The organism is Ruegeria sp. BC8, from assembly GCF_056535705.1.
Map to the genome: position 1 here is coordinate 367,910 of NZ_JBQFIV010000001.1, position 55,394 is coordinate 423,303.

The following is a 55,394-nucleotide window of genomic DNA, read 5'->3' on the forward strand; positions in this document are numbered from 1 at the left end:
GTGGACCGTGTGGGAGGGTTATGCCGCGGCCAAGTTGATGAAGGCCGGGTTCCGCACGAACAACATCGACCCGAACGCGCGGCACTGCATGGCCTCGGCCGTGGTGGGCTTCATGCGGACCTTCGGCATTGATGAGCCGATGGGCTGCTATGACGACCTCGAGCATGCCGACACCTTCGTGCTGTGGGGCTCGAACATGGCCGAGATGCACCCGATCCTGTGGTCGCGCTTGACCGATACGCGCCTGACCAAGCCGGGCGCGCAGGTGCATGTGCTGTCGACCTTCGAGCACCGCTCGTTCGAACTGGCCGACAACGGCATCATCTTCAAGCCGCAGACCGATCTGGCCATCCTGAACTACATCGCGAACCACATCATCCAGACCGGCGCGGTGAACGAGGAGTTCGTCAAGAACCACGTCAACATCACCAAGACCGCTACCGACATCGGTTACGGCCTGCGCGAGACCAACCCGCTGCAACAGGCCGCGGCGAACCCGGACTCGGGCAAGCTGGAGCCGATCTCGTTCGAGGAATACGCCGCCTCGGTCGCCGACTACACGCTGGAATACGTCTCTGAACTGTCGGGCGTACCGGCGAACCAGCTTGAGCAGCTGGCCAAGGAATATGCCGACCCGAACCGCAAGGTCATGAGCCTGTGGACCATGGGCTTCAACCAGCACACCCGCGGGTCCTGGGTGAACTCGTTGATGTACAACGTGCACTTGCTGGTGGGCAAAATCTCCGAGCCCGGCAACTCACCGTTCTCGCTGACCGGTCAGCCTTCGGCCTGTGGCACCGCGCGCGAGGTTGGCACTTTTGCCCACCGCCTGCCCGCCGACATGGTGGTGACCAATGATGAACACCGCAAGATCACCGAGACCAAGTGGAACATTCCCGAAGGCACCATTCCGCCCAAGCCGGGCTTCCACGCGGTTCTGCAGAACCGCAAGCTGAAGGATGGTGACCTGAACGTCTATTGGGTGCAGTGCAACAACAACATGCAGGCCGCCCCCAATATCAACGAAGAAGGCTATCCCGGCTATCGCAACCCCGAAAACTTCATCGTCGTATCGGATCCGTACCCAACGGTGACTGCCGTTGCGGCCGACCTGATCCTGCCGACCGCCATGTGGGTCGAGAAAGAAGGGGCCTATGGCAACGCCGAACGCCGCACCCAGTTCTGGCGCCAGCAGGTAAAGGCCCCGGGCGAGGCCAAGTCGGACCTGTGGCAGCTGATGGAGTTCTCGAAACGCTTCACCGTCGAGGAGGTTTGGGACGAAGAGTTGCTGGCCAAGATGCCCGAGCATCGTGGCAAGACCCTGTTCGACGTACTGTATGCCAACGGCAAGATCGACCAGTATCCGCTGTCGGAAACCGCCGAAGGGTTCCACAACGACGAATCCGAGCATTTCGGCTTCTACGTCCAAAAGGGCCTGTTCGAGGAATATGCCAGCTTTGGCCGCGGCCACGGGCACGATCTGGCACCGTTCGAAACCTATCACCAGGCCCGCGGTTTGCGCTGGCCGGTCGTGGACGGGAAAGAGACGCTCTATCGCTTCCGCGAGGGCTACGATTCCTATGTGCCTGAGGGTGCTGGCGTCAAATTCTATGGCCACAAGGACGGAAAGGCCAAGATCATCTTCGCGCCCTACGAACCGGCAGCAGAGGAGCCGGACGAAGAGTTCGATCTTTGGCTGTGCACCGGCCGGGTGCTGGAGCACTGGCATTCCGGGTCGATGACCCGCCGCGTGCCCGAGCTGCACCGCGCCTTCCCCGCCGCCGTGGTGTTCATGCACCCCGAGGACGCCAAGGAACGCGGCGTGCGCCGCGGGCAGGAGATCGTGCTGTCCACCCGCCGCGGCGAGGTGATCAGCCGTGTCGAGACCCGTGGCCGCAACAAGGTGCCGCGTGGCCTCGTGTTCATGCCGTGGTTCGACGAGGGCCAACTGACCAACAAGTTGACGCTGGATGCGACCTGTCCGCTGTCGAAAGAGACGGACTTCAAGAAATGCGCCTGCAAGGTCGAGCGGGCGTAAGGGCAGGGATCGCAAAGGTCGCGTGTAATGTCTCTGGTCGGCAAACCTCTTTCGCCGCAACGGCGCCGGTTCCTGCAGGACTCGGCGCGCGCGGCGGGTGGCTGTCTGGTCGCCGGGTCGGTGCTGGCCTATCTGGCCCGCGACGCCCGCGCCCTGCCGGCCGAGGCCTTGCGCCCACCGGGGGCGTTGCCCGAAGATGGCTTTCTGGGGGCCTGCATCCGCTGCGGGCTTTGCGTCCGCGATTGCCCCTATGACACGCTGAAGCTGGCCGAGCTGGGGGTTGATGCGGTGGCGACCGGTACGCCGTATTTCATCGCCCGCGACGTGCCCTGCGAGATGTGCGAAGACATCCCCTGTGTTGCGGCCTGCCCGACCGGAGCGCTGGACAAGGGGTTGCAGGACATTGACGACGCCAAGATGGGTGTTGCGGTTCTGGTGGATCAGGAGAACTGCCTGAACTTCCTGGGGCTGCGCTGCGACGTTTGCTATCGCGTCTGCCCCGTCATCGACGAGGCGATCACGCTGGAGTTGTCGCACAACGACCGTTCCGGCCACCACGCGATCTTTGCGCCGACGGTTCATGCCGACCACTGCACTGGCTGCGGTGTCTGCGAGAAAAGCTGCGTTCTGCCCGAGGCGGCGATCAAGGTTTTGCCCGCACGGCTGGCGCGTGGCAGTTCGGCCGAGCACTATCGCAAGGGATGGGAAGAAAAGGCCGAAAAGGGCGGGCCGCTGGTCGAAGGCATCATCGACCTGCCCGATCGCCTGCCCGGACCGGGCGCGGACAACCTTGCCGCGCCGGGCGGGTACGAACCGGGCTACAACCTTCCGGGGGCAGGCCAATGACGGCGCGGACACATATGCCCGTCGGGCACGAGGCCCGCGAGGTCAAGGGATGGGTCGGCGCCCATCGGTTCCTGCTGCTGCGGCGGTTCAGTCAGGTGTTCTTTCTGGCGCTGTTCCTGTTGGGACCGTGGTTCGGCATCTGGATCGTCAAGGGCACGCTGGCCGGATCGTTGACGCTGGACGTGCTGCCGCTGACCGATCCGTTCATCCTGCTGCAGGGGCTGGTGGCCGGCCACTGGCCGGAAATGACCGCGCTGATCGGCGGGCTGATCGTTCTGGTGGCCTATGCGCTGATCGGAGGGCGGGTCTATTGCTCGTGGGTGTGCCCGATCAACCCGGTCACGGATGCCGCGCATTGGCTGCACCGTCGGCTGGACCTGTCCAAAGGCTGGCAGCCCAAACGCAGCACCCGGCTGTGGATATTGGCGACCGTTTTGATCGCGTCGGCCCTGACAGGTGTAATCGCTTGGGAACTGGTGAATCCGATCACCATGCTGCACCGCGGGCTGGTCTTTGGCATGGGTTTTGTCTGGGCGATGGTCGTAGCGATCTTTGTCTTTGACCTTTTCGTGGCCCGGCATGGATGGTGTGGCCATATCTGCCCGGTCGGGGCCTTCTACGGCCTGATCGGCGCCAAAAGCCTGCTGCGGGTCAGCGCCACCAACCGCGCCGCCTGTGACGACTGCATGGATTGCTATGCGGTCTGTCCGGAGAACCAGGTGATCTCGCCCGCACTGAAGGGCAAGCCGGGATCCAGCCCGCTGATCCTATTGCCCGATTGCACCACATGCGGCCGCTGCATCGACGTGTGCTCGGTCGATGTCTTCAAGCTTACCCACCGGTTCGATGACGCCGTCGTCGCGCCACCCGATCCAGCCGCCGCGCCAGAACCGCGCGCCGCCAGACCTGCTTAAGGGAGTGCCAAGATGAAAAAATCAATAGCGACAGGCGCAATAGCCCTGATCCCTGTTCTTCTTGTGACCGGGCTTGCCTTTGCGCAATCCGCGTCCGTGACCACGTTGCGAGGCGTGGACATCGATGATCCGGCCATCCTAGATGATGTGCACCGCAACATCGAAGGGCGCATGCAGCGCAACTATCGCCAGCAGCCGCCGCTGATTCCGCACAAGATCGACCAGTACCAGATCGACATCCGCACCAATCAGTGCCTGTCCTGCCACGACTGGACCAAGGCCGGTGAGCGCAACGCGCCGACCCTGTCGATGACCCACTATCTGGATCGCGAAGGCAACGAGCTCGATCAGATCGCGGGCACCCGGTATTTCTGCAACCAGTGCCATGTGCCGCAGGCGGATGCGCCGGCCCTGGTCGACAACCTGTTCCAGCCCTCGGCCGGAAACTGATCCAGCTTTGGACTGAAAGGAGCACCGAATATGGCAGACTCTCCTGAAAAGCGCGGCTTGATCGGTCGCATCTGGGCGTGGATCTGGACTCCGGCCGCCGCGTTCAGCGCAGGCTTTCTGGTTCTGGCGGGCTTTCTGGCCGGCATCCTGTTCTGGGGTGGGTTCCACTGGACGCTTGAGATGACGAATACCGAAGAATTCTGCGTCTCGTGCCACACGATGGAAACCAACCTTGGCGAATACCGGGAAACCATCCACTACAACAACCATTCCGGCGTACGGGCCATCTGTTCCGATTGCCACGTGCCCAAGGAATGGAGCTTCAAGATCGAAGCCAAGATCATGGCGGTGAAAGACGTCTATCACGAGCTGGTCGGCACCATCAGTACGCCCGAGAAATACGAGGATCACCGCCTGCAGATGGCCTCGGCCGTGTGGAAAAAGATGAAGGCCTCGGACAGCCGCGAATGCCGCAACTGTCACAATTTCGAATACATGGACTTCACCATTCAGGAGACGCGCGCCGCCAACGAACACCAGCGCGCGATCGACGAGAACATGACCTGCATCGACTGCCATCAGGGCATCGCGCACAGCCTGCCGCCGGGCTATCTGGAGGAGTACCAGAAAGTGGTCGCCTCGCTGGATCCGGTGACCGGCACCGAGGTGGCGCAGAGTACCGGCGCGGCCGAGATCCGGTCATTCCTGAACAGCACATCCGACTAGGAGTGGCACGACATGCTTGAGATTCTTGGAACAATCGGCGGCAACATCCTGAGCCTGCCCGGCATTCTGGGCCTTGCGGTGGGCATGATGACCCGCCAACTGTGGTTGGCCGCGACCATGGGCGCGGTGATCGGCATACTGGAAACCCTGGCTTTTGCCCATTGGGCCTTTGCCAAGGTCGAGCCCATGGAGCTGATCATCGGCGTTCTGGTCGGTGTTTGCGCCAGCAGCATTGGTTGTCTGATCCGCCAGAAAGGGGCGACCGTCTAGGCGACAGTCGCCGCTTACTCTTTGCGGTTCTTCAGGTGTTTCAGAACGGCGCTTGCGATCATGGTCACCAACCCGGGGGCAAGCGTTCCCAGAGGGTCGCGTGAGACGGTTCTAAGGTCGCGGACCGTCTCGCGAGCCTCTGACATCATGTCCTGAACCTCGGCCTCGATATCGCCGATCGCCATGTCGCGCAGTTCTGCTACTGGCGCAGTGTCGGCCTCGGCGCTGACCGAGTTGGCGATAGCCGCGAGTATCAGCGCCACGATCAGGTTGATCAGGGCGATGACCAGTGCAGCCAACGGCTTGGACATCACTGACGCCAGAGCAAGATAGCCCGCGACATTCAGCATGATGATGGCCAACCCGCCCGCCAATCCGGCTGCGGCGAAAAAGCCCGCGCGTTTGGCCAAGACGGTCATGTTCCGCTGAGCGATCAGCCGTTCGGTACGCAGGATGATGGAAATGTTTCGGGAAATGCGGCTCATCTGACTGTCTCCTACCTGGACCGACCGATCACGTAGCCCAGAGCGAAAACGCCCAGGGCGAACAGGATGGCTTTCTTGTGTGGCATGGCATCCAGCTCGGCCAGCGCGGTTTCGATCTCACCGGACCAGTCTTCGAACTCGGCCGACAACTTATCGGGAATGTCCTGGACGGCCTCTTTCACCTTTTCGCCCGCCTTGCGCGCGCCCGACTTTTTGTCCTCGGCCTGCTCTTCAAGCTGTCGCTTCAACTCAGCAACCTGCTGTTCAAGTTCCGCTTTGGTAACCATCGGCTTTGTCCTTTCGTGAAGCGGCCAGTCGCGCGGGCGATGGGCCGATAATCCGGTTTGTCGGCACCGAGATCAGTCTTTGGGGCCCACACGGCCATCGCCCGACATCAGTATGGCGATGGGGCGCGTGGCCGGAATGTGGGTCAGAATGATCATGATGCAGACGGTGATCGGAACGCTCATCAGCGCACCGGGAATGCCCCAGATCGCGGTCCAGAATGTCAGGGCCAGTATGACCATGAGAGGGGACAGGTTCAGGCTTTTGCCCAGCAAGGTCGGCTCAAGAATATTTCCGACCGAGAATTGCACGGCCCCGCACCCCAACAGCACCATCAGGAATGGGCTCAGTTCCTCGAACTGGACAAGAGCGACCAGAGAGGGCAGGGCGACACCAATGATGGACCCGACCGTGGGGATGAAATTCAACAGAAAGGCCAGAACCGCCCAGGTCTCGGCGAAATCCAACCCAACCGCCCACATGACAAGAAAGCTGCCGAACCCGGTTAGCGCGCTGACGAAAGTCTTGATCCCGACATAGCGCTGGATGCTGGCGGACGTGCTGTGCAGCACGTTGCGAACTTTGTTGGCAAGCCTTGGATCCGAGATCGCGAGGTCAATCTTGGTCTGCATCGGCAGGCGTTCAACCAGCATGAACGGCACGTAGAGCAGCACAAGGAAGAAGGCGCTGAGGAAGGCGCCAGCGGATCCGATGATGCTGCCGGCAAAACCCGACAGGTTGATCTGGCTCAGCGCCTTCTGGGCCGCGGCATAGTTCTCGTTGCCGACGAGGGCGACAAGTTTTGCCAGGATACCGGACAGGCGCTCTTCGTATTTCGGGAAAGCCTCGGACACCAGACCGGCCTGGCTGGACAGGATCGACAGGATGATCAGCAATCCAAACAGGATCAGGCACAAGGCCCCAAGATGCGCCATCCATTTCGGTACGGAATGGCCCAGAATGACGATCCGGTGGATCCGGTCAGATGTTGCAGTAAGCAGCACAAACAACAGTATGGCGAAAGAAAGCGGTATCAGAACCGAGGACGCCAGCACCAATGACGCGATGGTCAGAAACAGCAGAACAACCAGCTGATACCAGAAGGTCAGCCCAGGCTTGCCCACGCGCTGGTTGTCGGCCTTGGGTTGAGTTGCCATGCACGTCTCCTGCGGGCTCAGCACCATTGCGGCCCGCCACCGTTGGTCGGTTCCGCCATTAGGCACAGATATTCGGCTGTTCTCAAACAAAATTCTCGAAAGAGTTGATTTCTGGACAGGTTGCAAACGGGTCTCTACGCTCGGCCTTGGATCAAATCCAAGGACCAAAGCCCATGCGCCGCACATCGACCAATTCGCTGCTTGTCATCGCGCTTGCGATTAGCGCAGGCATTGCGATTTGGGGTCTTGTCGACCCGGCGGGGCTGGGCCGGTTGGCGTCTGCCGCGGTTGCGACGCAGTTCGAAAGCCGGGGCTGGTTCATAATGCTCGAGGCCAGCGGCCTGTTGTTCGTTGCGCTGTTTCTGGCCTTTTCGCGCTTTGGGCGCATCCGGTTGGGGCCGGATGGTGCCGATCCCGAGTTTTCGACTCCCGCATGGATCGCCATGCTGTTTGCGGCCGGGATGGGGGTTGGGCTGCTGTTTTATGGTGCGGCCGAGCCGCTGACTCATTTCGAAGAGCTCAGAAAATACGAACCAGATCCGAGGGCCGCCGGAAACGCTCTGTTCGTAACCTACCTGAACTGGGGCTTTCATGCCTGGGCAATCTACGGGGTGGTCGGTCTGATCATTGCCTATTTCGCCTTCCGCCGTGGGGGCACTCTGCTGCTGAGCGCGCCGTTGAACGACGCTCTGGGGTCGGCCCCGTGGGTTCGGGCGATGGGCTGGGGCTTTGACCTTCTGTCAATCGTTGCCATTGCCGTGGGGTTGGCTGGTTCGCTGGCCATGGGGGTGTTTCAGGTGCAGACCGGGCTGGCCGGATTGCTTGGCGTGGCAGATTCGGCGGCTCTGACGCTTCCGGTCTTTGTCGCCATGTGTGTGGCATTTGTCATTCCTCTGCGCCGGGATCTGGGGGACGGCATGGCGAAGCTGTCCAATGCTGCGATGCTGATTGCCGTGGCAATGATGATCTATCTGTTGATCCTTGGCCCCACCTCATACCTGATGAACGGTATCGTGAGCGGCTTCGGAAGATACGTGTTCCACGTTCTGCCCGCAGGGTTTGCCACGGCCGAGTTCTTTGGTGACGACCTCGTCAACTGGTTCCAGGATTGGACTCTGAACTACATGATCTGGTGGCTGGCCTGGTCGCCGTTCGTCGGTATCTTCATCGCCCGGATTTCCCGGGGCCGAACGATCCGGGCGTTTCTTTTGGGTGTGATCGTCGCGCCAACCTTGTTCTCGATCCTTTGGTTTGGCGTGTTTGGCGGGCTTGGGTTTTTTGACGCGCTGCGGCAGCAAGGTTCCTTGTCCGTGGTCAATCAGCAGAATCTTGACGCGACCACATTCGCGTTGCTTCAGCGGTTTCCACTGTCCGGACTGACGCAGACAGCGACCATCGTCGCGGCGTTTCTGTTTGTGGTCACCAGCGTCGTCAGCGCCGGATTTACCCTCGCGATGATCGGAACCGGTGGTGATGAAAACCCGTCTCCCCGGATCCGAACGGTGTGGGGGGCAATTCTGGGTGCGTTGGGGCTTGCCATGGTCTTTGTCGGGGATATCGGGCTGGTGCGATCTGTGATCGCAATTTCGGCGATCGCCTTTGTTTTCATAGTTCCGGTTCTGGTGGTCTGTCTGTTCCGGGTGCTGGCGCGGGAGGAAGGGCCATGACAGGCGAGGTTCTGGATACCGTTCTGAACGTCACCGTCTTTCTGTACCTGGGCTTTCTGATCTGGCTGTGCCTGCGCCCGGATCCCTGAGGCCCGGTCGCCGGGAAAGGGGATGTCGCCATCCATCAAACCTGATGGGCGTAACCCAAAGAACGCGCGCGCTTTCCTTGCAGCTTGAGATGCAGCCATGCCCCATGCTGCGGTCGTCATGCAACGAGACACCCGCCTCGAACTCCGAGACATAGGGCAGCATGCGCAAGAATTGGCAGCCTGTAGCGAACTAAGTCTTGAGCGCCCAAACAGCGTATTGGCGGAGAGCTTTTTGATCCGCTGCCGATCAAAGAGGTTGGGTGAGGACCGGGCATTCCGCCCTATTTGTGTCGTATGAATTTGCGCGCCGGATTCCGGTGTTGACATTTTCTGAACTCAGTTAATAATTTTACCAACTAAAATAATATGGGTGAGGGCGCGTCTCGTGTATCTGGGTTTGGATCTGGGGACCTCGGGTCTCAGGGGAATTCTTGTGGACGAAGCCGGGCACGTTCTGGCCGAGGCCGAGGCTGAGATCGCGACGTCGAACCCGCAACCGGGCTGGTCCGAACAAGCCCCGCAAGACTGGATCGACGCCTGTGTAACCGTCATGGGCCGGCTGCGTGAGACGAACGGCGATGCACTGGCGCAACTGCGGGCGATCGGACTGAGTGGCCACATGCACGGCGCAACGCTGTTGGATCGGGACGGCACCGTCCTGCGGCCGTGCATTCTGTGGAATGACACCAGATCGGCGCTAGAGGCCAAAGAGTTGGACCAGACCCCCGGGATGCGCGAGATCACGGGCAATATCGTGTTCCCCGGGTTCACCGCGCCCAAGCTGGAATGGGTCCGTGCCCATGAACCCGACCTGTTCGCCCGTACGGCCATGGTGTTGTTGCCGAAGGATTATCTGCGGTTCTGGCTGACCGGGGAATATGTCAGTGACATGTCCGACAGCGCGGGAACGTCCTGGCTGGATGTCGGCGCGCGAGACTGGTCGGACAGGGCGCTGGAGTTGGGTCACATGAGGCCCGATCAGATGCCGCGACTGGTCGAGGGCACTGACCATGGTGGCGAACTGCGGGATGAACTGCTTCGGGAATGGGGGCTGTCCGGCCCGGTTGTGGTCGCTGGCAGTGCTGGCGACAACGCCGCGGCCGCTTGCGGTATCGGCAGCATCGACGAGGGGTCCGGGTTTCTGTCTCTTGGCACCTCGGGTGTGCTGCTGATGGCTCGGAACAGCTATGCACCGGCACCCGAGACGGCGGTTCATTGCTTTTGCCACGCGGTGCCTCGGCGATGGATTCAGATGGGCGTCATCCTGTCGGCGACCAACAGCCTGAACTGGCTGTCACGCAATCTGGGCCAACCGGTCGAGGCGCTGGCCGGGGCGCTGCCCGACCAGCCAAACGGGCCGTCGTCGTTGACCTTTCTGCCCTACCTGTCCGGCGAGCGGACGCCGCATAATGACAGCACCATCCGAGGAGCTTTTCTGGGCCTAGACATCGCTTCGGAGCCGACGGATCTGGTGCAGGCAGTGATGGAGGGTGTCGGTTTTGCAATGCGCGATTGCCTTGAGGCCCTGAGGAGCACCGGTACCGAACCGGCGCAGTTGATTGCCGTAGGTGGCGGTGCGCGGTCCCGCTACTGGCTTCAGACCATCGCCACCACGCTGAATGTGCCGCTGGCCCTGCCCAAGGGAAGCGCGTTCGGGGCTGCGACTGGTGCCGCGCGGCTGGCCATGTGCGCAGCCGGAGACGCAACACCCGAACAGATCATGACCCCGCCAGAGATCGACGCCTTCATCGAACCGCAGAGTGATTTGACCGAAGCCTATGACAGCGCCTACAGACGATACAGAGCGTATTACAAGGCGCTGGCGCCATTGGCTGGATGATGAACAAAAGTCGCACTGATTGCACTGATATCCCGGTTATCGTCCTGCAAGACGGGGACATGCGGGTGTCATTGCTGGGCTATGGAGCGATCACGCAAGGGTGGTGGTACAAGGGCCAACCGCTGATCCTTGGCTATGACGACCCGACCGAATACCTGAACGACCCGTTCTATCTGGGCGCGCTCGTCGGGCGGGTTGCCAACCGGATCGGCGGCGCAGGGTTCGATCTGGACGGCACCCATCATGCGCTGATTGCGAACGAAGGGTCGAATACGCTGCATGGGGGGCCAGAAGGACTCTCGCGCCAGTTCTGGCAGGTCGAGCAGCTTTCGCCGTGCGAGGCGGTGCTGGTCCATGTCTCGCCCCACGGCGCAGGCGGATTTCCGGGGGCTGTGCGCTTCGACGTCAAGGTCCGGTTGGATTTCCCTAGCCTGACATATTCGATCTCTGCTTGGCCGGACAGGCCGACCCCGATCAGCATTGCGCAACACAACTACTACACGTTGGGGTCTGCTCGAGGCATCTCGCAGCACCGATTGCAGTTGGCGTCGGATCGCCACTTGGAGCTGGACGATCCGGGGATACCGTCTGGCGGGATCGTCGGCTCTGCATCGGTCGGGCTCGATTTCGCGGCCCCCCAACCGATCGGACAGGCCGCCACGGACCTCGATCACTTCTTCCTGTTCGGCACCGGCGGCACGGTGGCCCAACCGGTTGCCACCCTTGCGGCGCCGTCGGGTCTGACGATGACGGTCCATTCCGATCAGCCCGGGGCGCAGGTCTACTCTGCCGCCCATTTGTCCGCGCCATTTGCACCGCATGCCGGGGTCTGTATCGAGCCATCGGGCTATCCGAATGCGCCGAACGTCCTCGCGTTCCCATCGATCATATGTACGCCCGAGAAACCGTATCACCAGACGCTGATGCTTGAGATATCCGAGGCAGGGGCATGAGCGTGATCCGTTCCTTATCGGCCTTGGCTGTTCTTGCCAGCTTTGCCACCGGGACAGCGGCCCAGAACCTGGGCCCGGCTCCCGAGTTCATCGAGCCCGACCTTGCCATCGTGGAACTGGGCCAAATGCTGTTCTACGACCCGATCCTGTCGGGAAACGAAAATATCAGTTGCGCCACCTGCCACCACCCAAGATTCGGGACCTCGGACGGGATGTCGCTGGGCATCGGAGAAGGCGGGATTGGGCTGGGCAGCGCCCGCGGGCTTGGATCCGACAACCTGCCCGAACAGCGCATTCCGCGCAATTCCCCGGCCCTCTGGAACCTTGGCGCGACCGAGTTCACGACGTTTTTTCACGACGGCAGGCTCGAGGATGCTCCTGAGCAACCTTTCGGCATCAGAACACCGTTGGGGCAGCATATGCGGCCGGGGTTCCGCTCGGCATTGGCGGCTCAGGCCATGTTCCCGGTTCTGTCGCCGGATGAGATGGCCGGACACTACTCGGAAAACCCGATCAGCAAGGCGGTGCGGCTGGGCCTTCTAACACAACAGGGTGGTGCATGGGATCTGATCGCCGGGCGGGTGGCTGCGGTTCCGGAGTACCAACGGATGTTTCGCGACGTGACCCCCGAAAAGGAGGTCTCGTTCGTAGCCATCGCCAACGCGATTGCCGATTTCATCGCCTTTGAATGGCGTGCCGACAACAGTCCCTTTGATCGCGCGATGCGCGGAGAGGAACCTCTGCCGCCCGACGCGGCGCGCGGCATGCAGCTGTTTTACGGCAAGGCCGGTTGCGGATCGTGCCATTCGGGGTGGTTTCAGACTGACCACGGGTTTCATGCGATCGCGATGCCGCAGATCGGCCCGGGAAAGGCTGCTCGTTTTGAAAACCACGTCCGGGATGATGGTCGACTGCGCGTAACCGGTGCAACCGAAGATGCGTTTGCGTTCCGGACGCCGTCGCTGCGCAATGTGACGCTGACTGCGCCCTATGGTCACGATGGCGCCTATGCTCGGCTCGAGGACGTGGTACGGCACCACCTTGACCCCGAAGGCGCGTTGCGGCGCTACTCGATCGAAATGGCAGATCTGCCTGTCTTCCCCGGAGCCGATGATCAACGGCCGCTACAGGATCCGGCCTTGGTCGATGCCATCGCCGCGGCCAACGAACTGCAACCGATTGCCCTGTCAGATGCAGAGATTGACGACATCCTGAGTTTTATGGCCGCGCTGGAGGATCCCGCCGAACGGCTGGGTGTACCAGGGCGGGTGCCCAGTGGGCTGCCAGTCGACAAGTGATCAGCGCCGCAGTCGGATGATCCGGTTGGTGTCGTATGTCTCCCAGTCCGAGCGGTCTCCGCCGGGCCAGACGACACGAATGTCCACGGTCTTGGCATTGCCCAGACCGAAATGCTGCGGCCCTGCCATCCCGCTGGCATGGCCGCCGCCGATCGTGATCTCGCGGGTCTGAATTCCGGCAACGGTCCGGACTTCGACAAAGGCGCCGATGGCCTGCGAATTGACGTCGTGCAGGCCCAGGTCCACCATGATCCAGTTCCCTGTGGCGGGCTGGTTCTGATAGATTTCGGCCGGTGATCCGCGATTGACCACAACCAGGTCCAGCCAGCCGTCATTGTTCAGATCATGCAGTGCGGCGCCGCGAGATTTTGCCATCGATGCCACACCGGCCTCAGCCGCGGATTCGAAAAACTGACCGGATTCCAGCTGCAGCAACAGGCTGTTGGGGTCGTCCTGCGCCGCATCCGGCATCTGCTCGACATTGCCCTTCGCGACGAAAATGTCGTCACGCCCATCGTTGTTCACATCCGCGAATTGCGCGTGCCAACCGGTCGATGGTCGCCCGTCCGCGCCGATGTGCGGCCGGTGTGCGGTCGTGCCCTTGTCATAGGTCGCATCACGCCATGTGGGACCGCCGGCTTCGGGGTCGAAAATCTGGAATTTCTGATCTCCCATCGAGGTCAGGTAGACATCGGGATAGCCATCCCCCGTCAGATCGCGCGACGCGATGCCCATGCCCCAGATCGAGTAGGGCAACCAACCTTCTGCCTGATCATACAGGCGCGGAGTTTCTTCCATCGCCCACATCTGTTCCTGTCCGCCACGGACATAGTAGTGCCGATCGTTGCTGATCCGCAGATCCGCGCGCCCGGTCCGGCCCCAATCCGAGAACAAAGCCGACAGCGCACAGTACCCAGGTTTCAGCCGAACGGGCGGGCCATAGGTTTCACCAAGGGGGCGGTACAGCAGAGTGGGGCCGCAGGCCTCGAATGGGCCATTCGGATTGTCGCGGTCCACATAGGTTCCGAAGGCGAGAGTGGGCAGTGTCTGTCCGGGTTCCCACGTGGCCGTGAAGGCCGTGGTCCAGTGGTCATCGGGCTCAAACCCCGGCCCCGCGAATGGGCTGAACTGGCAATCGGGCCCACCTTTGAGCAACAGGTCCGGCCCAACGCGCAGAACCACAAGGTCCAGGATGGCGTCGCCGTCGATGTCCATCGGGTAGGCGCCGGTCACACCTGTCAGGGACAGCGGCTCTGGCGTGCTTGCCTGAAAGGAGATTTGCGCTCGAGAGGTGTTTCGGAACAGCTGCGATGGGTTCGCCCCACCAGCAAGGAAGAGTTCCGGCAAGCCGTCCCCGCTGCAGTCGAAAACCGCGACGCCGCCACCCACGAAATGCTCCCAACCGCCGTCGTAGACATGAGAGGGAATGTCGATCGGTTGATACCGGGGAATGGCAGGATCGGCACTGGCGGTCGTGGCGAGGGCCGCCACCAGGGCGAATTCAGCTCGCATGGGCTGCGATCTCCTGCACCTTCAGGATGGACACTTGCTCGATCCCGTAGGCCGCCGCGCCCTTGGCCCACATGAGGTCGCCCCAATGATGCACCTTGATCTCGGGCAGGGCGGTGTCGACATTCACCACTCCGTTTCGAATGCGCGCCATCACGTCGTCCGAACACAGGTGCTCAAAGCTGACCTGGGCTCCGGACAGAATGATGCAATCTGGGGCAAACAGATTGATGAGGTTGGACAGGCCCAAGCCGAACATCTGGCCCGCGCGAGCCAGAACGGAAATCGCCCGTTGGTCTCCGGCGTGCGCGCGGTCGTGAATGTCGGATACGGTTTCCAACGCGCTGCTTTGCCCGGCGACCGTCATTTCTCGGATCAATGCATAGTCGCCGACATAGGCCTCGAGGCATCCCCGTTGCCCGCATTGGCACAGCGCCCCGTCCAACTGGACCTTGGCATGCCCGAATTCGGCCCCGCAGCCATGGTTGCCCCGGAACAGCTTGCCGTCGAGAACGATGCCCAGTCCGACACCGTGTTCGATCGTGACGACAAGAAAGTTCGACAGGCCCTTGCCCAGCCCGAACAGCTGTTCGGCCTTGGCCACTAGGTTCGCATCGTTCTCGATGAAGGCCGGGCAAGGCAGGCCTTCGTCCAGAAACGCGGCGAAGTTCACATTGCGCTCGGTGATCGAAGATGACCAGTGCACGAAATTCCTTTCGGCATCGACCAATCCGGCGATGCCTATGGAAACACCTGAAAGCCCGTCGATCGTACGGTCGATCTTTGCGCAGGTCTCCTCAAGCGCAAGGCGCACAGTGCGGACGAAATCGCGCGGAGACATTCTGGCATCTTGCAAGGCGTACATGTGCGAGGTGACTTCGTTGCCTTCGAAATCGACCAGGATGACCGAGATGACCTGGCGCGCGACCTTGAGGCCTGCCACAAGATAGGAGGGCCCGTCCAGTTGCAGAAGAACCCGCGGCCGCCCGCGTTTGGCAGATTTGGAATGCGCCTCGCCTTCGGTCTCTCGGACCAGGCCGGCGGAAATCAGGTCAGCGGTTGCAGCGGTGACGGTCGCCGGGCTGGTCTGCAGGGCCGATGCGATGTCGATCCGCGAAATCGATCCCTTGGTCCGGATATGCTCCAACACCCGCAGGCGCGTGGCATTCCGTTGGTCCAGCGAGTTTTGAGAAGCCTTGCTTTTCAGCATCTTGTCTCCGCGAATCTTCTGTTGGCCTCAATCTATTGGGATTTGAGGTCCACGAACAGAGTAAATATTTTACCCGCTGAAATAAATATGATACGCAGAAATACGAGGGCCGCGAATCATGACGCGATGGCCCCATCAACGGGAGGAAATCATGAAACGAATTCTCAGCTTTTCAGCTGCTGTTGCCATGGTTGGCTCGGCTGTCTTTGCCGAGCCGGTCGTCGGTGTAAGCTGGTCCAACTTTCAGGAAGAGCGCTGGAAGACGGACGAAGCGGCAATCAAGTCTGCGCTTGAGGCCGGTGGGGCCGAATATATCTCGGCGGACGCCCAGTCGTCCTCGGCCAAGCAGCTGTCCGACATCGAAAGCTTGATCGCACAGGGTGTGGACGCTCTGATCATTCTGGCGCAGGACGCGCAGGCCATCGGTCCGGCCGTACAGGCCGCCGCGGATGAGGGCATTCCCGTCATCGCCTACGACCGCCTGATCGAGGACGATCGCGCGTTCTACCTGACCTTCGACAATGTCGAAGTGGGACGCATGCAGGCGCGCGCCGTGTACGAGGCGATGCCCAAGGGCAACTACGTCATGATCAAGGGTTCGCCTACGGATCCGAACGCGGACTTCCTGCGCGGTGGTCAGCAGGAAATCCTTCAGGCGGCGCTGGACAGCGGTGACATCGTGATCGTCGGTGAAGCCTATACTGATGGCTGGTTGCCCGCGAATGCGCAGCGGAACATGGAACAGATCCTGACCGCCAATGAAAACAAGGTCGATGCGGTTGTCGCGTCGAATGACGGGACCGCAGGTGGTGTTGTCGCGGCGCTGACTGCGCAGGGCATGGAAGGTATCCCAGTGTCGGGTCAGGATGGCGATCACGCCGCGCTGAACCGCGTGGCCTTGGGTACGCAGACCGTTTCCGTCTGGAAGGACGCACGCGAGCTGGGCAAGGCAGCCGGCGAGATTGCCGTCGCACTCAGCAGTGGCACCGACCCGTCGGAAATCGACGGAGTGGTCAGCTGGACCTCGCCGGGCGGAACGACGATGAATTCTGTCTTCCTGGCTCCGGTTCCGATCACCAAGGACAATCTGTCGGTTGTTGTGGATGCCGGATGGATCGCGCTGGAAGATCTGTGCCAGGGCGTCGAGAACGGCCCCGCACCCTGCAACTAAACTCCAAAGTCCCCGGCCTGCATGGGCGGGCCGGGGACCCTTGCTGAATTTGAAAGATCGGAAATGACCGAAACTTCGTCTCAGCCGATACCTCAGAAAACCAAGCCAAGCCTATTCCAACAGCTGGAACTGGACATGCGGCTTTTGGGCATGATCGGCGCATTCGTGATCCTGTGCATCGGGTTCAATATCGTCACTGACGGACGGTTCCTGACGCCCCGCAACCTCTTCAACCTGTCGATCCAATCGGTTTCGGTGGCGATCATGGCCTGCGGTATGGTGTTCATCATCGTAACCCGTCACATCGACCTGTCCGTTGGCGCTTTGCTGGCGACCACCTCGGCGGTGATGGCCATGACGCAGACCGAGTTGTTGCCGCGCGTGTTGGGGATGGGTCTGGACCATCCCGCCACCTGGATCATCACCATTCTGGTCGGTCTTGCCATCGGAACGCTGGTCGGAGCGTTTCATGGCTGGATGGTCGGCTACCTGACAATTCCGGCGTTCATCGTGACTTTGGGTGGCTTTCTGGTCTGGCGCAACGTCGCCTGGTATCTGACAAGCGGGCAGACAATCGGGCCGCTGGACAGCAATTTCCTGATGTTCGGGGGAACGAACGGAACCTTGGGAACAACGGCAAGCTGGCTGTTCGGGTTGTTTGCGGCGGCCATTGCGATCTGGGCGCTGTGGGGCAGCCGCCGGGCCAAGGCGGCGCATGGCTTCCCGGTCAAACCCGTCTGGGCCGAGGCAACGCTCGCCGGGATCATTGCCGCAAGCATCCTGGGATATGTGTACATCCTGAACAGCTATGCCATTCCGACCCGCCGGTTGCAGCGTATGTTCGAAGCCCGCGGCGAGACGATGCCCGAGGGCCTGATCGTCGGATACGGCATCCCGATCTCGGTCCTGATCCTGATCATTGTCGCCGTGACCCTGACGGTCGTGGCCCGCAAAACCCGTTTTGGGCGCTATATCTTCGCGACCGGCGGCAACCCGGATGCCGCCGAGCTGTCGGGTATCAATACCCGCCTGCTGACCGTCAAGATCTTTGCGTTGATGGGTTTCCTGTGCGCGGTTTCGGCAGTGGTCGCCTCGGCGCGGCTGGCCAACCATTCCAATGACATCGGAACACTGGACGAACTGCGAGTGATTGCGGCTGCGGTCATTGGCGGAACCGCCCTGTCTGGCGGCATCGGCACCATCTATGGCGCGATTCTTGGTGCGTTGATAATGCAGGCGCTGCAGTCGGGCATGGCCATGGTCGGCGTGGATGCGCCGTTCCAGAACATCGTCGTCGGCAGCGTGCTGGTTCTGGCCGTCTATATCGACATCGTCTATCGCAAGCGATTGGGTGGAAAATGACGCAAGCGCAGGAAACTCAGAAAACGCCGCCGGCATCCGGTCGCGGTTCCGGGCAACCACCTCTGGTCGAGATGCGAGACATTTCGATCTCGTTCGGCGGGATCAAGGCCGTCGACCAGGTCTCGGTCGACCTGTATCCCGGCGAGGTGGTGGGATTGCTGGGGCACAACGGGGCTGGCAAATCGACGCTGATCAAGGTCCTGTCCGGAGCCTATCAGATGGACCACGGGCAGATCCTGATCGATGGCAAGCCGGTCGAGATCAACAATCCGCGCAACGCGCGGGCCAACAATATCGAGACAATCTACCAGACCTTGGCCCTGGCCGACAATCTGGACGCCACCTCGAACCTGTTCCTGGGACGCGAAATGACTACGCCTTTCGGTCTGGTCAACGACGCGGCGATGGAGGCCGAATGCCGTAAGATCATGGCGCAGCTGAACCCCAACTTTCAGAAGTTCAACGATCCGGTTTCGGCTCTGTCCGGTGGCCAGAGACAGTCGGTGGCCATCGCGCGGGCTGTCTATTTCAACGCCCGCATCCTGATCATGGACGAACCGACGGCCGCCTTGGGCCCGCACGAGACGCAGATGGTTGCCGATCTGATTCACCAGCTCAAGGCGCAGGGGATCGGAATTTTCCTGATCGACCATGATGTCCATGCGGTCATGGATTTGTGTGATCGGGCCTCGGTCATGAAGAACGGCAAGCTGGTCGGCACGGTCGATATCGCGGACGTGACCGACGACGATCTGCTGTCGATGATCATTCTGGGCAAGCAGCCCGGGCAAAACTCGGAATAGGGGGCAGGTATGACAAGCGGTTTCTTCGAGGGTATCGAAAAGGTCCGGTACGAAGGCGTAGACAGTCGGAACCCGCTGGCGTTCCGTCACTATGACCCGGACGAAGTGGTGTTGGGCAAGCGCATGGAGGACCATCTGCGCTTTGCCGTCGCCTGGTGGCACTCTTTCGCATGGGAGGGCGGAGACCCGTTCGGTGGTCCGACCCTTGTCCGCCCGTGGCACCCGCAAGACGACATGGGACGCGCCCGGATGAAGGCCGATGTCGCCTTTGAGATGTTTGAAATACTGGGACAGCCCTATTTCTGCTGGCACGACGCGGATATTCGCCCCGAACAGGGCAGCTTTGCCGAAAACCTGCGCACGCTCGAGGAAATCACCGACTATATCGGTGAAAAGATGCAGGCGTCGGGAACCAAGCTGCTTTGGGGGACCGCCAACATGTTCAGCCATCGCCGCTGGATGGGGGGTGCCAGCACGAACCCTGATCCGGACGTCTTTGCCTTTGCCGCAGCAACCGTGAAATCCTGTATGGATGCGACCCACAAGCTGGGCGGCGAGAACTATGTGTTGTGGGGCGGGCGCGAAGGCTACGAGACGTTGCTGAACACCGATCTGGGGCTGGAACTGGACCATATGGGACGGTTCCTGAACATGGTGGTCGACTACAAGCACAAGATCGGGTTCAAGGGCACCATCCTGGTCGAGCCGAAGCCACAGGAACCCTCCAAGCACCAGTACGACTACGACGCCGCAACCTGCATCGGGTTTCTCAGGAAATACGGGCTGGAAGACGAAGTGAAGCTGAACCTGGAACAGGGCCACGCGATCCTGGCTGGCCACAGCTTTGAACATGAGATCGCCGTGGCGGCGGCCGAGGGTATGCTGGGTTCGATCGACATGAACCGGAACGATTATCAATCTGGATGGGACACCGACCAGTTTCCCAACAACGTGCCCGAAGTCGCGTTGGCCTACTACTACATCCTCAAGGCCGGAGGGTTTTCGACCGGGGGCACGAATTTCGACGCCAAGATCCGCCGCCAGTCGATCGACCCCGAGGATCTTGTCGCGGCGCATGTGGGCGGCATGGACGTCTGTGCCCGCGGGTTGAAGGCCGCCGCCGCGATGATCGAGGATGGCGGGCTTGATGCCGCGTTGACCGACAGATACTCCGGATGGGGCAGCCCGGAGGCGCAATCCATGCTTGCCTCATCGCTGGATGAAATCGCGGCTCGAGTGTTGGCCGAAGGTATCAATCCCGAGCCTCGATCCGGAAGGCAGGAGCGCTTGGAGAACTACGTCAACAGGTTTGTCTGACGGCTAAAGGTTCAACGGTTCCGCGCCCGGAAGCCTAAGACTGGTTCGGTTTAATCAGCCGGTATTCATGACTTAAGACCGACTGTGCACCACCGGGCCATATTCGAATGCGTGTTGTGGGCGCCGGTCCTCCGCGGCGGGTGCCCCCGATCGACCCGCGTGCCTTCTGGCTTCAATCAGATGCCGGGACTACCAGCCCAAGTTCTTTGTCCGATGCCGTCCCGGCATATTTGTCCCGCGGTGGCATTGGCCTCGACTTCCAATGTGGCTCGAACGCAAAGCTCGACACTTTGCGGCCGCCCACCAACGCTCCGTTTCCGGCACCCAATGCATAGTCGTAGTAGAGTTTCACGATTTCTTCTTGTGTCACCTGCCCCGTGGCCTCATGCGCCATGCAGGCGGCTTTCCAGTTTCGGACTCTGTCGTACTCGCCGTTCTGCGGGAGTTCAAAATCTTCGTAGTATTCCAGAAACCAGAACCGTTGGAACATCGGTGTAAATACCGCCTCGGCCAACCCGAACTGATCGAACAGAAAAACACCGTTCGGGTTGTGGGTCAGAAGAAAGTCATTGAGGTCACGATATAGCGCGAGCAGTTTTTCGTTGTGGGCGTCTTTCTGCGCGGGGTCCTGGTTCATCACATAGACGTAGCCGGTCATCGTGAAGGCGCCCTCTTTGGCAATCAGCATCGACTCGACCGCATGCTCGGCCGGGTCGCTGCGCCGCAGCTTTGGCCCTTCGAGCATTTCATCGAGATAGCGCAGGATCACGAGGCTTTCCTTGATGATCTGCCCGTCCGGAGTCTCGAGAACCGGCAGAGCGGTCGTTCCGCGCGTTTTCTTCAGCAGCTCTGGATCGCGGGGTTTGGTGATGTCCACGACGCGGAACTCCACCCGGTCCCTCATCCCCCGCAACGCCAGCAGAATTTCAAGCCGCTGTGAAAAGGGACACACAGGAATATGATAGACGATGTGCTGGGTCATGACGTTCAATCCAATGGAGGGCCAGTAAATGACAGGTTGTACTTGGCGGCTACGGCCTCGATGTCCGGCATGTCTTCCGGAATTTTGTACTGGGCCGTTGCCATGGCGTGGAAAAAGCCCTCGAAACCTCCCGGTGTGAGAATGACAAGGTGACGGCTGGGCTCATCACCGATGACCTTGAACGTGTGTTCTTTTCCGCGGGGTATGAAGATGCTTTCGCCCGGGCCGACACGCGTTTCGACACCTTCGACCCAGACTTTGCAGACACCGGTCAAAATCACGAAGACTTCGTCTTCTGCCTGATGGATGTGCCGTGGCGGACCGCTTCCGACCGGCGAAAGGCTGTCTACAATCGACATGGCGCCCCCGGTTTCAGCGGGGTCCAGAATTGTTTTGTAACGAACGCCCTGCCATTCGAGCGTGGCGTCATCAACCAGATGATCATGCATCGCTTCTGTCCTTTGATCCGACATGAAACGAAAGCGCTTTCGGTACCTTACTTGTAGGCGCAAAAAACGGTATCAATCTAACGAAAGTTCATAATACACGGTATTACCAACATGAATTTCGCAACGCTTGATCTGAACCTGCTCCGTGTTCTTGATGCGATTCTGACGGCGGGGTCCACCACCAAGGCAGGGGAAAGACTTGGGGTCTCGCAATCCGCAGTGTCGAATGCGTTGAACCGCCTGCGGCACGCCTTGGGTGACGATCTGTTTGTGCGGCGGGGAAATCAGCTTGTCCCAACGGATTTTGCGGTTTCGATCAAGGACGGGCTGCGTGAGGAACTCAATCGACTTGAAAGTCTACTGAGCCACAATGACGATTTCGACCCCAGGCAGGCATCCGAAACTTTCAAGATCGCGGCCAGCGACTTTTTCGCCGAGCTGCTGATGCCCGGTCTTGGGGGTGTTCTGAACCGCAAGGCTCCGAAGATGGTCGCGCAATTGGTGGATCTTGTTCCCGAGAACTATGTCGAGAGTCTTGAGCGCTACAATGCTGATCTCGCGTTGATCCCGGATACAGATGCACCGGATTGGATCAGCCGAGAGGTGCTGTTCCGGTCGTCCTTCATGGTCGTCGGCCGCGTTGACAACCCATTCCTTGCACAGATCGAAGACGGCACCGAACTTCCGGTGGAAACGTTCTGCGCCTTGTCGCATGTGCTGTTTTCACCCGAGGGTAAACTGGCGGCGATGGGTGATGCGGCTCTGGCGAAAGTTGGTCGGAAAAGGCACGTCGCGATGACCCTTCCGGTGTTTTCAGGGGTGTGCCGAGTGGTCAGTGCAAGCGATCTTGTGGCCTTGGTGCCTTCTCAGCTGGCCAGGAAGTTGGCGCCGGAGTTCGGCCTGAAGGTACTTGCCCCGCCGTTCGAAATCGAACCCGTCAACATCATAGCTATCTGGCACAGACGATCGGATGCAAATCCGATGGCAAAATGGATGCGGCAACAAGTGTTCGATCTGTTGAAGCCGCTGGACACCAGGTAGCCGGACAAGCGCGGGTTGAGTTTCTATTTGCTGACGATTTCCACGGTATAGGCGCGCCGGGCCGAGGCCGGCGGCGGCGGGAAGGGCGCGGCGGCCCGGACCTGCGCCAGTGCGACCTGATCCAGCCGGGCCGAACCCGAGCTGCGGGCGACGCTGACCGACGCCAGCGCACCGTTGTCGGCGATACGAAGGGCCACCAGAACCGAGCCTTGGATATTCACGCTTTTTCGACGGGCGCGCAAAATCTTGCGCTTGACCAGACCGGCATAGGTGCTGGCCTCGGCATTTCCCTGTTCCTGCGCGGCGCGGTTCGTCCGTTTCGCCGAGGCCGCCCCGGTCGCCGCCTTGCCGGTGGCGCTGCCCTTTTTGCGGCTGTCCGCGGCATTCCCGGTCGGGGTGGGTGGTTTTGGAGGCCGGGCCTGCTGCGGCTGGGGTTTTTGCAAGGTCGGTGTATGGGCGTTCTGCCGCTGGGCCGGGGCCTGCGCCTGCACCCTGGTGGCCGGCTGCGCGCGCGCACGGTCCGCCGGGGCCTCTGGCGCGGTCTGTGCTGGGGCAACGGGTGACTGCTGCGCGGCCGCCGGGGGCGGGGCTACGGTTCCGGCCGCGTAATCCCGGAACGAGGACCCCAGCGCCGCAGGGGCAACCGCGCCACCGCCTTCGATGAGAACCGCTTCGTCCGTGTCGAATTCGAACAGGGCGGCGGCGTGGGTCGCGGCGGCCAGCACGACCAGCACGGCGGCCATGATGCGGGATTGCGGGATCATGGCAGGCCCCGTTCGGTCACGACGAAGACCCGGTTGGCGCCCAAGGTACGCAGGGCGTCGCTGATCTGTTTCAGCCGCACCGCCGGCAAGGCCCGGTCGGGCACCAGCCGCACGGCGTCCAATGGCAGGTCGATCGTTGCGCGCTCGACATAGGCCGCTACGTCGGTCAGCTCGGCCCCGCGATATTCCAGCACGCCGTCGGCGCGGATGACCAGCGCATCCGGCGGCTCGCGCCCTTCAAGATCCGCCGTCCGCACCAGTTGCACCGACTGGCCCAGAGGCGGCGCCAGCGTGCCTGCGATCATGAAGAAGACCAGCATCAGAAAGACCACGTTGATCAGGGCGATCGTCGGCTCGCGGCCGGGTTTCGTTTTGGGGGTCAGGCGGATCATCCGATGACCTGCGTGCTGAGCCGGGACACGGGCGCAAGGGCGGTCAGCAAGTCGATCAACTGCTGCGAGGTCGCCCCGCCGCCCAGGCTGATCAAGGCCAGCTCGTCGGTCCGGCCGTCGAACCGGGCGGCGACCGCTTCGGGCGCGACTTCGGTGCCGTCTATCAGGATGCGGTCGCGTTCCAGCTTGATGAACCGGATGGGCCGCTGGGCCTGCGCCCCGCCCGCCGCGGCGGTGGTCAGCTCGATCTCGGCGTATTTCGAAAAGGTCGAGGTGAGCATGAAGAACAGCAGCAGCAGAAAGATGACATCGATCAGGGACGTCATCGAAAGGTGCCGGCGCCGCCTTTTGCGGGTTTCAAGCGCCATGGGCCAGCACCTCGGAGGACGGGATGGCCGGGCGTGACGCGGCGGCGTGGCCGGGGGCAAACACCGTGCGCAGGGCGCGGTTGGCAAAGACCCGTTCGCGGGTCATCCGCGCTTCGAACCAAGTCAGGACCAGCGCGGTGGGCATGGCCACGGCCAGCCCCGCGGCGGTCGTCATCAACGCAACCCAGATGCCGCCGGCCAGCAGCGCCGGATCCACCGCGTTGCCGGCCGCCTGAAGAGTGCGGAAGGCCTCGATCATGCCCAGCACGGTGCCGAACAGCCCCAGCAGCGGCGCAAGCTGCGAGACCATGTCCAGCACGTTCAGCCCGCGTTCCAGCCCGGCAAAACGCGCCTCCGCCTCGGCATCGGCGCGGTCCATCAGTTCCGGGCCGTGCCCGTCCAGCGCCATGGCGACCACCGGCGCCAGATAGCTGCGGCTTCGGTCCAGATGCGCGCGCGCGGTGGCCCGGTCGTTGCGGTCCCAGGCTTCGATGGCCTGCGATAGCTCGACATGCCGCCCGACCCCGGCGGCCTTGTACTGCCACAGCTTGTAGAGGATCAGCGCCATGGTCGCGACCGAGGTTGCAATCAGCACGGCCACGACCGGGCCGCCCAGGTCCAGAATTGCGGTCAGTCTTTGCAGAAACGCATCCATCGGGTCATCCAATCAATTCGGTTTCAAGGCGGCTGCGCAGCGTCAGGCCGGATAGGCAGGCATCGGTCAGATCGCCGGGATAGGCGCAGTCCTGCACCCCGTTGATCAGGATCCGGCTGATCTGATTGCAGGCCAGGCCGGCGAATTTGAACTGGCGTACGCGGGGCCGCCCGGCGGGCAGGTCCTGGAAATCCAGCAGCGTCAGCAGGGCCACTTCGCCTTGCGCGCCGAACAGCACCGTTTCATAGACGGCGCCGCCGATATCGGCGGGGTGGGCGTTTTCGACCACGAAGCTCAGCAGGCAGCCCTGATCCTGGTCCACGGCCGAGCTGAGCTCGATCGTGACGCCGCCCGCGCCCTGGGTGCCCGCGGCACTGGGCAACCCCGCCCCCGCGATGGGGGGCAGGGCCAGCAGGACCGCCCGAACAAGGTGATGCACGGCTTTTGTCATGACGGGTCCTTTCCGTGAGGGGTTCAGAAGGTCTTGGCCACGGTCAGCTTGAAATTCCGGCCCGGCGAAATGCGGGTCGACAGGTTCGGCTGATAGGCCTTGTCAAAGATGTTCTCGATCCCGGCGCGCAGTTCGAAGCCTGCCAGCGCGCCCTCTTGCGGCAGATAGGTCGCGCGCAGGGTGTTCACCCCGTAGCCGCCCACCGGACCGCCCGAGGAATCGAGCCCCGACCTGGCGCCGAAGATCTCCCAGCTGACATCCAGGGTTTCGCCGAACCGCTTGCCCAGGGTGATCCGCGCCGAATCCGTGGGTTCGTTGCGCCACGGCGATCCGATGCCCGCCGCGCTGAATTCGGTGGCGCTGACGATGTTGGCGTTGAAATCGACGTAGAAGCCCGTGGCATGGGCATAGGACGCCTCGATCTCGACGCCCTCGGTTTCGACCTTGGACAGGGGCAGGGACGGGGTGCCCGACACGTACGAGGTGATGTCCCACAGATCGGTGCTGTAGAGATTGACCTTGGCCCGCACAACGTCGCCGGCGGCGAAGATGTCGCCGCGGTCATAGGAAAAGCCGGCCTCCCAGGTGCGGGATTTCTCGGGCTGGGTCATGTAGAGCGGTGTGCCCAGATCGTCGATGATCGGCAGGCTTTCGGTATAGGCCCCGCCCGCGAACACAGCGAAGCCGCTGGCGAATTCGTATCGGGCCGACAGGCCGCCCATCAGCGCGTCGTTGTCATAGCTGGCGTTGAAGGGCGCGGCCGCGTCGCCGTTGCCCTTGATGTCCTGCGTTTCGTACCGCAGCGCGGGCGTGACCGTCAGCCGGTCGCCGAACTGGATGTCGTCAACGGCAAACAGCGCGACGCGACGGTCGGTGCCACCCGGCGCCGATGGGGCATCCAGCCGCTCGCGGTCGATGAATTCCACCCCGAACCGCAGATCATGCGACGCGGCCCCGGTCTGGAAATACGCGCTGTTCTTGATCGTCAGCTTGGTGGTTTCGTAATTGTGCGTGGCATCGGCCAGCGCTTGGATGCCGGGGAAGAAGGGCGTTCCCTCCAGGCTGGACGAGCCGGGCACATAGCTGCTGTCGATGGACTGCTCGGAATAGCTGAGATTGACGTCCAGATCGACCAGATCGTTACCGGCCGGCCGGTACTGGTAACGCAGAACGGCGATCCGGGTTTCGATGTCGCGGTCCACGTTGCCGAACGCATCCGCCGTCGTGCCGAAGGAATCATAGGGCACGTCGCGCTCTTCCGAGGTGGACTGGTTCCAGGACGCGGTGATCGAATGTTCAAGGTTGTCGCCAAAGCTGTATTTCCCCTTGGCCAGCAGCGAAGGCAGGGTGAAGGCGCTGTTGCCGATCGAGTCGCCGTTGCCGTCCTTCTGATCGTCCTGGTCGCGATAGGTGTAGTTGAATAGGAATTCGGTCTGCCGGTTGGGTTGCCACGCCAGGATCGACGACGAGGCAAAGCCGCTGCCGTTGGAATACCCCTCGAGCGTCTGGCGGAAGCGGAACCCCGGTTCGCCACCGGTAAAGTCGGACGCGTCCTTGGTTTCCAGCTGAACCACGCCGCCGACGACGCCCGAGCCGTATTCGAAGGACCCCACCGTGCCGCGGATGACCGAGACGCTTTTGTACAGCTGCGGATCGGTGAACAGCTGGTTGCCGATCCGGTACAGCTCTTCCGCGCCGGTGGTCGCGCCGTCGACAAGGATCAGAACCTTCTGGTCGGTGCCGAAGGTGCCGTTGGCCCCGTATCCGCGGATATTGATGCCCGATCCTTGCGGGGTCGAGCCGTTCACCAGGGTGACGCCGGGAACCGAATCGATCAGTTCGGCCACCGTGTTGGCCTGACGGTCATCGATCTCTTCCTGGTCGATATTCGTGACCGGAACCGCGGTGGCGGTCTGGATCTCGCGTTTGCTTTCGCCCAGTTCCAGGGTCCCGAGGAACCCGTCATCCTGTTCCTGCGCCCAAACCATGGACGCCGTCAAACCAAGGCAAGAGGCCGTCTCAAGCAGGCCTGCAATATGAGTACGCGCACGCATTTCTGTCCCTTCGAAACAAGTGTGAGGACCGGAGATGCTTGCAGTTCGCTGGCGCTGGTCAGTTTTTTTTCTGTTTTTTGGAATCGCCTGTTCGCGGCGACTTGTGCTCGTTAATAAAGGTGACTAAAACAGTCAACATAATTTCGTGCCTGTAATTTCGGCACTGCCAGCAGGGCGCTGTTTGCGATCGGCACCCGGGCCAGCATCCCTTGGAACAACGAAGAAGACGGGAAACCCGCTATGGAACAGGTGCTTATGGCTCCTCAGGATATTCGTGCTGCCTATGCGCAGAAGACAGGCCAGCGAGACCGCGATTTCGCGGAAACGCTGGGGTTGAGCGAGGGCCAGCTGGTCGCGGCCTTTGCCGGGCAGGGCGTAACGCGGCTGAACCCCGGCCTTGACGGGCTGTTCGGCCAGTTGGCTGGTTTGGGCGAGGTCATGGCGCTGACGCGCAACCCGTCCTGCGTGATCGAAAAGATCGGGCGGTACGACAATTACCACAGCGGCCAGCATGCCGCGATGGTGCTGACCGAAGAGATCGACCTGCGCATGTTCCCCGCGCAATGGCACCATGTCTTTGCCGTCGAGCGGGAAACCGAGGCCGGTCTGCGCCGCTCGATCCAGGTGTTCGATGCTGCCGGGGACGCGGTTCACAAGATCATCCTGCGCGATGGCTCGGACCTGGGCCACTGGGACAGCTTGGTTCGGACACTGGCCGCCGAGGATCAAGGCCAGACGATGACGGTCGCGCCGCGCAAACCGGCCGAAGCGCCCAAGGCCAATGCCGACAAGGCCGACGCCCTGCGCCGCGAATGGGCAAAGATGACGGACACGCACCAGTTCCTGCGCCTGACCTCCAAGCTTAGGATGAGCCGGCTGGGCGCCTATCGCATCGCGGGCGAACCGCTGGCCCGCGCGGTTGATCCCGCGGCGGTCACCGACCTGTTCGAACAGGTGCGGGACCGGCACATCGAGGTGATGATCTTCGTCGGCAACCGCGGCTGCATCGAGATCCACGGCGGCCCGGTGCAAAATCTTCAGCAGATGGGGCCGTGGTTCAACGTGCTGGATCCGGGCTTCAACCTGCATCTGCGCAGCGATCACATCGCCGAGGTCTGGGCCGTCGACAAGCCGACCCAGCGCGGCCCGGCGATCTCAGTCGAGGCTTTCGACGCGGACGGCGCCCTGATATTGCAGATCTTCGGGCGCCGCACCGGCGAGGCCGATCATCGCCCCGCCTGGGATGCGCTGGTGGCCGCGCTGCCCGGCCCGGCCGACACCGGAGCGGCATGATGCGGGGCCTGGTGACACTCTGCGCGGCATTGCTGGTTTCGGCGGCGGCCGCGCAGGCCGAGAGCAACCGCGTGATCGCCATCGGCAGTTCGCTGACTGAGATCGTCCATGCCCTGGGCCAGCAGCACCGGCTGGTCGGCCGTGACCGCAGTTCGACCTGGCCGCCCGAGGCGGCGGATCTGCCCGATGTCGGGTATCGCCGGGCCCTGTCGCCCGAGGGCGTGCTGTCGGTTGCCCCCGACATGATCCTTGCGCTCGAAGGGTCGGGACCGCCCGAGGCCATCGCGGTGCTGCGAGAGGCCGGCGTGGATTACGTCACCATTGCCGACGAATTCTCGCGCGATGGCGTCATCGACAAGATCCGCGCCGTGGGGGCCGCGCTGGGGGTCGAGGCCGAAGCCGAAGCCCTGGCGGCCGAAACCGCGCGCCGGCTGGACCGGGCGCTGGCCGAGGCGTCCGCCGCGCAGGATGCGCCGGTGAAGGTGCTGTTCCTGCTTTCGGCTCGGGGCGGCGAATTTGTCGTCGGCGGGGCCGAGACCCAGGCCGATACCATCATCCGCATGGCCCGAGGCAAAAACGCGGCCGCCGATGTGACGGGTTTCAAGACGATGACGCCCGAAGCCATGGCCGCCACCGCGCCGGACGTGATCCTGATGATGGAGCGTCAGGGCGGGCCGATCCTCTCGGAGGAAGAGCTGTTCGCGCTGCCCGCGGTCCGGCTGACCCCGGCGGGGCGGAACCGGGCGCTGATCCGGATGCCCGGCGCCTATCTGCTGGGCTTCGGCCCGCGCACCGCCGACGCGGTCATGGATCTGTCGGCCGCATTGCGGGGCGTCAGGGGCTCATGACACTGGCACTGGACAACGGCGCGCCCCCGTCCGCCGCGGCCCGCAGGTCGCGGGCGGCATGGGTGACCCTGGCCCTGGTCGGCCTTCTGGCCGTGACCAGCGTGGCCAGCATCTCGGTCGGCGCGTCCGGGGCCTCGTTGAAGACGGCCGTGTCAGATCTGCTGCATGGCCGGGGCCTGTCGGATCTGAACCGGATCGTGCTGTGGGACATTCGCCTGCCGCGGCTGGCGATGGGCATCCTGGTCGGGGCGGCGCTGGCGGTGTCGGGCGTGGTGATGCAGGGGCTGTTCCGCAACCCGCTGGCGGATCCGGGCATCGTCGGCGTCAGCGCGGGGGCGGGGCTGGGCGCGATCACCGCCATCGTCTTCGGCAACCTTCTGCCCGCCGCCGTTCTGGCCTGGGTCGGCAGTGGCCTGGTCGCGGTTGCCGCCTTCCTGGGCGGCTGGGCGTCGGTCCTGATCCTCTATCGCGTTTCGACGCGTCAGGGGCAGACCTCGGTCGCCACGATGCTGCTGGCCGGCATCGCCCTGGCGGCCCTGTCGGGCGCGGTGTCGGGGGTCATGGTGTACATCGCCGGCGATCAGCAGCTGCGCGATCTGACCTTCTGGGGCATGGGCTCGCTGGCCGGCGCGACCTGGACCAAGGTCGCCACCGCCGCGCCCTTGATCCTGGCGTCGATCCTGTGCGCGCAGCGTCTGGCCCGCGCCCTGAACGGCCTGGCCATGGGCGAAGCGGTGGCGCATCACATCGGCATTCCGGTCCAACGCAGCAAGAACATCGCGATCCTGACGGTGGCCGCCGCCACCGGCGCGGCCGTGGCCGTGTCGGGCGGGATCGGGTTCATCGGCATCGTCGTGCCGCATCTGCTGCGGCTGGGCACCGGCCCCGATCACCACCGGCTGCTGGTGAATGCAGCCTTGCTGGGCGCCGCCCTGCTGCTGGCCGCCGACATGATCAGCCGGGTGATCGTGGCCCCAGCCGAGCTGCCGATCGGCATCGTCACGGCCATTCTGGGCGCGCCGGTGTTCTTCTGGATCCTGCTGCGCCGCCACGGATCGATGGGAATGTGAATGATGAAAGCTGAAAATGTCAGCGTCCGCATCGGGCGCAAGCAGATCCTGCGCGATGTGGATTTCCTGGCCGAACCCGGACAGGTCACCGCGATCATCGGGCCCAACGGCTCGGGCAAATCCACCTTGCTCGGGGCGCTGTCGGGCGACATCCCGTACACCGGCCGGATCACCCTGAACGGCCTCGACATCGCGGCCCTGCAGCCCTGGGAACTGGCGGAGGTGCGGGGCGTTCTTCCGCAATCCTCGGCGGTCGCCTTTCCCTTCACCGCGCTGGAAGTCGTACGGCTGGGCCTGCCCGGTGGCCTGGCCGACGGTGACGACACACTGCCGTCGCGCGCCCTGGCGCATGTGGATCTTGCGGGGTTCGAGCCGCGCTCGTACCAGAACCTGTCCGGCGGTGAGCAGCAACGCGTGCAGTTTGCGCGCGTTCTGACCCAGGTCTGGAGCTCGGTGCGGCGCGACAGGCCGCGCTGGCTGTTGCTGGACGAACCCGTCGCCAGCCTGGACATCGCGCATCAGTTCACGGTTCTGCGCATCGCGCGCGAATTCGCCGATCAGGGCGGGGGCGTCGTGGTCGTGATGCATGACTTGAACCTGAGCGCGTTGTTTGCCGACAAGGTCTGCGTTCTGTCGAACGGAGAGGTCTGGCGCACCGGGGCGGTTTCGGACGTCATGACCGACGAGGTGATGCGGCAGGTCTATGGCATCGATCTGCCGGTCAGCACGCTGCCGGCAACTGACGTTCCGTTTGTCTTGCCGCAGGCTCTGGTTTGAGGCCCAATCCCCACTGAACCAAACTGCATTGCAGCCAAATTTCATGCTGCAGGCGTACCAATCCAACGTACGGTCCCACGGGCTTCACCCCGACGCGTGGGACCGTTATTCGGAATTTAGCGAAACCATTTTGCGAGAATTTCGAAACCGTGACCCCGGTTCGAAGTTGCGCTTGATGGGTCAAACGGCAGGTGCTTCACTTTTTTCAGTGCGGGGCGTGTTCACATGCGAAACGCGCTCAATACACCCGAGACGCTGACCCGATCTCGACGATCAGGCCCGTCTGCCTGGTCGCTTTCGATCAACGAGAATCAGCGCCGAAGACGACCAACATGGAGAGATGCAACATGAACAAACTTGCTACGTTACTGGGGGGCGCATCGATGGCGGTCGCTGCCCCGGTTTTTGCTGCCGATATCGTGATCGGTGTGCCGAACTGGGCGTCGGTGAACGCCACCGCGCACATTCTTGAAGTCGTTATCGAAGAAAACCTTGGCCTTGATGTCGAATTGCAGAACGGCACCAACCCCATCGTCTTTGAAGCGATGGATTCCGGCGCGATGCACGTCCATCCGGAAGTCTGGATGCCGAACCAGCAGAACCTGCACGACACCTATGTCAAGCAGAACGGCACAGTCGTGATGAACGAGAACCCGGTTCAGGCCGAGCAGGGTATGTGCGTTCCGACCTACATTGCCGAGGAATATGACATCAAATCCATCGACGACCTGAGCGATCCGGACAAGATGGCCATCTTCGACACTGACGGAAACGGCACCCCGGAGGTCTGGATCGGCGCACCCGGCTGGGCGTCGACCGTGGTCGAGAAGATCCGCGCCAAGTCCTATGGCTATGACCAGATCTTCGAACTGACCGAGTACGAAGAAACCATCGCCTATGCCAACCTGGCAAACGCGACCAAGGCCGGCGATCCGTGGATCGGGTTCTGCTACAGCCCGCACTACATCTTCGTGACCCAGGATCTGACCGTTCTGGAAGAGCCGCCGCATGATCCGGCCACCTGGACGATCGTTCAGCCGACCGATGACCCGGACTGGCTGGACAAGTCCGAGGCCTCGACCGCGTGGAACGGGGCAACTCTACACCTGCACTACGCCAAAGAGCTTGAGGAAAATCACCCCGAGGTCGCGGCCCTGTTCCGCAACTACCAGATGCAGGGTGATGATCTGAGCGCGATGGGCAAGGCGCTGGCCGTGGACAACATAGAAGCAGCCGATTTCGCCCGCCAGTGGGTGGCTGAAAACGAAGACACCGTTATCGGCTGGCTGACGAACTAAATCACAAACGCATGGGGCCGTCGCGACTGATCGCGGCGGCCCTTTGCCTGTTTGCCGGGATGCAACCCCGTAGATGAGGGGCAAATGGACGAACCTGTCGTAAAACTAGAAAATGTCTGGAAAATTTTCGGCGCACGGGCCGAAGAAGCCATGGCTGCGGTCCGGAATGAAGGTATTGGAAAACCTGAAGTTCTTGAAAGATTTAATTGCGTGGTCGGCGTTCAAGGCGCCACGTTCGAAGTGCCGCGCGGCGAGATTTTTTGCATCATGGGCCTGTCGGGTTCAGGCAAGTCGACTCTTGTGCGCCATGTCAATCGCCTGATCGAGCCCACGGCCGGAAAGATCGAGATCATGGGGCAGGACGTGTCCAAGATCTCCGAGTCCGAACTGCGCCGCATTCGCGCCCAGCAGATCGGGATGGTGTTCCAGCACATGGCGCTGATGCCGCACCGTTCGGTGCGCGACAACGTGGCCTATCCGCTCGAGATCCGCAAAGTCTCGAAGTCCAAGCGCTGGGCGGTCTCCGATCACGCGCTGGGCCTGGTGGACCTGACCGGTTACGAGGACCGGCTGCCCAAGGAGCTGTCGGGGGGGATGCAGCAGCGCGTGGGCATTGCGCGGGCGCTGGCCTCGGACCCGGAAATCCTGTTGATGGATGAACCATTCTCGGCACTGGACCCGCTGATCCGGCTGCAATTGCAGGATCAGTTCAAGGCGCTGGTTGCGCAGCTGAAAAAAACCACGCTGTTCATCACACATGACCTGGACGAGGCCATTCGCATCGGCCACCGCATCGCCATCATGAAGGACGGTGTGATCGTCCAGATCGGCACGCCCGAGGACATCGTGATGAACCCGGCCGACGACTACGTGCGCGAGTTCGTGCAGGGCATATCCAAACTCAAACTGGTCAAGGCGCATTCGATCATGGAGCCGCTGGACAGTTATTCCGGCCCGCTGGATGGCGCGCCGCGTGCCGATGAGGGCGCAGACCTCGACCAGCTGATCGACCTGGCCGTGAACACCGAGCTTCCGGTGGTGATCACCGATGGCGGTCAGGATGTCGGCGTCGTGACCAAACCACGCCTGTTGCGCGGAATTCAGGGGGGCAAAAATGACTGATGCAACCACGGAATTGAAAGTCACGGCCGCCTCCGACATCGAGGTGGACCGCGAGGCGCTGGATCGGTCGATCCACGAATTCGCCGGCCCCAACGGTGACTACTACGTCAACGCCTTTCATAAGATCCACGACGCGACCAGTCCGATCCCGAATACGTTCAACCTGTGGGCGGCGGTGCTGGGGCCGTTCTGGTCCGCCTCGCGGGCGATCTGGGGAATGTTCTGGACCTTCCTGATCCTTGAGATCATCGCCTGGGTGCAGATCGGTCGCGGTGCCTGGGGTAACCCGGGGGCCGATCTGGCCGAACGCGCGGCCCGTCAGCAGGAACGCGCAAATGAGCTGCTGGCCCGCGCGGCGGATGCAACCGAGAAGGCAGACATAGACCGGTTCAACAAACTGGCCGCGAATATCCAGAAAGCGGCTGACAGCAGCCTTGAGAAAGCGCAGCTGGCACAGTCCGAAGCCCTGGGGATCATGGTCACCGGGCTTCTGATGCTGCTGGTTTTCAAGCTGGTTCAGGGGTTCTACGCTGACCGGGTGTACGAAAAACAGTACTCGAACTGGCGGATCAACCCCGACAACACCGAAAGCGGCCGCTCGACTCGGAACACGGTTCTGGGGGCAGTTCTGATCGCTGCGATCGGACCGCTGATCGTTTACAAATTCACGGTGAATGCCTCGCTTCCGCTGCTGGATGCCTTCCCCGAGAAACAAGTCTCCGAGATGATACTCGGGCCTGATCAGGGAACACTGTTCTCGGTCGTGGCCAGTTGGATGGAGGCCCGGATCGACGCCGCAGCCGCCGCGGGCGGAGACATTTTCGACGGGATTGTTGCCGGTGTGCGCTCGGTTCTGGACGGGCTGACCGTGGCCCTGATCGGGTCGCCCTGGCCGGTGGTCATGCTGGTGATCTGCGTGACCGCGTGGCGCGCGGCGGGTCCGCGCGTGGCGATCTTCACCGCCGCGTCGTTGGCCTATATCGCGCTGCTGGGCTATTGGGACGTGGCGATGGAGACGGTGGCTTTGGTGGGCGCGGCCGTGCTGCTGTGCGTCACCTTCGGCATTCCGCTGGGCATCTGGTTCGGCAAATCCAAACGCGCCTATCGCGCGGCCGAGCCTGTGCTGGACCTGATGCAAACCCTGCCGGCCTTCGTCTACCTGATCCCGATCATCGCCTTCTTTGGCACCGGCAACCCGCCGGGCATCCTTGCTACGATCATCTTCGGCATGCCGCCGGTGATCCGCCTGACGGCGCTGGGCATGCGCGGGGTGCCGGAAAGCATCAAAGAGGCCGCCGTGGCCTTTGGCGCCTCGAAATGGCAGTTGCTGAAGGACGTGGAAATCCCGCTGGCGCTGCCGTCGATCATGACCGGTGTGAACCAGACCATCCTGATGTGTCTGTCGATGGTCGTGATCATCTCGCTGATCGGCGGCGGGGGGCTGGGCAAGGAAATCCTTGAGGCGCTGCAATACGCGGCCAAGGGGCCGGGCCTGCTGGGTGGCTTTGCGATCCTGTTCCTGGCCATGGTCATGGACCGTATCGTTCAGGGCGCCTTCCGACGCGAAGACGAAAAGATCTGACGCGACAGCCGCCCCCCGGGTCACCCGTGGGGGCGGTTTCATTTAAGGGCGGGGAGACATGATGGCGGACCGCTACGAACAATCCATGATGGACAACCTGTACTGGTGGGGCGTGCCCACCCTGTTCCGGTGCCCCCATGTGGGGCCGCAGGATCAGGATATCGCCCTTGTGGGCGTGCCGCATTCTGCCGGCAACGGCACCACCGAGCGCGACCAGCATCTGGGCCCGCGTGCGCTGCGTCATGTCTCGGCCGTGCAGCGCCGGGTGCATTCGTTGTTCCAGATCGATCCGTGGTCAAGCGCGCGCATTGCCGATGTGGGCGACGTGCCGTTCCCGCGCGCCAACGACAACGAGGATTGCATCGAGCGTATAACCGCCTTCTACCGTGACATCGACGCCGCCGGTGCGCGGCCCGTTTCGGTGGGCGGCGATCACTCGATCACGGGCGGGATCGTGCAGGCGCTGGGCCGAGGCGAACTGGCGGGCGGGCAACCGGTCAGCTTTCTGCATCTGGATGCGCATACGGATGTGTTCACCAAGGTCGATCATTTCCTGGGGGCCAAGAAGTCCGCCGCGCATTGGGGGGCTTACTTGGCCGATCAGGGGCAGGTGGACCCGACCCGGTCGATGCAGATCGGGTTGCGGGGGCATCCGCGCAGCCTGGACTGGCTGCAGCCTTCTTATGACTATGGCTACAACATCGTCACCATGCGCGAGTTCCGCCAGCGTGGCTTGGCCGATGTGGTGGCCCAAACGCGCGATGTTCTGGGCGACCGGCCGGTCTACATCACCTTCGATCTCGACTGCCTTGACCCGACCATCGCGCCGGGCGTGTCGAACCTGGAACCCGGCGAGAAGGGTTTTGACATCGACGAAGTCGTAGGCATTCTGCATGCCGCGCGGGGGCTCAACATCGTCGGCGGCGATGTGGTCTGCATGATGCCGACCAAGGACAGCCCCAACAACATCACCGCGCTGACGGCGGCGGCGGTGATGTTCGAGATGATCTCGATGATCGCCGAGAACGTCGCGCGGGCCTAGCGCCGCGCGTCGATCGCCTGGGCCAGCACGCACAGCAGTTCGAACATCAGCGAAATGCCCAGCCACGCGGTGCCGCCCGCCGGGTCAAAGGGCGGCGAGACCTCGACCAGATCCGCGCCCACAAGGTTCAGACCTTCCAGCTTGCGAATGACCTGCTGGGCCTGAAAGCTGTTGGGGCCGCCAATCTCGGGCGTTCCGGTGCCGGGGGCATGGGTGGGGTCCACGAAATCGATGTCATAGGTGCAATAGCAGGGCGCGTCGCCGACGATGGAGCGGACCTCGGCCATGACATCGTCGATGCCGCGGTCGAACAACTCTTCGATGCGAATGATGCGGATGCCCTGCGCCTCGCCCCATTCGATATCCTCGGTGTTGTAGGCGGTGCCGCGAATGCCCACCTGCACGAAGCGTTCGGGATCGACCAATCCTTCCTCGACCGCGCGGCGGAACGGGGTGCCATGGGTGTATTTGTGCCCGCCGAAATAGCTGTCGAACAGGTCGGTATGGCTGTCGAACTGGATCAGCCCCAGCGGGCCGTCGCTGGCCAGCGCCCGCAGGACGGGCAGGGTGGTCAGGTGATCGCCGCCCGCCGTCAGGGGCACGATGCCGCGCAGCGTCAGGTCGGTGTAGAAGCGGGTGACGCGGTCCAGCGTATCCTCGATATCCACCGGGTTGGGCGGCACGTCGCCCAGGTCGGCACAGTTGACCAACTCGAACGGGGCAACCCCGGTCACCGGGTTCATGGCGCGGATCATGGTGGATTGGTCGCGCAACTGCCGCGGCCCATGCCGCGCGCCGGGCCGGTTGGTGGTGCCCCCGTCCCAGGGGATGCCGACCAGCCCAAGCTCGACCAGATCCATCCGGTCGTCGTCCGAGGTCAGGGCCGGCAGGCGCATGAAGGTGGGGACACCGGCAAAGCGGGCCAGTTCCATCGCCGAGACGGGTTGAAAGAACGCATTTGCCATGGGGCCCCCTGTGTCGTGGTTTGCCCGAGCCTAGCGCCAAGCCCGCGTCAAAAACACCCGGTCCGCGACACAACGGCGTCGGATCAGGACAGAATCCGGAAATTGGCGCGGATCTCGGCCTCCTGTTCGGGGCTGAGGTATTGCGGATGATGCGTGCGCAGGATTTCACGCGCGCGGTCGCGGGCGGTGGACCAGGCATCGCGCGCGCCGCTGTCCTGCCAGCTGCGCGGCTCGGCCCGGTCGGCAAGGGCGGGGTAGAAATAGTCGCGCTCCATCGCTGCATGGGTGTGGGCGCTGCCCAGGAAATGGCCCTCGCCCAGAACCGACTGGCAGATCTCGTCAAAGCCCAGGTTTTCTTCGGTCACCTCGATCCCGCGCAGGGCGCGATAAGTGTGCGAATGCATCTCGTCATCCAGCACGAACCCCTCGAAGCTAACCCCCAACAGCGAGGCGGTCATGCCCGAGCTTTCGTAGATCAGGTTGCCCCCGGCCAGCGCGGCGGCCAGCGAGGTGATGCCTTTTTCGGCACCGTATTGCGCGTCGATGGCCTTGGCATCGGTCATCGAACAGGCCACGCCCGAGGGCAGCCCCAACCAGTTGGTGATCTGGGCCGAGGCCGCGTTCAGCACGGCGGTTTCGCCACTGCCGCCCGAAAACGCGCCGGTGCGCAGATCGATGATGAAGGGCCAGTTGGAAAACACCATGGGAAAGCCCGGCCGGATCGCGTTGACCATGACCAGGCTGGCCAGGGTTTCGGCCAGCGACTGGGCCAGAAACCCGGCCATGGTTGCGGGCGCGGTCGCCCCGGCTTGGGCTGCGGTGATGCAGGACATGGGGATGTTGTGCGCGATGCATTCATAGACCACGTCCACCGCATCTTCGCCGTACCGCAAGGGCGAGATCACCGGGCTGATATGCGCCTTCAGAAACGGGCGTTCCGCAAAGGCGCCCTGGCCTCCGGCGGCGATATCCAGCATCCGCACGATGGGCGCGACATGTTCAGCCAGCGTGAACGAGGTTGCCACCGGTTTGGTGGTATTCCGGATCAGCGCATACGCTGTATTCACGTCCAGATCGAAATTGTCCGGCACGTCGGTGGCGACGCAGCATCGGGTGAACCAGCTGACATTGGCCAGCGTGTCCTGAAGGCGGGTGAAGTCATGCAGGTCAGCCAGGGTCGACGGGCGATAGAGCCCGCTGTCCAGGTCCAGCGTCTGGACCGCCGCTCCGCCGGTGCCTAAATGCACGCGGTCGCCGCCCACCTCGATCGACCGGGCCGGGTCGCGCCCGTGCAGGGTAAACCGTTTGGCGGCCTGCCGGACCGCGCCTTCGACCATCGTGCGGGGAAAGACCAGCCGTCCCGGCGGGCCGGGCCGCGCGCCGGCGGCGATCAGGTCTTGTGCCAAACGGTCGGGCACCTCGCCCATGCCCAGCCTTTCCAGCAGGCGCAGGGCGGTGTCGTGGATCGCCGCGATCTCGGGCAAGGTCAGGGGTTTGTACTGCCCACCGATCTGGCCGGGCGGGCAGGGGTCAAAGGCCGGTTTGGCCGCCCGTTGCGCCAGCCTCGCCCGCCGCCCGCCGCGTTTGCCCTGTTCTGGCATCTCCGAAGGCTCCTGATCCGATCCTGCCCTGCAGAGTACGCGGCAACGCGGGGTGCGGCCAAAGCGGAAATGCCGTTTTGAGAAATCTCAATCCCCGTTTCGATTTTTCGGGACCGGCCACTGCGCCATTGCCCGCCCGCTGCGTCGTTCGGCAGGGTTCGGGGAATGTCAGAAGGAGCACACCCATGAAATCGCGCACCAAGGTCGTGGTGATCGGCGGCGGAATCGCTGGCTGTTCAACCCTGTATCACCTGACGCAGGAAGGCTGGAGCGACGTGGTTCTGGTGGAGCGCAACGAGCTGACATCCGGCACCACATGGCATTCGGCCGCGCAGGTGACGAATTTCGGAATGAACCAGACGATGGTGGGGCTCAAGTCCCATTCGATCCGCCTGTACAAGGAATTGGCCGAGGACCCGGACTATCCGATCAACTACCATCATGGCGACGGTGGCATCCGGTTGGCCAATACCGAAGCGCAGATGCAAGGCTATCGCCATTTCGCTTCGATGGCGCGGGGGATGGGCGTGCAGTTCGAGGTGATCGACGCGGAGGAATGCGCCCGTCGCCACCCGCTCATTTCCACCGACAATCTGTTGGGCGGGCTGTGGGATCCGCTGGACGGAGACATCGACCCGGCGCAGCTGTGCCAGGCGCTGGCGCGGCGGGCGCGCAAGGCCGGGGCCGAGGTCTATCGCAACACGCCGGTCACGGCCCTGACCCAGCACAAGGACGACACCTGGACCGTTCATACCGAGCACGGCGACATCGACTGTGACATCGTGGTGAACGCCTGCGGTTACCGTGTGAACGAGGTGGGCGCGATGATGGGCGTGCACCATCCCGTGGCCTCGATGGAGCACCAGTATTTCCTGACCGAGGAAATCCCCGCGATCTGCGATGCCGGCCACCGCATGCCGCTGCTGCGCTGCCCGATCAGCGATTACTACTGCCGGCAGGAAAAGAATGGGCTGCTGTTGGGCTTCTATGAACAGGACTGCAAGACCTGGGGCATGGACGGGATCGACCCGAACTTCGTCAATGCGCTGTGTCCGGACGATCTGGATCGGGTGACCGACGTGCTGGAAGGCGCGTTTGCCCGCATGCCCGCGCTGATGGAGGCCGGGATCCACACGGTCGTCAACGGCCCGATCACCTATACGATCGATGGTGCACCCCTGGTCGGGCCGATCCCCGGCAAGCGCAACGCATTCTGCATCATCGGCCTGCGGGCCGGGCTGGGCGAGGGGGGCGGCCACGGCTGGCTGCTGGCCCAGCAGATCGTGCATGGGGAGGCCTGCTATGACACCTGGTGCCTCGACCCGCGCCGGTTCGCCGGGCATGCCAATGTCGAGCTGACCGCGCTGAAGGCGATCGAGGATTACCAGAACGAGTTCCGCTTTCACTTTCCGCACGAACACCGCCCCGCCGGGCGGCCCGCCAAGACAACGCCGCTGACCCCGGTTTTGGCCGCCGAGGGCGCGGAATTTACCGTGGTGAATGGCTGGGAGCGGGTCGAGTACATCAAGCCCGCGCCCGATTTCACGCCGACACTCAGTTTCGATTTTGACGAAACATTCGACGTGATCGCCGCCGAGGTTGCCAATGTGCAGCAGAATGCCGGGCTGGCCGAGGTGAACGGGTTCAACCGGATCGAGATCACCGGTACCGACCGGCATGCGTTCCTCGACCGGATGATCTGCGGCGCGCTGCCCCGTCGCCCGGGGCGGGTGGGGTTGGCCTATCTGCTGAACCATCAGGGCATGGTCAAGGCCGAGGCGACCATCGCAAATCTGCCCGCCAGTGACCGGGGGCCGGATCGGGTTTGGTACGGCTCGGCCGCAGCGGCCGAACTGCATGACATGGATTGGCTGTCCCGGCACATCGCCCCCGACGAGGACGTGCAGTTGCGTAGCCTGACCAACGACCAGACCATCCTGGTTCTGGCCGGGCCACGGGCGCGTGACGTGCTGTCGGCCTGTTCGCGCGGGGATTGGTCGCGGGACGCCTTCCCGTGGCTCAGCGTGCGCGAGTGCTTTGTCGGCATCGCGCCCGCCACCGTGATGGGCGTCAGTTTCTCGGGCGAACTGGCCTATGAGATCCATGTGCCCAACGCCTCGCTTTATGCGGCCTATCTTGCGCTGCGACAGGCCGGACAGGCCTTTGGCCTACAATTGTTCGGCGCGCGGGCGGTCGAGTCGATGCGGATGGAGAAGACTTTCCTGCATTGGAAGGCCGACCTGATCACCGAGTTCGACCCATTCGAAACCGGGCTGCACCGCTTTGTTCGGCTGGACAAACCGCAGTTCATCGGGCGCGCGGCGCTGATCGAACGGCAGGCCAAAGGGCCGTCGCGCAAGCTGGTTGCCCTGCAAGTGCAGGCCGCGCACGCGCCTGCGCATCCGGGTGCGTCGCTGATGGCCGAGGATCGGGTGGTGGGAACGGTGACTTCGGGCGACTGGGGGCATCGCACTGGGCTGAACCTGGCGCATGCCTTTGTCGAGCCGCAACTGTCAGCTGAGGGCAGCGAGATGAGGCTGGACCTGTGTGGCGACAGGGTTCCGGCGCGGGTGATCCCTTCCTGCCCCTACGATCCCGACTTCACCCGCATGCGCAGCTAAAGCGGGTGACCAACATTCACCATTGCCCGAAAGCCAAAACTCTGTTTCGCTAGTTTCGATGAATTCGAAATTGCGGGAGGGTTTTGCCCCGTGTCCAAAACACTGAGCCTGCGCTGGTTGGAAGTGTTTCGCCTGATCGCTAAGTCCGGTTCGATCCAGCAGGTGGCCTCGGAAACGGGTTTGTCGATCAGCACCGTTTCCAATCATCTTCGCAGCCTTGAAGACGCCCTTGGCATCGCATTGGTGGATCACGGCCGTCGTCCGATGAGCCTGACACCGGCTGGCGAGGTATTTTCGCGCTATGTACGCGATGGCCTGACCGTGTTGAAGCGGGGCGAGGCCGAGATCCGGTCTGGCAACTGGCGCCACGCCACCGATCTGCGGCTGGCCCTGGTGGATGATTTCGACAACCAGATCGCGCCTGAACTGATCCGGTTCCTGGCCCATGCGCTGCCGCGCTGCAATTTCCGGCATTTCACCCGGCCCAGCCACGAGATCATCGAGAAATTGCAGGAGCACAAGCTGGACGCGGGCGTGGCGACCCGACCGCCGGGCGGCACACAGGGCCTGATCGAATATCCTTTGATGCGCGATCCGTTCATCGTGATCGTGCCCGAAAAGTTCAAGGGCGAGGTGCAGGACCTGTTCTCACCCCATTCCGACCTGCCACTGCTGCGGTATTCGCGAGACTACACGATCGGCAAGCAGATCGAGATCCAGCTGACGCGCAACAAGTACAACCTGCCCAACCGGTTCGAGCTGGAATGCAACCAGTCGATCATGGGGTTGGTGGCCGAAGGCAGCGGATGGGCGATCACCACGGCCGGGTGTTTCCATCGGGCGCATCGCTATCATGACTCGGTGCGGGCCACGCCTTTTCCGGGTCGGAACTTTGTCAGGATCGTTTCTCTGTTCACGACCGAGGTCTATCCGGACACCACTTCAAAACTGATCCACAAGGCCCTCAGCAGCTTGATCCGGCAGTATTTCACCGAGCCGATGTGCAAACGGCATTTGTGGCTGAAGGGTGATTTCCGGACGATGGAAGATCAGGCCGCCTGACCTAGGCACACGGATCACGCCGAGTTGGCCGGACCCAGGGACTGTCGTTCCACGATGTGCGTGAACAAGTGTTCACCGGCCGCCGGGGCCCTTTTTTCAACCATTTCGATCAATGCCTTGGCGGCTTTTCCGCCCATTTCCCGATGCGGCACATGCACGGTCGTCAGCGCCGGGCGCAGGATCCGGGCCAGTTCGATGTCATCGAACCCGGTGATCGATACATCCTGCGGCACTTTCAGCCCCATGTCCTGAGCCCTGAGCAAAGCGCCGGCGGCCAACACATCGTTGCCGCACATGACGGCCGTCGGCGGCGTGTCCTGCGACATGAGACGCGCGAAGGCTTCTGCGCCGTTTTCGATCTCGTACGGGGTCTCGATGACCTGAAGCACCTGCGGGTCAAGCCCGTGCTGCCGAACAGCGGCGCGCACCCCGTTCAACCGAAGGCGTGCACGGTCGTTGCCGTGGGTGATACCCGATATCACTGCAAGCCGTCGGTGCCCCAGGTTGATCACCCTTTTTGCCAGCTCGTACATAGCCGCCTGGTTGTCGAAGCCGATGGAGGGCAGACGCCCGTCCGGGGAAAATGACCACGCGACCAGCGCCGGAATTTCACGGTGTACAAGAAATTCGTAGATGCTCGACGCACGGTCGTGTCCGATCAGCAGCAGGCCATCGGCGCCGCGGGCGACCAGAGTCCGGATCTGCTCTTCTTCGGCGGCTGGTTTGTAGGCCGAACTGGATACCAGCAGCGTATATCCATGTTGGTGCAGCTCTTCCTGAAAGGCCTGCAAGCCGCGCGCAAAGATGGCATTCTCCATCGTCGGGATGATCGCGCCGATGGTAAACGTGCGCTTGGCCGCCATGACCCGAGCCGCGAAATTCGGTGTATAGCCCAGCGCCTCGATCGCCGACTGCACGCGTTTGCGGGTCGCTTCGACAACTCGATCCGGCGTGTTGATGCAGCGCGAGACCGTAGCCGTGGAAACGCCCGCCTTTCTGGCAACGTCATCCAGTGTCGGGGCGGGCTTCAGCTTCGACATTTCCAAACCTAATCTTTGCTCTTCGCAATTCTAACCGGATCGGATTGGCAATGAAAGTTGAAATGTAAGCGCTTGCATTTTCCATGTAAGCGCTTACAAATGGCATCAGTGCCGATTCTACCCGGAGTCCCGAACATGTTTCTTGCCGCATCCGCCGTCGTCTTCGTCGTCTATTTCGCGAACGTGGCGCTGGGTGCGTTTGCAGGCCGCGCGTTTCTTGGGGATGTGGGCGAGATGCTGGTTCTGTTCGCGGCGTCGATCCTGTTCGTTGTCGCAATTCTGAAAAAAGAGGCCGCACGCGAGGAGAACGGCGGCTGAATTTTTCCAATGGGAGGGCAATCAATGAACAAAGATCAAATGGAACTGGCGTCAGCTGAACGCCGCAATTTCCTCAAACTCAGTGCCAGCGGCGCGTTCACGGCCGCACTGGTGGCGGGCGCAAGCGGCGTTTTGTGGTCATCCGAGGCCGCGGCGCAGACCGCGAAGGAGGAAAAAGAGCGCGAACAAGCTGCCGAGCATGTGATGACAGTCGCTACGGCCTATGTGCTGGGCGCCTCGCGCAGCTATCCGATCATGCAGCTGGACCTGAAAGAGAACATCCAGAACGCAACCAACGGCAAGGTCTATGTCAAGCTGGCCCCGGGCGGGCAGCTGGGCGCGGGCGGCGCGTTGGTGCAGAAGGTGCAGGGCGGAACCATCCAGGCCGCGCAGCATTCGCTGTCGAACTTCGCACCCTTCGCCTCGACCGTGGACCTGATCAACATGCCGTATCTCTGCGGCTCGAACCAGCGGTTTACCAACCTGGTGCATTCCGACACCTGGAAGAACGAAGTGCACCCCAAGGTCGAGGCCGCAGGCTTCAAGGCGCTGTTCTATGTCGTGATCGACCCGCGCGTCGTGGCCGTGCGCCAGGGCGGAAATGCCATCATTACCCCATCGGACATGAGCGGTGTGAAGTTCCGCGTGCCCGGGTCCAAGATGCTGCAGCAATACTACCGCATGGCCGGCGCCAACCCGACGCCTGTTGCCTGGGGTGAGACCCCCTCGGCCATCAAGCAGGGCGTGGCGGATGCGCTCGACCCGTCGGTCGGCGCGCTCTATGTGTTTGGCTTCAAGGACATTCTGTCTCACGTCACCTTCACCCAGGCGGTGCCGGACAGCCAAGTCTATTCCTGCAACCTGGAATGGTTCAACTCGATGCCGGCCGACGTGCAAGAGGGCATCATGTGGGGCTCGGAGATGACCAGCCACCAGAACCTCGCCAAGGTCCCCTCGGCCCGCGCCTACGCCATGGCCGAGTTGAACAAGGCCGGAGTCGAGTTCCACTCGCTGACCGACGACCAACTGGCCGAGTGGCAGGAGGCCGGCGGTTATCAGCGCTCGGAGTGGGACCCCTTCAAGACCGAGCTGGCCGGGTCGATGGATGCCTTCGAAAAGCTGGTCGAGGCGGCCGGCACCCAAGGCAAATATTACGTCCACGACGCCTGATACGGACCGGGCGGGCGTCGGAAGCGCGCCCGCCCTTTCCAGACCTGCGCGGCCTGATCCTTCAGGCCCATCCCCCCAGCCTTGCCGAGGGAAGCGATGTCCTTACTCAAAACCATAGACCGCAACGCCGAACGCTGGCTGCTGCTGGTATTCTACGTGATGCTGGTCATCACGATGGCAATCGAGGTGCTGCGGCGCGAGATCTTCGCCTATTCCTCGATCTGGGGCGAGGAGATCGTCCGCTATTCCTTCATCTATCTGGCTTGGATCGGCGCAGCGGCGGCGGTCAAGGAACGCGCCCATATCCGGATCGACGTGATCATGCATTACCTCGGCCCCCGGCCCAAGGCGGTGCTGTATATCTTCGGTGATCTGGTGATGTTCGCGGTGGCGGTCATCGCGCTCTACTGGTCCTATGAGGCGGTGCATGTCTCGGCCAAGTTCGGCTCGGTCACCGACGGGCTGCGGGTGTCGAAGGTGTGGTTCCTGATGGCGGTGCCCACAGGCTTTGCTCTGATGATCTGGCGCCTGATCCAATCGTTGATGAACGATATCAAAAGCCTTCGTGACGGCACGCCCGTCTTCGAAGGCGACAAGCTGTTTGACTGAGGAGAAACCGGATGCTTTGGAGTTCTCTCAATCAAACGGTCGAACTGGGCTGGGATTTCTACCTGCCCGTGATCCTGTTCGTCGGCCTGATCGCGCTGGCGGTGCCGGTCTGGGCCGCAATCGGCTCGGCCGCGATCGTGATGCTGATCATGTCGGGCGACCTGCCGCTGAGCCTTGTCGGCGAAAGCCTGTTCACCGGCATCGACGCCTTTGCCCTGACCGCGGTGCCGCTGTTCATCCTGACCGGTGACGTGCTGGTGCGAACCGGGCTGTCGCGCAAGTTTCTGGACGTGGCCGAGGCGCTGACCTGTTTCGCAAAAGGCGGGTTCGGCTCGGCCACGGTTCTGGTCTGCGGCATGTTCGCGGCCATTTCGGGGTCCGACGCGGCAGGCGCGGCGGCGGTGGGTCGGATGACGATCAACCGACTGGTCGAAAGCGGCTATCCGCGCCCCTATGCCTGTGCGCTGGTGGCGGCGGGGGCCTGTACCGGCATCCTGATCCCGCCCTCGATCGCTTATATCATCATCGGGCTCGTGCTGGGTATCTCGGCCTCGACCCTGTTTCTGGCCGCTCTGATCCCGGGGCTTGCGATCCTGATCTCGATTCTCGTGACCAACATCATCATGAACCGTCTCTATGCCTATGAGGGCGGCGGCATGATGACCATGAGCGAATGGCTGGCCAATCTGGGTAAGGCGCTGAAATCGGGCTGGTACGCCTTCATCGTGCCGGGCATCATCTTCTACGGTATCTTCTCGGGCCGCCTGACCCCGACCGAGGCCGGCGCGACCGCCGTTGTCGTCACCATCATCATGGGGTTCATCCTGCGCACGCTGACGCTGGCGGACTTCCCGTCGATGCTGGTCAGCTCGGCCAAGGTGAACGGGGTTATCCTGCCGATCATCGCCTTCTCGGCCCCGCTGGCCGAGGCGCTGGCGATCATGGGCGTGCCGCAGGGCTTCGTGGCCTCGGTGACCTCGCTGACCGAGGATCCGTTCCTGCTGATCCTGCTGATGATCGGCATTCTGATCGCGGCCGGTTGCGTCATGGAGACGACACCGAATATCGTCATCCTAGCCCCGATCCTTAAACCGCTGGCGGACAATATCGGCATGAACGAGATCCAGTTCTGCATCATGATGATCACCGCCTTGGGGGTGGGCTTCATTACGCCGCCACTGGGGCTGAACCTGTTCGTGGTGTCGGGGATCACGGGTGAATCCATCCTCAAGATCGCGGCCCGCGCCGTGCCCTTCGTGCTGACCATGCTGATCGTCGTCATCCTGATCGCCTACGTTCCGGCGCTGTCGACCACTTTGCTTCCTGAAATCTACCAATAGGATCTTCTGAACATGTCGCGTGAATACCTCAAGAAGGCCACCCTGACCGCACAATCCCACGCGTCCGAGGTGCATGACACGGTCAAGACCATTCTGGCCGACATCGAGGCCGGCGGCGACGCCAAGGCGATGGAATACGCGGCCAAGTTCGACAAGTTCGAGGGCAACGTACTGATGACCCCCGCGGAAATCGACGCCGCCTGCGCCCGGGTGCCGGAAAAGCTCAAGGCCGACATCCGCTTTGCCCAAGACAACGTGCGCCGCTTTGCCGAGGCGCAGAAGGCCACCGTGTCGGATGTGCAGCTGGAAATCGTGCCGGGCTTCATCGCGGGGCAGAAGGCCATCCCGGTCGATGCGGCGGGCTGCTATGTGCCCGGCGGGCGGTATAGCCACATCGCCAGCGCCATCATGACCGTGACCACCGCCAAAGTGGCGGGGTGCCGTCACATCACCGCCTGTTCGCCGCCCCGCCCGGGCGAGGGCGTCGCCCCGGCGATCGTCTACGCCGCCCATATCAGCGGCGCCGACAGCATCTTGGCCATGGGGGGCGTGCAAGGCGTGGCCGCCATGACCTATGGCTTGTTCGGGCTGCCGCGCGCCAACATCCTTGTGGGGCCGGGCAACCAGTTCGTGGCCGAGGCCAAGCGCATACTGTACGGCAAGGTCGGCATCGACATGATCGCGGGTCCGACCGATAGCCTGATCCTGGCGGATGCCACGGCCGACCCCTTCGTCGTGGCCACCGACCTGGTTAGCCAGGCCGAGCATGGCTACAACTCGCCCGTCTGGCTGGTGACCGATGACCGTGATCTGGCGACCCGGGTGATGGAGATGGTCCCGACCCTGATCGCCGATCTGCCCGAGCTGAACCGCGACAACGCCGCCGCCGCCTGGCGCGACTATGCCGAGGTGATCCTGTGCGCGGACCGCGAAGAAATGGCCGCGTGTTCCGACGACTACGCCCCCGAGCACCTAACCGTGCAGGCCGCGGATCTGGATTGGTGGCTGGATCGGCTGACCTGTTATGGATCGTTGTTCCTGGGCGAAGAAACGACCGTGTCCTATGGCGACAAGGCCACCGGTACGAACCACGTCCTGCCCACGTCAGGCGCGGCCAGCTATACCGGAGGGTTGAGCGTGCACAAATACATGAAGATCGTTACCTGGCAGCGGGCCACGCGCGAGGGTTCGAAACCCATCGCCGAGGCGACCGCGCGGATTTCGCGTCTGGAAGGGATGGAGGGCCACGCCCGCGCGGCCGATGTGCGTCTGGCCAAGTATTTCCCGGACGAAAATTTTGACCTGACCGCAGATGAATGACCCCCGCGACCTGTTCGATCTGACCGGCCGGGTGGCCTGCGTCACGGGCGCCAGTTCGGGGCTGGGCCGGCGCGTTGCGCAGGTGCTGGCGACCGCGGGCGCGCGGGTGGTGGGCGTTGCCCGCCGGGCCGAGGCACTGGCCGAGTTGCAGGCCGAGATCGGTGCAGGCTCTGCGGTGGTCGCAGGTGACGTGGCCGACCGGGACGGCCTGCCATCGCTGGTCGAACAAATCTCGGCCCCTTTCGGCGCGCCGGATATCGTGGTTCATGCCGCCGGGGTGAACTCGCGACAGGTCGCCGATGACGTCACGCCCGAAGGCTGGGACGCGACACTGGGCCTGAACCTCGGTGCGCCGTTCTTCCTCAGCCAGGCCATGGTACCTGTGATGAAGGCGCGTGGTTGGGGCCGGATCGTAAATTTTGCTTCGCTGCAGACGACGCGGGCCTTTCCCGGCGGGATCGCCTATGGCGCCAGCAAGGGCGGGATCGCACAGCTGACCCGCGCCATGGCTGAGGCCTGGTCGTCCCACGGGATCACCGCCAACGCCATCGGCCCGGGCTTCTTTCCGACCGAGCTGACACAGGCGGTGTTCGATGACCCCGCCCGCGCGGCCCGCAACGCGGCGCAGACATGCATCGGTCGCAATGGCCGTATGGAAGACATCGACGGGCCGATCCTTTTTCTGTGCTCGCAGGCATCCGACTATGTCACCGGGCAGATCCTGATGGTTGACGGGGGGTTCACGGCGAAATGAAAGCTCTGGTTTATGAAGGTGTCGAACAGCTGGTCTATCGCGACGTACCGGACGCCGCGCCGCAACCGGGCGAGCACCTGATCCGGGTCGAGGCCGCTGGGATCTGCGGGTCCGACATGCATGCCTACTTGGGCCATGATGCGCGCCGCCCGGCGCCCTTGATCCTGGGGCACGAGGCGGCGGGCACAGTGATCGGCGGCCCCAAAGACGGAACGCGGGTCACGATCAATCCGCTTGTAAATTGCGGGCAGTGCCCGGCCTGCCAAGCGGGGCGGGAAAACCTGTGCCCCGACCGTCAGATCATCTCGATGCCCCCGCGTGAAGGCGCCTTTGCTCAATATGTTTCGATGCCCTGGGATAATCTGGTCGAGGTGCCGGATCACGTGCCCTTCGCCAAAGCCGCCTTGGCCGAGCCGCTGGCCGTCAGCTGGCATGCCGCGCGCCTTGCGCTCGAGGCGCTGCACCCGGCGATGGAGCGTCGTGCGCTGGTGATCGGGGGTGGGGCGATCGGCCTTGCGGCGGCGCTGGCGCTAAGGGCGATGGATGTCGTGGATGTGACCATCGTCGAACCCAACGACCTGCGGCGTAAGTTCCTGCAAGGGCTGGATTGCGGCAAGGTCGTAACGGAAGCGCAAGGCCATTTCCCGATCGTGGTCGACGCCGTGGGCTTTGCCGCCACCCGTGCGGTGGCCTCGGAACGGGCCCAACCCGGCGGGGTGATCGCGCATGTGGGCCTGGGCGAGGACGCCGGCGGGCTGGACGTGCGACGCATGACCCTGCAAGAGATCACCTTCATCGGAACCTACACCTATACCGCGCAGGATTTCCGTCAGACTGCCCAGGCCATCTTTGACGGCGCTCTGGGCCCTCTGGACTGGATCGAAGAACGCGATCTGGCCGATGGCGCCCGGGCCTTTGCCCAGCTACGCTCGGGTGAGGTCGCGGTTCCGAAAATCGTGCTGTCCCCGTGGGCCTGACTGCCCGGAACTGGAGGTAACCATGTATAAGAAAATTCTTGTCCCCATGGCGCTTGACCACGGCATTTCGCCCCAAACGCTCGAGATCGCCCGTGCTCTGGGCGGCGGATCCGCCGAGATCGTGGCGCTGCATGTCTATGAGATGCCGCAGGGCTCGGTCAGCGTCTATCTGGACAAAGATGCCGTGGCCGATGGCTTTGCCCGCGCCCGCGAAGTCCTGATGAACAAGCTGGAAGGCATTACGGGCGTAAAGCCCGAACTGGTCAAAGGCCACACCGCGCGCACGATCATCGACTATGCCAACGACCACGGGTTCGATTGCGTCGTCATTGGCTCGCACCGTCCCGGACTGACTGATTATTTCCTTGGCTCCACCGCGTCGCGCGTGGTGCGGCATGCAAAATGTGCCGTCCACGTCCACCGCAGGGCCTGACCCGTCCATCGCGCCCTCGGCGCCCCAACCCAGGAACAGAAGTTTCGACATGAACATAGACAAGAAGATCACCGAAGATCTGGTGGCCAACGACATCTCGTTCGTCACCACGGTGCCGTGCAAGCAACTGGCCGGCGTCATCGCCGAGATCGACGCCCACGACTCCATCTACCACATCCCCTCGAACAAAGAGGACGAGGGCATGGGCCTGTGCGCCGGGGCCTGGATGGGCGGCAAGCGACCCGCGATCATCATGCAGAACACCGCGATCGGGGTCACGATCAACACGCTGGCGACATTGATCCAGTATTATCGGATGCCGCTGCCGATGCTGATCTCGTACCGGGGCGAACTGCGCGAGCCCATCGCCTGCCAGGTCGAGATGGCCGTTCACACCAAGGCCCTGCTGGCGCAGCTGCACATCCCGACCTACCATTTCCACCATCAGGAAGACGTGGGCGAACTGGACGCGATCCTGAAATACACCTTCATGTGCAACAAGCCCGTCGCGATCCTGACCGACGCCAATTTCTGGGGAGGCTATGGCGACCAATGATCCGTTCTGAAATCCTGAAGGAAATCGCCCCGATCCTGCGTGACCAACTGGTCGTGTGCAATATCGGAATCCCCAGCCAGGAACTGCATGCCATCGACGATCAGCCCACCAATTTCTACATGCTGGGCACGATGGGCCTGGCCTCGAGCATCGGTCTGGGTCTGGCGCTGTCCCAGCCGAAACCGGTGATCGTCATCGACGGCGACGGGTCGATCCTGACCAATCTGGGGACGCTGCCGACCATCGCCAACAACGTGGCCGACAATTACATCCTGCTGATCATCGACAACGGATCCTACGGCTCGACCGGCGATCAGCCGACCTATGCCGGGCAGAAGACCTCGCTGGCCAAGATGGCCGAGGCGGCGGGCTGCGAGCGCGTGATCGAATGCCAGGCCGAAGAGACCGGCCGCGTGCTGCAAGAGGCGCTGGACGCCCGCCAGATGACCATCATCGTCAGCAAATGTGAAAGCGGAAACGCCAAGATGCCGCCGATCACGATGGACCCGGTCGTCATCCGGGACCGCTTCATGAAGGCCGTTCAGGCCTGATGGGCGCAAGCGCCATCCACAGCGCCGAAGATGCCCGCCGGCTGGCCCGGCGGCGTCTGCCGTGGATGGTGTTCGACTATATCGACGGGGCCGCCGGGTCCGAGGCCGGGGCCCGGCGCACCCGCGCGGCGCTGGACGCCATGACCCTGCAGCCCCGGATCCTGCGCGATGTCAGTAGCCGGTCACTGGCAGCCCGCGTATTCGGGCAACCAGCCGACAGGCCCTTCGGTATCGCGCCCATGGGCATGTGCAACCTGTCCGCTCCGGGCGCCGACCTGATGCTGGCGCGGCTGGCGGCGCAATACGGGGTGCCGCTGGGCGTTTCCACGGTGGCCTCGACACCGATGGAGGCGCTGATCGAAGAGGCCCGGGGCCATGCCTGGTTTCAGCTGTATTTCAGCGGCGATGGCAACGGCACGTTCAAGCTGGTCGATCGGGCAAGGGCCGCGGGCTACAAGACTCTGATCCTGACGGTTGACGTGCCCGAAGTCGGCCGCCGCCCGCGCGAACTGCGCCACGGCTTCCGTATGCCGTTCCGGGTCGGGCCGTGGCAGTTTCTGGATTTCGCGCTGCACCCGCGCTGGTCGATCTCGACCTTGCTGAAGGGCAAACCGCAGATGGCGAATTTCCTGATGGAGGGGTTCGCGTTCGACCGCACCGAAAGCCGTGCAATGGCCGATTGGGACACGCTGGCAAGGTTGCGCGACCGGTGGCCGGGCAAGCTGGTGGTCAAGGGCGTGCTGCACGTCGAAGACGCGGTTGCACTGAAGGCTGCCGGAGTCGACGCCATCCAGGTCTCGAGCCACGGCGCCCGCCAGTTGGAGAGCGCGCCCGCGCCGATCTCGGTCCTGCCGCAGATCCGCGCTGCGGTCGGCGACAACTATCCGCTGTTTTATGACAGTGGCCTGCGGTCCGGAGAAGATGCGCTCAAGGCGCTCATGGCTGGTGCCGATTTCCTGTTCTTCGGGCGGATCCTGCAATTCGCCGTCGCGGCGGGCGGCGAGGCCGGTTTGCACCGGTTGTGGGCGGTGCTGTCCGAAGAGATGGACATCGCCATGGCCCAGATCGGTGTCAGCACCTTGTCAGAGATTCAACGACCGGACGGGGACTAGCGCGAGTGGAACAGGTTCTGGAACTCCTGCCTCATCCGCAGGCGTTCAGGGTATTCCTGCAAGAACCGTTCGGGCGGCTTGCCCTCCCAAACCTGGGCATAGACGCGCATTTTGTTGCCGCCGTAGATTTTGGCGAGGTCCTCGTTTGAATAGCCCCGCGCCCATAGATCGTCGGTTATCGCGGCAAGGATCTTGGCCAATTCACCATTCCCGGTTGCACCTTTATTGAACGCGTCAATCATGTAGCCACCGTCGTCATACATGCTGGCATTCGCGGTCGCGAACTGAACGACAAGTTCGGTTGAAAACATGTCGTCCGTCGCGATCCCGACATGGTCGACGCCGACAAGTTGGACATAATAGTCGATCATATCGGCGGCTTGCTTGGGTGAGATGTCTTCGGGCCATACCCCGTCCATCATCCATTCTGTGAATGTGGGCGATATGTATCCTCCGGACTTGGCTGCTCGCAGTGCCTCGTCGTCTGGAATGGCTCGATAACAGCCATTTGGCGTGGCGTTTGCCTCATTCGCGTAGAGCCCGCCGGAACCGAGTGGGTGTAGACATAGGGCACGCCGGGATAGTTCTCATCCATGTAGTCCATCGCGTCGTTGGTTGTTTTCGACCCGGTCTGGCTAAGGTCCAGCAGGATACCAAAGCGCACCATCTCATCGATCACGGATTTGCCCCATGGGGTCAGACCGATGTCCCGTCCGTTGTAAGCTGCCAACTGCCCTGAACCGGTTCGGAAAATGTCGTTGTAGGCCAGGATCATGCTTTTGATGCCCATGTCCTTGAGCAGGGCCATCTTCTTGAGGTCGCCATCCAGAACCGTTGCGGTTTGGCTGTTCCAGATCACAGCCGTCTTGCCCTGAGCATGCGCGGCCTCGATATCGCGTGTTTCATTCACGATCAGATAATTCTCGGGCTGCTGCGCCATGGCGGCGCGGAAATGATAGTGCTGTTCAAGCAACGTGTCGAACGACATGTCAGCGGCGGCCAATGTCATTTCATGGCCGGTGATGCCGTTGTCCCGGGCGCGTTGGAAGTAGGTGTGCAGTTGCTCGTCTTCGGTCCAGCCGGTTCCGTAGGGGCTGGCCAGCATGCCCAGTATGATCGTGTCCTGCACGAACTGTCTGGCTTCGTCAGATGCGTCCCAGGTCTTGCTTTCTTCGCTGGCGTGAAGAGGGGTGGCGATTGCCAGGACAGTTGCGGCCGCAGTCATCAGTAGCTTCATCGAGTGTCCTTCCATGGGTTGCATTGCCTCAAGTGGGCAGACCCGGCCAGCGTCAGAACACGAGCCTTGTCCGCAGGCCGAACAGGGCCACGTTGTCCTGGCCGGGGTTCAGCAGTGGGTTCGAGATGAACTGCACCGACGGCGTGATCTGCAAGCCGGGCGAAATCGAAAAACGGTAGAAAGCTTCGAGGGTGAACTGATCGCCGTCGATGCCACGGGCTTCGGCCCAGTTCAGCCCCAGCCCAGCCAGATCGGTGTTCCGGCCGTAGTACCCGATGCCGGCTGACAGGGACCGATCATACAGCGCCGCCGTTCCCTTTGCCGCGCCGGCGCGCAGGAACGGCATCCATTGGTTGCCCACGAACCACGCGGCGGAGAAGGCCGCGCCATAGTCTTCGGCCCGGCTTCCGTCATCGGCTGCATCCGCGTGCCAAAGTGTCAGATGGATGTTGTCGAAATAGATCCGATCAAAGCCCGACGTGTACCCCAGTTCGAGCGATTTGAAGAGGTTGCCGTCGCTGAAAACGTCGAAGTTCGGATCGGACGGATCGGCGTTTGCGTCAGCGACACTGGCCACAGCATAGAAATTGCTGCCCAGCCGCACGCCCCCGGCAAGACTCAGCCCGGGGTTGGGGGCGTTTATCGTCGGATTGGTGTTGAACGACAGGTTCTGGAAACCGCTGTAGGGACTGACAAGGCCATAGATGTCGACGAAGTCGGTCACGTCGATCTGACCGAATTGCAGCGTCCACGACCCGTCCGCGGCCCGCTGCGACCAGAACAGGTTGGTCAGCAGCAAACCCGTGTCGTTGAAGGCGGTTCCCGTGATCGAAAGCGCGCCTCCGTCCAGACCCAGAAACTGCGGCGCGACATCGGTATAGCTGTGCCGGTGTTCGACCTTGAAGGTCAACGAACCCTGTTCGGTTGCCTGCCAGCTGCCATAGAAACGGGCAATTCCGCTGGCGGCTTCACCGGCGCCCAGGTCGGCATCCGTCGTTTGCCCAAGGGCCAGATAGTCAATGTTGAAACGGAACCCGTCTTCGGCCAGACGATCCTTCCAGGCAAACCATTCAGGTGCGATATTGCGTGGAAAATCCGACCGGAATTGCGGATCGGTCAAGCCGTCTCCGGGTTCAAGCTCGGCATTCAC

At 62.6% G+C, this 55,394-nt stretch carries 55 protein-coding genes (2 of these 55 running past the window's edge); 36 read left to right on the forward strand and 19 right to left on the reverse strand.

Annotation, left to right across the window (positions count from 1 at the left end):
- The 6 genes in view from napA to ACR3EK_RS02060 are tightly spaced (at most 30 nt apart) and all read left to right on the forward strand, a layout consistent with a single transcriptional unit that may run on beyond the window.
- On the forward strand, nt 1-2,038 hold the 3' portion of the coding sequence (gene napA / locus ACR3EK_RS02035; RefSeq protein WP_170365082.1) for a nitrate reductase catalytic subunit NapA. The gene continues 455 nt to the left of window position 1, outside the view; 2,038 of the gene's 2,493 nt are visible here — the last part of the coding sequence; its start codon lies beyond the left edge, outside the window; it ends in the stop codon at nt 2,036-2,038.
- Nucleotides 2,039-2,065: 27 nt separating this feature from the next.
- On the forward strand, nt 2,066-2,884 hold the full coding sequence (gene napG, locus ACR3EK_RS02040) for a ferredoxin-type protein NapG (RefSeq protein ID WP_170444174.1): 819 nt from the start codon (nt 2,066-2,068) through the stop codon (nt 2,882-2,884).
- Nucleotides 2,881-3,798: a quinol dehydrogenase ferredoxin subunit NapH gene (gene napH, locus ACR3EK_RS02045; protein WP_480632550.1), complete on the forward strand. Its 918-nt coding sequence runs from the start codon at nt 2,881-2,883 to the stop codon at nt 3,796-3,798. Before napG ends, napH begins: the two co-directional genes overlap by 4 nt.
- A gap of 12 nt (nt 3,799-3,810) precedes the next feature.
- Complete coding sequence (locus ACR3EK_RS02050; RefSeq protein WP_170339556.1) at nt 3,811-4,248, forward strand: nitrate reductase cytochrome c-type subunit; 438 nt, start codon at nt 3,811-3,813, stop codon at nt 4,246-4,248.
- A gap of 30 nt (nt 4,249-4,278) precedes the next feature.
- On the forward strand, nt 4,279-4,974 hold the full coding sequence (locus ACR3EK_RS02055) for a NapC/NirT family cytochrome c (RefSeq protein WP_170585062.1): 696 nt from the start codon (nt 4,279-4,281) through the stop codon (nt 4,972-4,974).
- A 12-nt stretch (nt 4,975-4,986) separates the two neighbouring features.
- Nucleotides 4,987-5,244, forward strand: coding sequence for a hypothetical protein (locus ACR3EK_RS02060; RefSeq protein WP_170340171.1), 258 nt, complete (start codon nt 4,987-4,989; stop codon nt 5,242-5,244).
- Between the two features lie 14 nt (nt 5,245-5,258).
- Here ACR3EK_RS02060 and ACR3EK_RS02065 read toward each other — a convergent pair whose 3' ends face one another.
- The 3 genes from ACR3EK_RS02065 to ACR3EK_RS02075 all read right to left on the reverse strand — a co-directional run bounded on the left by ACR3EK_RS02065 (nt 5,259) and on the right by ACR3EK_RS02075 (nt 7,171).
- Entirely contained in the window at nt 5,259-5,729 is a 471-nt protein-coding gene (locus tag ACR3EK_RS02065) for a phage holin family protein (protein ID WP_170339560.1), read from the reverse strand.
- Between the two features lie 11 nt (nt 5,730-5,740).
- On the reverse strand, nt 5,741-6,016 hold the full coding sequence (locus ACR3EK_RS02070) for a hypothetical protein (protein WP_170339561.1): 276 nt from the start codon (nt 6,014-6,016) through the stop codon (nt 5,741-5,743).
- Between the two features lie 72 nt (nt 6,017-6,088).
- Complete coding sequence (locus tag ACR3EK_RS02075) at nt 6,089-7,171, reverse strand: AI-2E family transporter (protein WP_170340177.1); 1,083 nt, start codon at nt 7,169-7,171, stop codon at nt 6,089-6,091.
- Between the two features lie 173 nt (nt 7,172-7,344).
- Between ACR3EK_RS02075 and ACR3EK_RS02080 the strand changes: the two genes are divergently transcribed.
- From ACR3EK_RS02080 to ACR3EK_RS02095, 4 genes are all read left to right on the forward strand, one after another.
- Nucleotides 7,345-8,838 carry a BCCT family transporter gene (locus tag ACR3EK_RS02080; RefSeq protein ID WP_170365139.1) on the forward strand — a complete coding sequence of 498 codons (1,494 nt, stop codon included), beginning with the start codon at nt 7,345-7,347 and terminating at the stop codon, nt 8,836-8,838.
- Between the two features lie 474 nt (nt 8,839-9,312).
- On the forward strand, nt 9,313-10,767 hold the full coding sequence (gene xylB, locus ACR3EK_RS02085; RefSeq protein ID WP_480632551.1) for a xylulokinase: 1,455 nt from the start codon (nt 9,313-9,315) through the stop codon (nt 10,765-10,767).
- On the forward strand, nt 10,767-11,720 hold the full coding sequence (locus tag ACR3EK_RS02090) for an aldose epimerase family protein (protein WP_480632552.1): 954 nt from the start codon (nt 10,767-10,769) through the stop codon (nt 11,718-11,720). The genes xylB and ACR3EK_RS02090 overlap by 1 nt, the downstream gene beginning before the upstream one ends.
- Nucleotides 11,717-13,018: a cytochrome-c peroxidase gene (locus tag ACR3EK_RS02095; protein WP_480632553.1), complete on the forward strand. Its 1,302-nt coding sequence runs from the start codon at nt 11,717-11,719 to the stop codon at nt 13,016-13,018. Before ACR3EK_RS02090 ends, ACR3EK_RS02095 begins: the two co-directional genes overlap by 4 nt.
- On the opposite strand, the gene ACR3EK_RS02100 is transcribed toward ACR3EK_RS02095, so the two are convergent.
- Together ACR3EK_RS02100 and ACR3EK_RS02105 are read right to left on the reverse strand one after the other, a co-directional pair.
- Nucleotides 13,019-14,530 carry a CRTAC1 family protein gene (locus tag ACR3EK_RS02100; RefSeq protein ID WP_480632554.1) on the reverse strand — a complete coding sequence of 504 codons (1,512 nt, stop codon included), beginning with the start codon at nt 14,528-14,530 and terminating at the stop codon, nt 13,019-13,021.
- Complete coding sequence (locus ACR3EK_RS02105) at nt 14,520-15,737, reverse strand: ROK family transcriptional regulator (protein WP_170340190.1); 1,218 nt, start codon at nt 15,735-15,737, stop codon at nt 14,520-14,522. Before ACR3EK_RS02105 ends, ACR3EK_RS02100 begins: the two co-directional genes overlap by 11 nt.
- Before the next feature lie 151 nt (nt 15,738-15,888).
- Here ACR3EK_RS02105 and xylF point away from each other — a divergent pair, with 151 nt between their 5' ends.
- From xylF to xylA, 4 genes are all read left to right on the forward strand, one after another.
- Nucleotides 15,889-16,908 carry a D-xylose ABC transporter substrate-binding protein gene (xylF, locus tag ACR3EK_RS02110; protein WP_093965002.1) on the forward strand — a complete coding sequence of 340 codons (1,020 nt, stop codon included), beginning with the start codon at nt 15,889-15,891 and terminating at the stop codon, nt 16,906-16,908.
- Nucleotides 16,909-16,971: 63 nt separating this feature from the next.
- Nucleotides 16,972-18,270 carry a sugar ABC transporter permease gene (locus ACR3EK_RS02115; RefSeq protein ID WP_480632555.1) on the forward strand — a complete coding sequence of 433 codons (1,299 nt, stop codon included), beginning with the start codon at nt 16,972-16,974 and terminating at the stop codon, nt 18,268-18,270.
- 71 nt (nt 18,271-18,341) lie between these two features.
- Nucleotides 18,342-19,073 (forward strand): ATP-binding cassette domain-containing protein, encoded by a 732-nt coding sequence (locus ACR3EK_RS02120; RefSeq protein ID WP_480633997.1) that lies wholly within the window; start codon nt 18,342-18,344, stop codon nt 19,071-19,073.
- Nucleotides 19,074-19,082: 9 nt separating this feature from the next.
- The gene (gene xylA, locus ACR3EK_RS02125) at nt 19,083-20,390 is read left to right on the forward strand and encodes a xylose isomerase (protein WP_170356974.1); all 1,308 of its coding nucleotides are present in this window, start codon (nt 19,083-19,085) and stop codon (nt 20,388-20,390) included.
- Nucleotides 20,391-20,562: 172 nt separating this feature from the next.
- Here the strand turns inward: xylA and ACR3EK_RS02130 are convergent, their stop codons facing one another.
- Together ACR3EK_RS02130 and ACR3EK_RS02135 are read right to left on the reverse strand one after the other, a co-directional pair.
- A complete protein-coding gene (locus ACR3EK_RS02130; RefSeq protein ID WP_170369905.1) occupies nt 20,563-21,372 on the reverse strand; it encodes a glutathione S-transferase family protein in 810 nt (269 codons plus the stop codon).
- A 5-nt stretch (nt 21,373-21,377) separates the two neighbouring features.
- On the reverse strand, nt 21,378-21,821 hold the full coding sequence (locus ACR3EK_RS02135; protein WP_170339584.1) for a cupin domain-containing protein: 444 nt from the start codon (nt 21,819-21,821) through the stop codon (nt 21,378-21,380).
- A 111-nt stretch (nt 21,822-21,932) separates the two neighbouring features.
- On the opposite strand from ACR3EK_RS02135, the gene ACR3EK_RS02140 reads away from it, so the two are divergent.
- Complete coding sequence (locus ACR3EK_RS02140) at nt 21,933-22,862, forward strand: LysR family transcriptional regulator (RefSeq protein ID WP_480632556.1); 930 nt, start codon at nt 21,933-21,935, stop codon at nt 22,860-22,862.
- A 23-nt stretch (nt 22,863-22,885) separates the two neighbouring features.
- On the opposite strand, the gene ACR3EK_RS02145 is transcribed toward ACR3EK_RS02140, so the two are convergent.
- From ACR3EK_RS02145 to ACR3EK_RS02170, 6 genes are read right to left on the reverse strand one after another with little or no spacing between them, the layout of a single operon-like run.
- Nucleotides 22,886-23,626 (reverse strand): energy transducer TonB, encoded by a 741-nt coding sequence (locus ACR3EK_RS02145; protein ID WP_170460100.1) that lies wholly within the window; start codon nt 23,624-23,626, stop codon nt 22,886-22,888.
- On the reverse strand, nt 23,623-24,018 hold the full coding sequence (locus ACR3EK_RS02150) for an ExbD/TolR family protein (RefSeq protein ID WP_480632557.1): 396 nt from the start codon (nt 24,016-24,018) through the stop codon (nt 23,623-23,625). The genes ACR3EK_RS02145 and ACR3EK_RS02150 overlap by 4 nt, the downstream gene beginning before the upstream one ends.
- The gene (locus ACR3EK_RS02155) at nt 24,015-24,386 is read right to left on the reverse strand and encodes a biopolymer transporter ExbD (RefSeq protein ID WP_170460103.1); all 372 of its coding nucleotides are present in this window, start codon (nt 24,384-24,386) and stop codon (nt 24,015-24,017) included. The genes ACR3EK_RS02150 and ACR3EK_RS02155 overlap by 4 nt, the downstream gene beginning before the upstream one ends.
- Nucleotides 24,376-25,041, reverse strand: coding sequence for a MotA/TolQ/ExbB proton channel family protein (locus ACR3EK_RS02160; RefSeq protein WP_480632558.1), 666 nt, complete (start codon nt 25,039-25,041; stop codon nt 24,376-24,378). The genes ACR3EK_RS02155 and ACR3EK_RS02160 overlap by 11 nt, the downstream gene beginning before the upstream one ends.
- Before the next feature lie 4 nt (nt 25,042-25,045).
- Complete coding sequence (locus tag ACR3EK_RS02165) at nt 25,046-25,492, reverse strand: hypothetical protein (RefSeq protein ID WP_480632559.1); 447 nt, start codon at nt 25,490-25,492, stop codon at nt 25,046-25,048.
- Nucleotides 25,493-25,515: 23 nt separating this feature from the next.
- On the reverse strand, nt 25,516-27,480 hold the full coding sequence (locus ACR3EK_RS02170; RefSeq protein ID WP_480632560.1) for a TonB-dependent receptor domain-containing protein: 1,965 nt from the start codon (nt 27,478-27,480) through the stop codon (nt 25,516-25,518).
- A 306-nt stretch (nt 27,481-27,786) separates the two neighbouring features.
- Here ACR3EK_RS02170 and ACR3EK_RS02175 point away from each other — a divergent pair, with 306 nt between their 5' ends.
- The 8 genes from ACR3EK_RS02175 (at nt 27,787) to ACR3EK_RS02210 (ending at nt 36,578) form a co-directional block, all read left to right on the forward strand.
- Nucleotides 27,787-28,839 (forward strand): hemin-degrading factor, encoded by a 1,053-nt coding sequence (locus tag ACR3EK_RS02175; RefSeq protein WP_480632561.1) that lies wholly within the window; start codon nt 27,787-27,789, stop codon nt 28,837-28,839.
- The gene (locus ACR3EK_RS02180; protein ID WP_480632562.1) at nt 28,839-29,687 is read left to right on the forward strand and encodes a heme/hemin ABC transporter substrate-binding protein; all 849 of its coding nucleotides are present in this window, start codon (nt 28,839-28,841) and stop codon (nt 29,685-29,687) included. The genes ACR3EK_RS02175 and ACR3EK_RS02180 overlap by 1 nt, the downstream gene beginning before the upstream one ends.
- Complete coding sequence (locus ACR3EK_RS02185) at nt 29,684-30,757, forward strand: FecCD family ABC transporter permease (protein ID WP_480632563.1); 1,074 nt, start codon at nt 29,684-29,686, stop codon at nt 30,755-30,757. The genes ACR3EK_RS02180 and ACR3EK_RS02185 overlap by 4 nt, the downstream gene beginning before the upstream one ends.
- On the forward strand, nt 30,758-31,534 hold the full coding sequence (locus ACR3EK_RS02190) for a heme ABC transporter ATP-binding protein (RefSeq protein ID WP_480632564.1): 777 nt from the start codon (nt 30,758-30,760) through the stop codon (nt 31,532-31,534).
- Nucleotides 31,535-31,881: 347 nt separating this feature from the next.
- Entirely contained in the window at nt 31,882-32,832 is a 951-nt protein-coding gene (locus tag ACR3EK_RS02195; RefSeq protein ID WP_170340226.1) for an ABC transporter substrate-binding protein, read from the forward strand.
- Nucleotides 32,833-32,916: 84 nt separating this feature from the next.
- Nucleotides 32,917-33,954, forward strand: coding sequence for a quaternary amine ABC transporter ATP-binding protein (locus ACR3EK_RS02200; RefSeq protein ID WP_170339611.1), 1,038 nt, complete (start codon nt 32,917-32,919; stop codon nt 33,952-33,954).
- Nucleotides 33,947-35,536: an ABC transporter permease gene (locus ACR3EK_RS02205; protein WP_093964482.1), complete on the forward strand. Its 1,590-nt coding sequence runs from the start codon at nt 33,947-33,949 to the stop codon at nt 35,534-35,536. The genes ACR3EK_RS02200 and ACR3EK_RS02205 overlap by 8 nt, the downstream gene beginning before the upstream one ends.
- 61 nt (nt 35,537-35,597) lie before the next feature.
- The gene (locus ACR3EK_RS02210) at nt 35,598-36,578 is read left to right on the forward strand and encodes an arginase family protein (RefSeq protein ID WP_480632565.1); all 981 of its coding nucleotides are present in this window, start codon (nt 35,598-35,600) and stop codon (nt 36,576-36,578) included.
- Here the strand turns inward: ACR3EK_RS02210 and ACR3EK_RS02215 are convergent.
- Both ACR3EK_RS02215 and ACR3EK_RS02220 read right to left on the reverse strand, forming a co-directional pair.
- Complete coding sequence (locus tag ACR3EK_RS02215) at nt 36,575-37,543, reverse strand: agmatinase (protein ID WP_480632566.1); 969 nt, start codon at nt 37,541-37,543, stop codon at nt 36,575-36,577. The two genes, ACR3EK_RS02210 and ACR3EK_RS02215, sit on opposite strands and share 4 nt — an antisense overlap.
- 83 nt (nt 37,544-37,626) lie before the next feature.
- A complete protein-coding gene (locus ACR3EK_RS02220) occupies nt 37,627-39,144 on the reverse strand; it encodes a trimethylamine methyltransferase family protein (protein ID WP_480632567.1) in 1,518 nt (505 codons plus the stop codon).
- A 185-nt stretch (nt 39,145-39,329) separates the two neighbouring features.
- Here ACR3EK_RS02220 and ACR3EK_RS02225 point away from each other — a divergent pair, with 185 nt between their 5' ends.
- Entirely contained in the window at nt 39,330-41,765 is a 2,436-nt protein-coding gene (locus ACR3EK_RS02225; protein ID WP_480632568.1) for a GcvT family protein, read from the forward strand.
- A 90-nt stretch (nt 41,766-41,855) separates the two neighbouring features.
- Nucleotides 41,856-42,827, forward strand: a complete 972-nt coding sequence (locus ACR3EK_RS02230; RefSeq protein ID WP_170339623.1) for a LysR family transcriptional regulator — start codon at nt 41,856-41,858, stop codon at nt 42,825-42,827.
- Nucleotides 42,828-42,841: 14 nt separating this feature from the next.
- On the opposite strand, the gene ACR3EK_RS02235 is transcribed toward ACR3EK_RS02230, so the two are convergent.
- Nucleotides 42,842-43,867 (reverse strand): LacI family DNA-binding transcriptional regulator, encoded by a 1,026-nt coding sequence (locus ACR3EK_RS02235; RefSeq protein WP_480632569.1) that lies wholly within the window; start codon nt 43,865-43,867, stop codon nt 42,842-42,844.
- 135 nt (nt 43,868-44,002) lie between these two features.
- Between ACR3EK_RS02235 and ACR3EK_RS02240 the strand changes: the two genes are divergently transcribed.
- The 11 genes from ACR3EK_RS02240 (at nt 44,003) to ACR3EK_RS02290 (ending at nt 53,007) form a co-directional block, all read left to right on the forward strand.
- Entirely contained in the window at nt 44,003-44,185 is a 183-nt protein-coding gene (locus ACR3EK_RS02240; RefSeq protein WP_170451146.1) for a hypothetical protein, read from the forward strand.
- Between the two features lie 24 nt (nt 44,186-44,209).
- Nucleotides 44,210-45,355 (forward strand): TRAP transporter substrate-binding protein, encoded by a 1,146-nt coding sequence (locus ACR3EK_RS02245; protein ID WP_170340240.1) that lies wholly within the window; start codon nt 44,210-44,212, stop codon nt 45,353-45,355.
- Between the two features lie 96 nt (nt 45,356-45,451).
- The gene (locus ACR3EK_RS02250) at nt 45,452-45,964 is read left to right on the forward strand and encodes a TRAP transporter small permease (RefSeq protein ID WP_093964490.1); all 513 of its coding nucleotides are present in this window, start codon (nt 45,452-45,454) and stop codon (nt 45,962-45,964) included.
- Between the two features lie 11 nt (nt 45,965-45,975).
- The gene (locus ACR3EK_RS02255) at nt 45,976-47,304 is read left to right on the forward strand and encodes a TRAP transporter large permease (RefSeq protein ID WP_170440423.1); all 1,329 of its coding nucleotides are present in this window, start codon (nt 45,976-45,978) and stop codon (nt 47,302-47,304) included.
- Nucleotides 47,305-47,316: 12 nt separating this feature from the next.
- A complete protein-coding gene (gene hisD, locus ACR3EK_RS02260; protein WP_170367760.1) occupies nt 47,317-48,624 on the forward strand; it encodes a histidinol dehydrogenase in 1,308 nt (435 codons plus the stop codon).
- Nucleotides 48,617-49,378, forward strand: a complete 762-nt coding sequence (locus ACR3EK_RS02265) for an SDR family NAD(P)-dependent oxidoreductase (protein WP_475142824.1) — start codon at nt 48,617-48,619, stop codon at nt 49,376-49,378. The genes hisD and ACR3EK_RS02265 overlap by 8 nt, the downstream gene beginning before the upstream one ends.
- The gene (locus ACR3EK_RS02270) at nt 49,375-50,355 is read left to right on the forward strand and encodes a zinc-dependent alcohol dehydrogenase (RefSeq protein WP_480632570.1); all 981 of its coding nucleotides are present in this window, start codon (nt 49,375-49,377) and stop codon (nt 50,353-50,355) included. Before ACR3EK_RS02265 ends, ACR3EK_RS02270 begins: the two co-directional genes overlap by 4 nt.
- 22 nt (nt 50,356-50,377) lie before the next feature.
- Nucleotides 50,378-50,788 (forward strand): universal stress protein, encoded by a 411-nt coding sequence (locus ACR3EK_RS02275; protein ID WP_170441386.1) that lies wholly within the window; start codon nt 50,378-50,380, stop codon nt 50,786-50,788.
- Between the two features lie 49 nt (nt 50,789-50,837).
- Nucleotides 50,838-51,344, forward strand: coding sequence for a sulfopyruvate decarboxylase subunit alpha (gene comD / locus ACR3EK_RS02280; RefSeq protein WP_480632571.1), 507 nt, complete (start codon nt 50,838-50,840; stop codon nt 51,342-51,344).
- Nucleotides 51,341-51,895 carry a sulfopyruvate decarboxylase subunit beta gene (comE, locus tag ACR3EK_RS02285; RefSeq protein WP_170369871.1) on the forward strand — a complete coding sequence of 185 codons (555 nt, stop codon included), beginning with the start codon at nt 51,341-51,343 and terminating at the stop codon, nt 51,893-51,895. The genes comD and comE overlap by 4 nt, the downstream gene beginning before the upstream one ends.
- Entirely contained in the window at nt 51,895-53,007 is a 1,113-nt protein-coding gene (locus ACR3EK_RS02290) for an alpha-hydroxy acid oxidase (RefSeq protein WP_480632572.1), read from the forward strand. Before comE ends, ACR3EK_RS02290 begins: the two co-directional genes overlap by 1 nt.
- Here ACR3EK_RS02290 and ACR3EK_RS02295 read toward each other — a convergent pair.
- The 3 genes in view from ACR3EK_RS02295 to ACR3EK_RS02305 are tightly spaced (at most 52 nt apart) and all read right to left on the reverse strand, a layout consistent with a single transcriptional unit that may run on beyond the window.
- The gene (locus ACR3EK_RS02295; RefSeq protein WP_480633998.1) at nt 53,004-53,498 is read right to left on the reverse strand and encodes a membrane dipeptidase; all 495 of its coding nucleotides are present in this window, start codon (nt 53,496-53,498) and stop codon (nt 53,004-53,006) included. The two genes, ACR3EK_RS02290 and ACR3EK_RS02295, sit on opposite strands and share 4 nt — an antisense overlap.
- On the reverse strand, nt 53,426-54,244 hold the full coding sequence (locus ACR3EK_RS02300) for a membrane dipeptidase (RefSeq protein ID WP_217358084.1): 819 nt from the start codon (nt 54,242-54,244) through the stop codon (nt 53,426-53,428). Before ACR3EK_RS02300 ends, ACR3EK_RS02295 begins: the two co-directional genes overlap by 73 nt.
- A 52-nt stretch (nt 54,245-54,296) precedes the next feature.
- Nucleotides 54,297-55,394, reverse strand: partial view of a carbohydrate porin gene (locus tag ACR3EK_RS02305; RefSeq protein ID WP_480632573.1) — the 3' portion only. 84 nt of this gene lie beyond the right edge of the window; only the last 1,098 of its 1,182 coding nucleotides appear in the window; its start codon lies beyond the right edge, outside the window; it ends in the stop codon at nt 54,297-54,299.

Excerpts from the sequence above, each read along its gene's own strand:
- napG (WP_170444174.1), top strand. The coding sequence starts at position 2,066 with ATGTCTCTGGTCGGCAAACCTCTTTCGCCGCAACGGCGCCGGTTCCTG.
- napH (WP_480632550.1), top strand. The coding sequence starts at position 2,881 with ATGACGGCGCGGACACATATGCCCGTCGGGCACGAGGCCCGCGAGGTC.
- ACR3EK_RS02050 (WP_170339556.1), top strand. The coding sequence starts at position 3,811 with ATGAAAAAATCAATAGCGACAGGCGCAATAGCCCTGATCCCTGTTCTT.
- ACR3EK_RS02055 (WP_170585062.1), top strand. The coding sequence starts at position 4,279 with ATGGCAGACTCTCCTGAAAAGCGCGGCTTGATCGGTCGCATCTGGGCG.
- ACR3EK_RS02060 (WP_170340171.1), top strand. The coding sequence starts at position 4,987 with ATGCTTGAGATTCTTGGAACAATCGGCGGCAACATCCTGAGCCTGCCC.
- ACR3EK_RS02065 (WP_170339560.1), bottom strand. The coding sequence starts at position 5,729 with ATGAGCCGCATTTCCCGAAACATTTCCATCATCCTGCGTACCGAACGG.
- ACR3EK_RS02070 (WP_170339561.1), bottom strand. The coding sequence starts at position 6,016 with ATGGTTACCAAAGCGGAACTTGAACAGCAGGTTGCTGAGTTGAAGCGA.
- ACR3EK_RS02075 (WP_170340177.1), bottom strand. The coding sequence starts at position 7,171 with ATGGCAACTCAACCCAAGGCCGACAACCAGCGCGTGGGCAAGCCTGGG.
- ACR3EK_RS02080 (WP_170365139.1), top strand. The coding sequence starts at position 7,345 with ATGCGCCGCACATCGACCAATTCGCTGCTTGTCATCGCGCTTGCGATT.
- ACR3EK_RS02090 (WP_480632552.1), top strand. The coding sequence starts at position 10,767 with ATGAACAAAAGTCGCACTGATTGCACTGATATCCCGGTTATCGTCCTG.
- ACR3EK_RS02095 (WP_480632553.1), top strand. The coding sequence starts at position 11,717 with ATGAGCGTGATCCGTTCCTTATCGGCCTTGGCTGTTCTTGCCAGCTTT.
- ACR3EK_RS02100 (WP_480632554.1), bottom strand. The coding sequence starts at position 14,530 with ATGCGAGCTGAATTCGCCCTGGTGGCGGCCCTCGCCACGACCGCCAGT.
- ACR3EK_RS02105 (WP_170340190.1), bottom strand. The coding sequence starts at position 15,737 with ATGCTGAAAAGCAAGGCTTCTCAAAACTCGCTGGACCAACGGAATGCC.
- xylF (WP_093965002.1), top strand. The coding sequence starts at position 15,889 with ATGAAACGAATTCTCAGCTTTTCAGCTGCTGTTGCCATGGTTGGCTCG.
- ACR3EK_RS02115 (WP_480632555.1), top strand. The coding sequence starts at position 16,972 with ATGACCGAAACTTCGTCTCAGCCGATACCTCAGAAAACCAAGCCAAGC.
- ACR3EK_RS02120 (WP_480633997.1), top strand. The coding sequence starts at position 18,342 with ATGCGAGACATTTCGATCTCGTTCGGCGGGATCAAGGCCGTCGACCAG.
- xylA (WP_170356974.1), top strand. The coding sequence starts at position 19,083 with ATGACAAGCGGTTTCTTCGAGGGTATCGAAAAGGTCCGGTACGAAGGC.
- ACR3EK_RS02130 (WP_170369905.1), bottom strand. The coding sequence starts at position 21,372 with ATGACCCAGCACATCGTCTATCATATTCCTGTGTGTCCCTTTTCACAG.
- ACR3EK_RS02135 (WP_170339584.1), bottom strand. The coding sequence starts at position 21,821 with ATGCATGATCATCTGGTTGATGACGCCACGCTCGAATGGCAGGGCGTT.
- ACR3EK_RS02140 (WP_480632556.1), top strand. The coding sequence starts at position 21,933 with ATGAATTTCGCAACGCTTGATCTGAACCTGCTCCGTGTTCTTGATGCG.
- ACR3EK_RS02145 (WP_170460100.1), bottom strand. The coding sequence starts at position 23,626 with ATGATCCCGCAATCCCGCATCATGGCCGCCGTGCTGGTCGTGCTGGCC.
- ACR3EK_RS02150 (WP_480632557.1), bottom strand. The coding sequence starts at position 24,018 with ATGATCCGCCTGACCCCCAAAACGAAACCCGGCCGCGAGCCGACGATC.
- ACR3EK_RS02155 (WP_170460103.1), bottom strand. The coding sequence starts at position 24,386 with ATGGCGCTTGAAACCCGCAAAAGGCGGCGCCGGCACCTTTCGATGACG.
- ACR3EK_RS02160 (WP_480632558.1), bottom strand. The coding sequence starts at position 25,041 with ATGGATGCGTTTCTGCAAAGACTGACCGCAATTCTGGACCTGGGCGGC.
- ACR3EK_RS02165 (WP_480632559.1), bottom strand. The coding sequence starts at position 25,492 with ATGACAAAAGCCGTGCATCACCTTGTTCGGGCGGTCCTGCTGGCCCTG.
- ACR3EK_RS02170 (WP_480632560.1), bottom strand. The coding sequence starts at position 27,480 with ATGGTTTGGGCGCAGGAACAGGATGACGGGTTCCTCGGGACCCTGGAA.
- ACR3EK_RS02175 (WP_480632561.1), top strand. The coding sequence starts at position 27,787 with ATGGAACAGGTGCTTATGGCTCCTCAGGATATTCGTGCTGCCTATGCG.
- ACR3EK_RS02180 (WP_480632562.1), top strand. The coding sequence starts at position 28,839 with ATGCGGGGCCTGGTGACACTCTGCGCGGCATTGCTGGTTTCGGCGGCG.
- ACR3EK_RS02185 (WP_480632563.1), top strand. The coding sequence starts at position 29,684 with ATGACACTGGCACTGGACAACGGCGCGCCCCCGTCCGCCGCGGCCCGC.
- ACR3EK_RS02190 (WP_480632564.1), top strand. The coding sequence starts at position 30,758 with ATGATGAAAGCTGAAAATGTCAGCGTCCGCATCGGGCGCAAGCAGATC.
- ACR3EK_RS02195 (WP_170340226.1), top strand. The coding sequence starts at position 31,882 with ATGAACAAACTTGCTACGTTACTGGGGGGCGCATCGATGGCGGTCGCT.
- ACR3EK_RS02200 (WP_170339611.1), top strand. The coding sequence starts at position 32,917 with ATGGACGAACCTGTCGTAAAACTAGAAAATGTCTGGAAAATTTTCGGC.
- ACR3EK_RS02205 (WP_093964482.1), top strand. The coding sequence starts at position 33,947 with ATGACTGATGCAACCACGGAATTGAAAGTCACGGCCGCCTCCGACATC.
- ACR3EK_RS02210 (WP_480632565.1), top strand. The coding sequence starts at position 35,598 with ATGGCGGACCGCTACGAACAATCCATGATGGACAACCTGTACTGGTGG.
- ACR3EK_RS02215 (WP_480632566.1), bottom strand. The coding sequence starts at position 37,543 with ATGGCAAATGCGTTCTTTCAACCCGTCTCGGCGATGGAACTGGCCCGC.
- ACR3EK_RS02220 (WP_480632567.1), bottom strand. The coding sequence starts at position 39,144 with ATGCCAGAACAGGGCAAACGCGGCGGGCGGCGGGCGAGGCTGGCGCAA.
- ACR3EK_RS02225 (WP_480632568.1), top strand. The coding sequence starts at position 39,330 with ATGAAATCGCGCACCAAGGTCGTGGTGATCGGCGGCGGAATCGCTGGC.
- ACR3EK_RS02235 (WP_480632569.1), bottom strand. The coding sequence starts at position 43,867 with ATGTCGAAGCTGAAGCCCGCCCCGACACTGGATGACGTTGCCAGAAAG.
- ACR3EK_RS02240 (WP_170451146.1), top strand. The coding sequence starts at position 44,003 with ATGTTTCTTGCCGCATCCGCCGTCGTCTTCGTCGTCTATTTCGCGAAC.
- ACR3EK_RS02245 (WP_170340240.1), top strand. The coding sequence starts at position 44,210 with ATGAACAAAGATCAAATGGAACTGGCGTCAGCTGAACGCCGCAATTTC.
- ACR3EK_RS02250 (WP_093964490.1), top strand. The coding sequence starts at position 45,452 with ATGTCCTTACTCAAAACCATAGACCGCAACGCCGAACGCTGGCTGCTG.
- ACR3EK_RS02255 (WP_170440423.1), top strand. The coding sequence starts at position 45,976 with ATGCTTTGGAGTTCTCTCAATCAAACGGTCGAACTGGGCTGGGATTTC.
- hisD (WP_170367760.1), top strand. The coding sequence starts at position 47,317 with ATGTCGCGTGAATACCTCAAGAAGGCCACCCTGACCGCACAATCCCAC.
- ACR3EK_RS02265 (WP_475142824.1), top strand. The coding sequence starts at position 48,617 with ATGAATGACCCCCGCGACCTGTTCGATCTGACCGGCCGGGTGGCCTGC.
- ACR3EK_RS02270 (WP_480632570.1), top strand. The coding sequence starts at position 49,375 with ATGAAAGCTCTGGTTTATGAAGGTGTCGAACAGCTGGTCTATCGCGAC.
- ACR3EK_RS02275 (WP_170441386.1), top strand. The coding sequence starts at position 50,378 with ATGTATAAGAAAATTCTTGTCCCCATGGCGCTTGACCACGGCATTTCG.
- comD (WP_480632571.1), top strand. The coding sequence starts at position 50,838 with ATGAACATAGACAAGAAGATCACCGAAGATCTGGTGGCCAACGACATC.
- comE (WP_170369871.1), top strand. The coding sequence starts at position 51,341 with ATGATCCGTTCTGAAATCCTGAAGGAAATCGCCCCGATCCTGCGTGAC.
- ACR3EK_RS02290 (WP_480632572.1), top strand. The coding sequence starts at position 51,895 with ATGGGCGCAAGCGCCATCCACAGCGCCGAAGATGCCCGCCGGCTGGCC.
- ACR3EK_RS02300 (WP_217358084.1), bottom strand. The coding sequence starts at position 54,244 with ATGAAGCTACTGATGACTGCGGCCGCAACTGTCCTGGCAATCGCCACC.